This is a genomic window from Sphingobium aquiterrae, assembly GCF_037154135.1.
GTDB classification, from domain to species: Bacteria; Pseudomonadota; Alphaproteobacteria; order Sphingomonadales; family Sphingomonadaceae; genus Sphingobium; species Sphingobium aquiterrae.
In genome coordinates this window covers 54681-110255 of sequence record NZ_JBANFL010000013.1, presented here as the reverse complement: position 1 = coordinate 110255, position 55575 = coordinate 54681, and the positions used below count along the sequence as shown (strand labels likewise).

Sequence of the window (55575 nt, the reverse complement as noted above, 5' to 3'; positions counted from 1 at the left end):
GTCGCGCTCCTTCACCGCCGCCTCGCGCGCCTTGGCAAGGCGGGCCTTCTCGGCATCGAGGTCGATGACGCCGGCCAGCGGCAGGAAGAAGGTGGCCTCCTCGATCACGATCTGCGCCGCGCTGCCTTCCACGCCCTCGCCAAAGCTCAGCGTGTCGACGCGAGCGAGCCGGGAAAGGGCCGCGCCCTGCCGGTCGAGGCGGCGGCGGGTTTCCTCGGTCGCGTCGCGCACCACGGCCTGCATCTTCGCGCCGGGGGGGACATTCAGCTCCGTGCGGGCCGTGCGGATGGCCGAGACCAGCCGGATCAGCCAGTCGATCTCCGCCTGCGCCGCCTGATCCACCTCGTACAGCGCCTGCGGCCATGGCGCGACGATCAGCTCATGCGCGCGCGGATGGGCGGGATCGGCCATCGCATGCCACAATTCTTCGGTGATGAAGGGCATGAAGGGATGCAGCATGACAAGGATCTGGTCGAACACCCAACCCGCGACGGCGCGGGTTTCATCGTCCATCTGGGCCTTGCTGAGTTCGATAAACCAGTCGCAATACTGATCCCAGATGAAGTGATAGATGGCGTTCGCGGCGGCATCGAAGCGCAGGTCGGCCATCGCCTGGTCGATCGCCTGGACGGTCACGACCGTCTCGGCAATGATCCAGCGGTTGACGGGCGCCTGCGCATGGGGCGCTTCATGCGTGGTCGATGCCGTGACGCCATTGGCCTGCAGGAAGCGCGCGGCGTTCCACAGCTTGGTCGCGAAGTTGCGATAGCCCTCGACCCGCTTCTCATCCATCTTGATGTCGCGGCCCTGGCTTTCCATCGCCGCCATGAAGAAGCGCAGCGCGTCGGCGCCATAGCGGTCGATCAGGCCCAGCGGATCGACGGTATTGCCCTTCGATTTCGACATCTTGCTGCCATCGGCGGCGCGGACGAGGCCGTGGAGGTACAGCTTCTTCCACGGCACCTCCTTCATGAACTCGATGCCTTGCATCGCCATCCGCGCATCCCAGAAGAACAGGATGTCGAAGCCGGAGATCAGCAGGTCATTGGGATAATGGCGCTTGAGCAGCTCGGTTTCCTCTGGCCAGCCCAGCGTGCCGAACGGCCACAGCGCGGAGGAGAACCAGGTGTCGAGCACGTCGGGATCGCGCACCAGCGCCTTGTTGCCGGCCAGCGCCTGCGCCTCCGCTTCGGTCGCGGCGACATAGGGATTGCCGTCCTCGTCATACCATGCCGGAATCTGATGCCCCCACCAGAGCTGGCGGGAGACGCACCAGGGCTGGATATTCTCCATCCAGTTGAACCAGGTCTTTTCCCACGTCCTGGGCACGATCTCGATCGCGCCGGTCTTCACCGCCTCGATCGCGGGACCGGCGAGTTTCTCCGCGTCGACATACCATTGGTCGGTCAGCCACGGCTCGATGACGACATTGGAGCGGTCGCCATAGGGCGTCTGGATGGTGCGCGGCTCGGCATCGGCCACCACGGGCTCGCCGTCCTTGTTCTTGCTGACATGCGGCACCAGCAGGCCCAGCGCCTTCATCTCGGCCACGACCAGTTCGCGCGCGCCATCCACGCCATCGCGGCGGAAGCGGTGCAGCCCCAGGAAGCGCTCCGGCACCAGGCCATCGGCGGTCTGCACCACATTGGCGTCGACATCGAACATGTTGAGCATGTCGCCGGCCTTGAAGCCCGCGCGCTTGCCCACCTCGAAATCGTTGAAGTCATGCCCCGGCGTGATCTTCACCGCGCCCGATCCCAGTTCCGGGTCGGCATGTTCGTCCGCGACGATCCTGAACCGGCGGCCGGTGATCGGCTGGAGAATCTCCTTGCCGATGACGGACTGGTAGCGCGGGTCTTCCGCGTTCACCGCGACAGCCATGTCGGCCAGCATCGTTTCCGGGCGCGTCGTGGCGACGACGATATGATCCGCGCCGTTCGCCAGCGTCACGCCATCCGCCAGCGGATAGCGGAAATGCCAGAAGCCGCCCTTTATTTCGCGCGTCTCGACCTCCAGGTCCGAGATCGCGGTGCGCAGGCCCGGGTCCCAGTTCACCAGCCGCTTGTCGCGATAGATGAGGCCGCGCTTGTGCAGTTCGACAAAGACGGTGACGACCGCCTCCGAAAAACCCTCGTCCATGGTGAAGCGTTCGTTCGCCCAGTCCATGGAGCAGCCTAGGCGGCGCAGCTGGCCGGTGATCGCCCCGCCGCTCTCCGCCTTCCATGCCCACACCTTTTCGATGAACTGCTCGCGGGTGAAGTCCGTGCGCTTGCTGCCGGCGGCGTTCAGTTGGCGCTCGACCACCATCTGGGTCGCAATGCCGGCATGGTCGGTGCCGACCACCCACAGCGCATCCTTGCCGCGCAGCCGCTCATAGCGGATGACGATATCCTGCAGCGTATTGTCCAGCGCATGGCCGATGTGGAGCGAACCCGTCACATTGGGCGGCGGGTTGACGATGGTAAAGGGCTGCGCGTCCGGACGCGCCGGGCGGAACAGGCCCTTGTCTTCCCAATGGGCATACCAGCGCGCTTCGATGGCGGCGGGATCGAATGTCTTCGGCAGGTCGGTCATGACAGGCGCTTTAACGCCTGCGTGCGTGTCGTCAAACAGGCTTTGGCGGTGACAATGGCCATAAAATGCCCGACCGAGGGGGATGGCGGGCCGGCAGGTGCGCCGGGCCGGTCAGCGGCCGGTGATCCGGGCGATTTCCTTCGCCACCATATCCTCGACCATCGCCGGCAGACGGGCGTCCAGCCAATCCTTCAGCATCGGGCGCAGCATCGTCCGCACCAGCCCTTCCAGCGTATTGTCCTCGCCGGGCTGGGGCTTCACCAGCATGGTAGAAAGGGCCGCGAGGGAAAGGCGCGCGGAAACCTCGCTCGCGACGGACAGGATGCCGTCGTCGGGCGCGGAGACGGGGTCGGCCGCCGCTGCGGGTGCCGGAGCCCCGGGATCGGCGGCGATGGCGGCATGATGGGCTTCGGCCACGGGATCGGTCAGTTCCAGGATTTCGTCGCTTTCATCGGCTGCCTCGGGCTGGGCCTCGCCACGTGCGCGCCGGGCCGGCTTCGCCGTCGCGGCCTTGGCCGCTTCCTCGCCCTCTTCGGCGATGATCCGCTTGATGGAGGACAGGATCTCTTCCATCGACGGTTCCCTGCTGAGATCACCCATGCTTTTTCCCCACCGCATTAGGTTACTGCGCGGCTGTCGGGCTTACATTGGCGGTTTGCGCATGTGTGTCAACGGTGCGCGTGGCAACCGGCATGGGCGCCTTGTCATAGTCCCAGTCGAACCATTTGCCCTTCACGCGGTCATAATTGGTGGTCGGATCGTAAAGCGCCCCGCCATCCAGGCTGAGGTCGTCGGCCTGCGCATGGCCCATGGCGGCGAGCAGCGAAAAGCCCGCGACATAGGCGTTCCGCCGCGCGGAAACGAGCTGCACGCGGGCGCTCAGCGCCTCCTGCTCGGCGTTCAGGATATCGAGGATGGTGCGGCTGCCGACGGTATTTTCCGCCCGCACGCCCTCCAGGCTGAGCGAGGCGGCGTCCACCGCCTTCTGGCTCGACTGGATGGTCTGCAGGGATGCCTGCCAGCTAGCATAGGCCGCCCGCGTCTGCGCAATCACATTGCGCTCCACCTGGACGGAGGTTTCGATGGCCTGCGATTCGCGGGCCTGGCTCTGGCGCACCTGGGCCGCCGGGCGACCGCCCTGATACAGCGGCAGGGCGACGGTCGCGCCCGCCACGACCTGCTTCGTCCAGGGCGCGCTGCCCACGCCTTCGGAGCCCAGATAATGGGTGTAGCTGGCCTGGGTGAAGGCGGACAGCGTGGGCAGCGTGCCGGCCTTCGCGACCTTCACGTCCACGCCCGCCGCCTGGCGCGCCTTCTGGGCGGAGAAAATATCGGGATTGTCGGCCAGCGCCACCTGAACGGCGGCGTCCGGCGTCGCGGGCAGGCCCGGCAATTCCGGCGGCGTTTCCAGATCGTCGGGCGCCTCCCCCACCAGCGCGATATAATTTTCGCGGCTGGTGATCAGGTTGGCCTCGGCCGATTGCAGGTCGCTGCGCGCCAAGGCGAGGCGCGATTCGGACTGGGCGATGTCGGTGCGGGTCAGGTCGCCGACTTCGAAACGATCGTTCGTCGCCTGCAGGTTGACTTCCAGCACATTCACATTCGCGCGATTGAGCGCCACGATCGCGCTGTCGCGGATCACATCCATATAGGCGGCGACAACCTGCGAAAACACGCTCGATTCGGTCGCGCGCAGGTCTGCCTGACCGGCTTCCACCCGGATTTTCGCGGCCTTGACGCTGTTGCGCACGGCGCCACCGGAATAGATCGGCACGTCGAGGCTGGCCGACCCCTCCACCGAGCGGTCCGGCGCGAAGAAACTGTTCGCCGGCTTGACCAGCAAATTCTGGAACTGGGCCTGGGATGTCACCCCGGGGCGCCCGGACGCCTTCTGGATCGGCACATTTTCATCATTGGCCCGCTGGCCGGCGCGGGCGCCCGTCAGCGTCGGATTGGAACGATAGGCCTTGGCAAGCGCGTCGCGCAGCGTTTCCGCCGAGGCGGGGGCAGCAGCGACAACGAGCGCCGCCACCGACGCGAGCAGAACTGTACGCGATATCGTCATGATGTCCAATCTGGGCGATGCGAGGTCAAAAGGCGAAGCTCCGTGGCTTGGCGAAGCCGGGAAGGGTTACCATTTCCATATCCACCAAACGGTTAAGGCCGAAACTCCCGCCAGTTTTGCGACCGGCGCACAGGCGGGTGACGCCGCGTTCGGCCAGGCCGGTGACGATCCGGCCGTCTTCGGCCAGCTGGCCCAGCAGCGCATCGGGAATATTCTCGACCGCGCCGTCGATCAGCACCACGTCATAGGGCGCGCCGCCGGCAGCGCCCGCGACCAGTGCGCCCTGAGTCACCTCGACACCGTTGGCGCGCGCGCTCTCGACGAGTGCGGCATCTTCCTCGACCGCGGTCACATCGGCGCCCAGCACCTTCAGCAAGGCAGCGCAATAGCCGGTGGCGGCGCCGATCAGCAGCACCTTCTCACCCGGCTTCACCGCCGCTTCGGTCAGCAGCCTGCCGGTCGCCAACGGCGGGTTGATCGCCCGGTCCCCCGACAGCGGCACCGGCCGGTCGATATAGGCCATCGCACGGCGCGCGGCCGGCAGGAAATCCTCCCGCGGGACATGCGCCATGGCGGCGATCACGCGCGGTTCATTGACGTCGCTGGTGCGAAGCTGGCTCTCCACCATGGCGGCGCGCATCGAAGGGTAATTATGTTCGGTCACGGCGAATCCCCGTCTGGCACAGCTGTATTGCCAATGCAATACAGCAAATCATTCGTCGAAGCTCTAAATCACCCGAGGGCTCAGGCCAAGCCGCTTTGCGCGGTGCAACAGAGATATTTGGCACACGCGGCTTGACTTTGCGCCGCCACCCGCACATTTGCGGCACCCACCACAGCATCTGGCCCGATGGCGGAGTGGTTACGCAGAGGACTGCAAATCCTTGCACGCCGGTTCGATTCCGGCTCGGGCCTCCAAATATCTCATGTAAGTTGTTGATTTAACGGATAAAATTAAGAGATCAGAAAGATCGACCCCTCATTTATTCCCTCATATTATTGCGGTTGTGCGCGCTTTTTGACGGCCGTTGGCGATCCTCGGCGGAATGTGGGCGACCCACTCTTTCCGCACAGATGTCGATCATCGAACCTGCCCGGGTGCCCAGCGTCGCGTGGAGAGCAGTCATCCACTCGAAACATTGTCGGCAATCAGCTGCTCAAGGCTCGCGATCGGAACAAGCGTAACGCGACCCAGCTTTATCGTCTGGAGTTGGCCGTTCGCTATCAACTCATAAAGCTTGGTAGACCCGATTCCCAACATCTTCGCAGCCATCGGGACACGAACACACAAAGGCCTCGGATGGGCCTCATTTTGGCGCCCTCCCATTTCGAGGGGCGTTGCAGCCGGCGAGTCACTTCCCGTGTCTGAGGGGCGGACATTCCCTGCCCCATTCTTACGCCTATGTCTCATGGCGCGTTCCTTTGAGCCTCTCGGCAGGCTGAATGACGCCGGCCGGCCATCGGAAACTCCCGACCTGGCGTCGCGCCAAACCCGGTCTCGATGGGAAGGATGGCGCTGGCGATCGCGTGGGGAAGCCAAGAGCGCTTGCAGGCACGGTTGGCAACGCCAATCGATGTGGAGTGCACGGGCAATTCAGATGAGAATAGCCAAGAGAATCGGTCATATTCGCCTCGCGCTGTCGTGAATCTTCCAGGATGGTCGTGACGCCCCCCTCATTTCTACGGCCAATGCGGCATAGCGATCTACAAGCTATTCTGCGCTTCAGGCAGTGATCTGCCGGAATCGGGAAAGGCCGCAATCGCTCGCCGCAACCTGGAACAAGCGGGACTTCTCGATTTCGTCGATCTGCGGCTCGGCGACGCGGTGCAGACGCTCGCTGCAGGCAGAAAGCGATCCGATCGATTTCGTGCTGAACGACATTCATCCGCCCGTCGCGCTGCCGGTCTCAAGCAGTTGGCACCGCATCTCCGACCTGGCACGCTTACGCTGTGCGGCAATGCGCCGTTGTTTCCCGCGTACTATGCAGACTATCTGAAGTGGATACGTGACCCGGCGAACGGTTTCTGCTCGCTGCGGCTCCCGATGCGGTTCCCAGGCGAAATGTCAGTGAAAAACTGCGTCTGCAGAGACTTGAGAGTCCTCTGACCGAGGAGAAGCCCTTTCGACTTCAGTCGCATACCGGCTTCAGTCACAGAGTCGCCTTTTTGCCTGTACTCTCGGAAGAAAGGATGCTTCAGACCTTCGACTGCTTCCTTCTTCCTCGAGCTACTTCGCACCACTGGAAGGCCACCACTTTGGTGACAGGTCGTGCTTGAGCGCGTCGACCGCCGAGTCCACGATGAATCCGATGCACTTGCGCTCAATGGCGCCTAGATCGCCGGGAAGCAGTTGCGGCGGGAAACGGATGCCATGTCCCATGCAGAGCAGCGGCAGCCCGATATGCGCCAGCGACTGCCCCAGGTGGAGTGTCGCGCTGATATGATCGTCGAGCCGCGCGCTCCTAGCGCCCGTCTCCATCTCGCGCAGCCAGCGCGGGCTGATCCCCATAATCTCGGCAAGCTCGATCTGCGTGACAAGGCGAAGCTTGCGTTCCTGCCTGATGCGCTCCCCCGCGATCTTCTTGATCAGATTGAGCGGGGACAGGTCGACATCGGCGAATTTCTCGGGCGGCGGCATCTCAGGGCTCTCCTTGCGCATAATTTCGTGTCAGGGCGGAAGGCGAGCAGAATTAATCTATTGCAGTAGTTACATGCCAGAACAGATGGCGTTGAATCTAGAGGAACATCACTGCCGATCAGGCCGGATATCGTCTATGAGATCTTAAGACTGTGCAATGGCCGCCTATGAGCGGCAGAGTTACCTGAATTTATCTTTCAGGAACGACAATGCCGAAGCCCACTCCCCGGCTGCCAAGCGCGCAGAATCCGACCCTCGCTCAACAAAATTCACCTGTTTCCAATTCATTTTGAAGATCCGGCACGTCACTGCCGGGAGCCGTTGCAATGCCAGGCATTTCCGATCAGTCAGTCTTCGTTCCCGAAAGCGCAGGTCGAATCGGACCTGATACTTCGGAACCATAAGTAATCCTCAAGATGGCGCAAGGCGCCGAGAAGGAGTCGTGCATGCCGATTGCCGGAGCGATGACGGCTGCCCTTGGTGCAGCGATCGTCCTGTCACCCGCCAGCGCCGCGCCCGGCGACGGCCGAAGGCGTACGGCAGCCACGTCGCACGCCGTGCTCGCGCAGACCGTCACTGCGACCGCGGACGGTTTCGTCATCCGGGACGCCGCGCCGGACCGGGCGGCCGATACACCGGCTCCACCCCCGCTGTGGCCCCTCATTCCGGTCGGCTCCGGCCTGCACCTCGATGCGCGCCTTCTCTCCGGTCCGGCGGGCACCCTTCGGGAGACATCGCATGCGGATCGTTAAGCTCGGGGCAGCCGTTGCCCTGCCTCTCCTCCTCGCCCTCCAGAGCGCGGCTTTTGCACAGCAGACCGATCAGCACACCGCCGATCCGCTCACAGTGGCGGCGCGCGACGCCGAACGCGAACTGCGCCAGACCTTCACCAATCTCCAGTTCGAGGATTTCGGGCCGGCGCCGGTCAAGGGGCCGATCTTCCAGGCGACCGCCGGGGGCCGCATCATCTACTATGCGCCCGAGAGCGAGCATTTGCTGTTCGCGGAGATCTACGACCGTGACGGCCAGAACCTGACCGCACTCGCGCAGAATTCCGCCGCCGCAAGGAAGCTCGCCGGGATCGACACCAGCAAGGCGTTGGCGATCGGACCGGCCGACGCCCCGGTGGTCATCGAGTTCACCGATCCCGATTGCCCCTATTGCCGGGCGCTCGACCGGTTCTGGGCGGCGAAGGCGGTTGAAGGCAAGCCGGTGCGGCGCCTGATCTTCTTCGTCTCGGGCATCCACCCCGAGGCCGCTGCCAAAGCCGAGCACATCCATTGCTCCACGAACAAGGAAGCCGCGTTCAAGGCGATCTACGCCGGAGCCGCGCCAGCCCCTTTGCGCAAATGCGCGGAGGGCAAGGCCAGGGTCGAAGCCGACGCCGGACTCGTTCGCGCCGTTGGCATCACCGGCACGCCGACGTTGATCGCGGAAGGCAAGATCATCTCCGGCTTCCGGCAGGCCGAGATCGAGGAATTCCTCGCCGGGGCCAGGGCGTTCGCCAATGCCGAGCGCTGACCATGCCCCGCCCCCTGGCATGGCGATCGCCGCGCCAGCCCCATGCCGGCGGCAAGGCCCGAACCGGGCCGTCCAGCCTCGCCGCCGGCCGACAGCGCCGTGCCGCGCCGCGTGTCGCGGCACGGCCATCGATGCCGGCAAGCAGATCCCGGAGCGGCCCATCTTCAAAGGAGCAAGTGCATGTTGAGGACTTTTCGCAGACAGACCGTCTCGCTCGCCAATGTCGGCATCCCTTTGACCGCGCTCGCGCTGCTTGGGGCTGGAGGAGCTCACGCTTTCTCCGCGCCGGCCGCGGGCGACCTTGGCTACGACATCTACGATATCGTCGTGAACCAGGGCGTCAAAGGACCGCTCGGCTTCGTCGGCGGCGTCGCGGCCTTCCTGTTCGGCGTGAGCAGGCTGTTCTCGAACATCATGATCGGCATCCCGACCATCGTCGCGGCGGTCTGCCTGATCAAGGCGGACTCGATCCTCCAGACCTTCGGGATGGTGATCTAACGGTTCGGTCCGTGGTCCGCCCACGTGGACCGCGGGCCTCAATGGGCCAGCGCGCGCAGGCGCGATGGCGACCCAGCCCACGAAGTTCAACCGGCTTTGTCGGGCAGGTCACGACGCAAGGAGGAGAAGGCTCGTGGAGGAGCGGCTACCCCAATATCTGCACAAGCCGGTCCAGATCCTGTGGTTTGGCTCGGACGAATTCGTGCTGGTGATCACCGTCATCTTCGTCGCCGTAATCCTCGGCGGGATGCTCGGTTGGGCGCTCGTTTCGGGCCTTCTCCTTTTCGTACCCTGGCTTCGCACCAAGCCGCGCGGCTTCATCCCGCACATGGCCTGGCGCTGGGGCGTCGTCAGCTTTCGCAACTATCCGGGTCCGACCCAGACCCAATTTTTTGAGTGAGCCCGGCAATGTTCGGACGCAAATCTCCTGATACGGGCCCACGCGATCCCTTGCTCGGCAAGCCCGCCAGCTTCGGCATTCATCGCTATCTTCAGGGCTCGAGCAACCTGTTCGAGGAGAACCGGCTGCTGAAGCTCGCCGTGGTCGGCCTGTTCGGCATCACGGCAGTGCTCGGCACGCTCATCTATACCTCGAACCAGAACACGCGCACGGTGGTCGTGCCTTTCGGCGCGGGCGGCGATCTCTATGTGACCGGAGCCGCGCCTTCGGAAGCCTATCTGCGCACGATCACGCGCAATGTGGTGTCATTGTCGGGCACCTATTCCGCCTATTCGGCGGACCGGCAGTTCCAAGAACTGCTGAGCATCGTCCATCCCTCGACCTACAACAGCGTGAGGGACAGCCTCAACCGGCTACTCGACGAGTTGGCCGACAATCCGACGCTTTCGATCGCGACTTACATCCGCCCCGACCAGCCCGTGACATGGACGAAGACCGAGATCCTAGTGCCGGTGGAAAAGGTCCGGGTGATCGGCGGCGTGATCCGCAAGTTCCGGGGAAACTTACGGATTCGCTACGTGATCGACAATGGCCGCTTCTGGCTGACCGCCCTCAATGAGGAAAAATTCGATGCCCAGTCTCGCTAAAGCCTTGGGGCCGAGCCTGCTGCTGCTCGCCCTGCCGCTCGCTGCTCCGGCGGCCGCGCAGACCATCGTCGCGCTGCCCGACCAGACCAGCACGATCCGCCTGTCCAACCGCGACGTCAATCACGTCATCTGCGCGGGCGGCGAGATCGAGGACGTCAAATTCTCGGCCGAAAAGGCGATCGCCGTCGAGCGGGCCGGATCTGACGCCTGGATCAAGTTCCTCGTACGCGAAATCGACGATGCGGGTGCCGTGACGCGCACTTATGTCAGCGTCCCGTCCGAGTTTTTCATCACCTGCAACGGCGCGGTTTATGCGCTCTACGCCGAGCCGTCCGATATCCCGGCACAGACCGTGATGCTCCAGCCCGGCAGCGACCAGCGCGCGAAGGCGAATGAGGAACTGCTCGGGCCGCTGGTCGAGGAAGAGCGCGCGGTCTCGATCACGCTCTCGTTGCTCCAGGACCGGATACCGGCAAGCTTCACCAGCGTCGCGCCGCGCTCGGCTCCGCTTCGCCTGGGTCTCTTGCCTGATGCCAGCGTCGAGGAGCGCCGCCGGATCGAGATCGACGGGTCCGGCCTCTCCGCATCGGAATATCTGGTGTCAGTCGCAAGCGACACGCTGCTCGATGAGCGCAGCTTCCTCGACAGCGCGCTCGGCGCCAATATCTTCGCCATCACACTCGATCGCGGCACCCTGTCGGCAGGCGAGACCGCGCGGCTGATCGTCGTGCGCCGGGGAGCCGGGCAATGAGCCCCGCCGGTCCCACCGATCGCGGCCGCGGCGATCGCGGCGATCGCACGCCCCAAGGGCGGGACAGGAAACTCGACCTCGACGGCTTTCAGGAAGACCGCGCCCGCCCCGGCCTCGCCTCGCGCGGTGCCGCGCTGCTCGATCTCAAGGCGCGATGGCAGACGCTGAGCGCGCGTCAGCAGCTGCGCCTCAAGCAGATCGGCGTTGCCGGCGTGATCGGCGCGCTGGGGCTCGGCCTTTACTCGGCGAGCGGCGACAAGGCGGAGGAAGCGGCGGCGGCGCCGCCGAGTTCGCATCTCGACATGGGGGCGGGACTTCGCGGCGACAGCCTCGAGATCAAGCTGCGCGGAGACCTGAAGAAGATCCTGGACGGGCAGCAACTGCTCGGCGACCGGGTCACCGCGATCGAGGAAGGCAAGATCGTGCCCGGGGCCGGCACCACGGACGCGGTCGACGGCGACCTGCCGCCCGCGATCCCTGGCACGGTTCCCGAGTTTCCCGAACCGCCAGCGACCGGCGGTATCGATCCGTTGGCGTCCGCCCCTCCGGCGCCTCCGGCCGCACCGCCTGCTCCCCCGGCCCCGCCCGTAGAGAAGACGGTGGGCGCGATCGGAGCCGCGACCAGTCCGATCGCGTCCACCGACGCGGCAGGAGGCGCCAAAAAAAAGACCCGGACGATCTATTTGCCGCCTGGTTTCATGAAGGCGCGGCTGCTGACCGGGATCGACGCGTTGGCGAGTCGGGACGCGACCAACAATCCCGAGCCGCTGATCGCTCGTGTCCAGGCGCCTGCCGTGCTGCCCAATGACGTGAAGGCCAATCTCTCCGGCTGCTTCGTCATCGGCAACGCCACGGGATCGCTTGCCAAGGAACGGGTCGAAGTCCAGCTGGTCAGCCTGTCCTGCGTCGATTTTGACGAACGCTCGGTGGTCGATCAGCCGATCAAGGGCTTCTTTGTTGACGCAGACGGCAAGAAGGGCCTGTCCGGCAAGGTGGTCACGCGCGCCGGCGCGGCGCTGGCCCGCTCATTCATTGCCGGAACCATCACGGGCGTTGCGCAGACAGTCGAGAATACGGTCGGCGACGTCTCGACGTCAGCCCTGGGTTCGGTCCGCACGCTCGATGCGGGCCATGCCGCCAAGGCAGGGATCGCCGGCGGCCTCTCGCGCTCGTCGGACAAACTCACTGATTTCTATCTCGATCTCGCGCGCCAGGCTGGTCCTATCGTCGAGGTCGGCGCGGCCAAGGATGTCGTCGTCGTCATCCAGGAGGGCGTGAGCCTCGAAATCAAGCCGACCGCGGGGAGCAAATTCTGATGCGCCCGCCTCACACCCATTGGCCTCTCATCCAACAGGAAGTTCACCCCATGCGGCTATCCCCGCCCTCGCGCCTATCGCGCACCGCTTCCCTCATCCTCGCCTCTTCCGCGCTATTCAGCTTAAACGGCTGCGCCACGCTGGGGTCGGTCATGTCGCCTTACAGCGAGAAATTCTCGTGCAAGAATGACGATCATGGCCAGTGCATCCATCCGGACAAGGCCTATGCCGACGCGGTGGCGGGCGTCGCGTCGAAATCGGATCCGACGGTCACAAGGGACAAGAAGCTGCTGCGGGACCGCAAGTCCGCGGAAGGTTCGGGAAAGCCGGGCACCGGCAAGGGTGCGTCTGGCGCGTTCGAAGGCTATCGCGACAGCGTCTATCGCGAATTGCAGGGCCTGATCGAACAGCCGGTCACGCCGATGCTCAAGCCCCCGCGCACGGTGCGCACGCTGATCCTGCCCTATGCCGACCGGCAAAGGCCCGACCGGCTCTACATGCCGCGCTACGTCTATTCGCTGGTCGAACGCCCGCAATGGGTGGTGGGCGACTATCTGGTCACGCCCGTGTCGCCGGCGGCCCGCGCGAACGTGCTCGAGCAGGTCAAGGACCGTCCCGGCGACACCCAGAACGATGCCCAGAACGATGGGGGTCCGCGGCCATGAGCAGTTACCAATCGGGCATGACGCTGGCGCGGCTGCGTCGCAGCGTCGAGCGCGACAGCTACTCGGATTACCTGCCGCTCGCCGCCTGGGTCGAGGAAGAGCAGGCGTTCCTCACCATCGACGATGGCTGGGGCTATGCCTGGGAACTGGTCCCCGCGGCCTATTTGTTCGCCCATGTCCATGAAGCGCTGCTTGGCCTGCTCAACGTCAATTTTCCCGAAGGGACGATCCTCCAGCTTCAAAGCTTCGCGGACCCGCTGGTCGAGGGTGCGCTCGATGCGTTCCTTGACCTCAAGACCCGGCCCGATCCGCTGATCCAGGCGTCGGCAAGGCGGACGTTCGACTATCTGCAAGGCGGCACCATGGGGCTGAAGGCGCTCCACGGCATCCCGATCCGCAATTTCCGTACTTTCCTTTCGGTCAAGACCAGAGCGCCCATGGACAGCGATCTGCGGCGGCAGATCGAGGAGCAATTGTCGAAACTTGGCATCCGCCCGATGGCCGCGGGCGAGATCATCACCTTCTATCGGCGGATATTCAACGGTGTGCATGCGTCCGCGCCGGGCGTGTTCACCCAGACCGCCGATGTCCCCTTGCGCCGTCAGATCATCGACGCGGGACCGGCGCTGCGTTTCGAGGGTCCGGAAGTGTTCCTCGGCAACCAGGTGGCGCGTTGCCTGACGCCCAAGTCGCCGCCTCGCCGGATCACCGCCGAGCGCGCCAATCGCCTGACCGGCGGCATGCGCGGGTCGGCCGAGGACAGCGACCAGATCGGCGGGCCGTTCCTGTTCACCTTGAATGTGCTGTTCGACCATTCGCAGTTCGAGATCCACAAGCGCGCGCAAATCCTCTCCGCGCAGAAGGCGGCAGGCAGCTTCGCGGTCGAGGTCGGCAAGCAGATCGAAGAGATTTCGTGGATATTGGATGAAGTCGGCAACAGCCGCTTCGTCTCGGTGATCCCGACGCTGTGGGTGTTCGGCCGCGACAGCCATCAGGCGCGCGAAATGGCGGCGCGCGCCAAGCGGCTATGGGAATCGGAGCCGCTGCCCTGGATGGTCCAGGAGGAAAGCTACCTCAATCCTATCCTGCTCGCGGCAAGCCTGCCCTTCGGTCTTTACCCTGAGCGCCGGACGATCCGCATGCTCCAGCGCGACTTCCGGGTGCCGGTGCGAGCAGGCGTTCTGATGTCGCCGATCCAGACCGATTTCCGCGGCGGCGGGCGCCCTGCGCTCCTCTACACGGGCCGCAAGGGGCAGCTCATCACGCTCGACCTCTTCGATCCAAGGATCAACAATTATAATTTCATCGTCTCGGCGGAGTCGGGCGCGGGCAAGAGCTTCCTGCTGAACAATCTTTGCCAGCAATATTTCGCGCAAGGATCGCTCATCCGGATCATCGACATCGGCGGAAGCTATCGCAAGCTCTGCACCCTTTGTTCGGGCCGCTACATCGATCTGGGCGAAGAGCATCTCGTCCTCAATCCGTTCGATCTCGGCCTTGCGCTCGATGGGGATGACCGAGAATCCGCGATCAGCATGGCGGTGTCGATCGTTGCCGAGATGGCCAACGCCGCGACCCGCAAAGGCGTCACCACCTCGGAATGGAACCTGCTCAAGTCCGCTGTGCAGTGGGCGATCGAGTCCGGCCGCGCCGAAGCGGGGATCGATGCGGTGCGCGAATGGCTGGGGTCCTATCCCGCCAACACCGCCTCCGATCTCGACCGGGTCGACCATCTGGTCCCGACTGCGCGCGAACTGGCCTTCAACCTGCGCGATTTCGGGTCGGACGGCGCTTACGGCCATTATTTCAACGGACCCAGCACCTTCGACATCTCGAACGACGAATTCGTCGTCCTCGAGCTCGAGCGCCTAAAGGCCATGCCCGACCTGTTCAACGTGGTCGTGATGGTCGTCATCAATGCGGTGACCCAGGAACTCTACCTGTCCGCGCGTGACCGTCCCCGCTTCGTGCTCTGCGACGAAGCCGCACAGTTCATGACGCGCGAAGAAGGCCAGGACCTGTCGCGCCTCGCCGAAGCGATCAGCCAGGGCTACCGCCGCGCCCGCAAATATCGGGGCAGCTTTGGCATCATTCTCCAGAGCATGAACGACCTGCTGCTGTTCGGCGGCACCGGCCAGGTGATCCTCGAAAATGCCGCAACCCGGTTCCTGCTGCAGGGTTCGACCTACGACAAAGCGGTCGAGAACAAGATTCTCGATTATTCGGGCTTCGTTCTCGACCTGCTGAAGTCCGTCCGCAACAACAAGCCCAACTACAGCGAAGTGTTCATCGACAGCCCGCTCGGGCTCGGTATCGCCCGGCTCGTCGTCGATCCCTTCTCCTATTGGATCAACACGTCGGCACCCGAAGATGTCGCGGCCTTCGAGGCCTTGGTGCGCAGCGGCCGTTCACCACTTGAAGCGGTCTGCGATCTCGCCGGCGTCGATCCCGCCGAGATACGCGGGAACGCGGGCAAGACGGACGGCGCCGTCGCGTCCAGGCGGAGTGCGCTGTCATGAGCCGGCGTCCCGCATCGCCCGACCAGCTGCCCCTTCGGCTCGTGGAGACCGCCAACGATGATCTGGAACGGATCGTCGAGGCACGCGTGGCGGCGCGGGCCGAGGCCGACGCGCTGCGCTGGCGATTCCGGCTCGTCATTATCGAATCGGTGATGATCGCCACGCTCGTGCTCGCCGCCGGCGTGGTTCTCGAGCAGCCGACCGGCCTCGTCCTGCGCGGCGCGGCGATGGTCGGCGGCGGCTGCTTCCTGACCGGGCTCCTGTTGATCGGACTCACCGGCGCGACAAGCCGCCTGCTCGCTCGCCTCCGGAGGACAAGATGATCGAAACGAAGATTCGCGACTTCCTGCATCCCGGCACCGGCGAAAGCCTGGCCAACATCGAGCGCAAGCCCGACGAGACGCTCCACGCCTATCTGGTGCGCTGCCAGTCGGAATTGAGCGATCGGGTCGTCCTGCTCGCGGCCGCCCGCGATGGGTACATTACGACACTGGGTCTCCAGCGCAAGCGCTGGCGGCGGCGCAAGCTCCTTCTCGGGCTCACCGGGCCTATGATCGCCGCGCTGGCTTACGCGGGTCTCACCTCTTGCGGGATCGAGAAGAGCCTGCCGGCACCCCTCGTGGCCGGATTGATCGCATGCGCTGGATTTGGCGGCGCCCCGCTGGCGCTCGGCATCGCGCACATCGTCGATCGATTTCCCGACTGGATGGCCGCGCGGAAGGAACGGAGTTGGCGATGAACAGCTTCTTCTCAGGTGCGGCATTGAGGTCGCCCCTCCGGTCGGTAGTCGGCGGCACGTTTCGTCTTGCTGCCAGGCTGGTCGATGGCGGGATCAGCAAAACCCCTCCAGTCCCCATGGAGCGACCGGAGGACGCTTTCGGCCGACCGCAGATGGCGCCGCGCCTGCCGGGCGAAACGCAGGATGAATATTTGGCGCGCGTGCATCGCGCAAACGAAGCGGCGATCATGACGCTGGGCCGCGCCATCATCTCATTGGATCATCAAATCACGCGGGGCGGCATGGTCGTGGCTCTCCGCTTTCGGCAACTCCTGGTCCTCGAAGCAGCGGCGGCCTCGCTCATCGTGGGGCTGTTCGTGCTGTTTCCCGACATGCCCACTCTCATGCGGCTCATCATCCTTGTCCTGACGCCGATCACTTTGGCTGGCGGAGGGTTCTGGTTTGCAAACCACGCGTTGGCAATCGGAGAGGCCCTCGACAGACATGCGCAGCGGTGGAACCGATGAACGGCATCCTCTCCGCCTCGCCCTGTCCGTCGTCGATCCGCCTGCTGGTGGGCACGCATCTGCTGCTGATCGTGCAGTCAGGGCTGGTGCTGTGGTCGGCACCCGACCTCGGCGGCAACCAGGCGCTCATCTGGCTGACTCTCGTACTCGGTCTTTCGGCTTTCATCTGTGCGGTCTGCGGCGAAAGCCGCACGCCTCCCGTGCCCTGGAGGGAGCGCCGCCGTGGCCGATGATCAGAGCCGTAAGGACTGGCCGATCGTGGTCTTTCAGTCCGCGACTATCGCAGGTCTCGTCGCCGGATCGCTCCTGCTCGCGTCCACCGCCCGCGCCGAAACCTCCACTATCGGGCGCACCTGGCCAATCGCCGAGCCCGACGCCATGGCTGAGATCGAGGCGCGCGCGGCGCGGCAGCCTGCGGACATAAAGGAGAAGTTCGGGCCGCGATCGGGCTGGAGCGCGCTCAAGGGCGCCATGCTCGCGACCGCGCGCGAAACCCGGGTGCGACACGTCGTGCCGTTCTACACGCTCGATACCGAGATCCGCCTGCCGGACGGCAAGCTCCTCTACCCCAAGGGCTTCACCTTCAACCCACTGACCTATGTGTCGCTGCCGCAGCGCCTCGTCATCGTGCATCCGCGCGATCTTGGCTGGGCACTGAAGACGGCAACGCTGACTGACTGGATCATCCTGACCGGTGATGGCGATCCCAAAGACGACGCCCTCTCGCTGGGCGAACGTCATGGCCGCGCGCTGTTCATGCTCGAGGAGCAGGTGAAGGACCGGCTCGGCCTCACCGTCGCCCCCGTGATCGTCCGCCAGGTCGGACAGAAGCTGGAGCTGACCGAAGTGCGGCTCGCTCGCGCCAACCCGCGAAAGGCAATCCCATGAGCCATGTCGTCTCCCTGCTGCGCACCGGCGCGGCGGCCATCGCCCTGTCTCTGCTGGCGCCGGCCACGCCCGCGCATGCCTCCAAATGCCCTTCGGACACGGTGTTCAATCCCGTCACCAAGGTGCGCTGGAACTGCATCTTCCCGATCACGATCGGCGGGGTTCGGGTCGGAAGCTACGACAAACTCGACAAGGAACTCGACGCGCAGTCGGCCTCGAAACCGCTCTGTGCCTGCCGCAAGGGCGCGACATTCTGGTTCGGGGTCAAGGTCAGCTTCTGGACGCCCAACCGCATGATCGACGTGGTGACCGAGCCAGGTTGCATGATGGCCTTGGGCGTCGATCTCATGTCGACCGGCGGCAAGCTACAAGGCAGCCAGTCCTCGATCTCGGACGGCACCAACACGACAAAGCTGTTCGCGCAGATGCACTATTACATCGCGCCGGTCTGGAAGATGCTCGACATGTTCACGGACCTGCCGTGCATCGAGGACGGTGGCTTCGATGTCGCGATGATCACCGAAGTCTTGCCGACGTGGCAGTCGGGGACGCTGGGCGCGATCATCCAACCCGAAGGTATCCTGTTTGGCAACCCGGCGGCAGGGCTCGCCTGCATGGCGGATAGCGCCGCGGCGGCTGCGGGCAAAACCATCGACCCGCTGTTCTGGTGCATGGGAAGCTGGGGAAGCACCTATCCCGTTGCCGGCGACATTCACATGGGTGACCGCGTTGAAGGCTGGGCCGGCCTCGCCGCGCGCGGCACCTTCATGATGGGCCGCCTGGGCGCACTCACCGTTCATTCCGAGGACGGCTGCTCGTTCAAGCCACAGCCGATCTGGACCAAGTCGCGCTACAAGCTCCAGATCATGGAACCCGTCAAGGGCGGGAAATGCGTCAATATCGGCCGGCCCGGCGCGCTCTGGACATCGGGCAAGCACGCGCCCGGCAAAGACAACGCCCAATTCATGCTCTTCGAAAAAGCGATCTGCTGCGCGGGAATTTCCACGCCATGAGCCAGTCGCTTCCCCCAACCCGCGCACTCGGCACGGGCGGTTGTCCCGCTCGTCATGGAAGGCTCCCCACCGTGGACGGGCGCGCGGAAGGAGCGGCGGCGGTTCCCCCTGCCGCCGTCGCTCCACCTATGGTCAGCGCGGCCGAATGCCCCCCATCGGGGAAGGCGAGCCCCCCTCTTGCCGCGCCTCCGGTGGCGGCCGCGCTGACCACCTTCGCCATACTTGCAACCTTCGAGGGCCAGGCCGTCTTTAAGATACTCTCGCCCGGATCAGCCACGTTTCGGGCGGGAGACGTGCTCCGCTTCGCCTATGGGTCGCGCAGCACGCGCGCGAGGCAGCCATGAGGGCGCGTTGCCTGTTTCTTGTCGCAGCGGCTACCGTCGCCATGCCGGTTTCCGTGCCGGCACAAACGGTCGAGGAACGCGCCCGTGCCGCCGCCGAAGCCTCACGCGCGAAGACGTCCGACAGCGAGGCGATCCAGCAGAACTATCTGACGCCGGGTCTTGCCGGACAGCCGATTTCGACCGTCGACAACAGCCGGACGTTCAATCCCGATATCGCCTGCCAGAAGACGGCGACCCTGCTGGAACTGATCGCGCAGCCCGCATCGACGGGCGATATCGGCACGCTGCGCATCAGCCGCGACAAGAACCTCGACGGCGCGGTCGACCAGACGCTGACCCTTCCGGTTCCGGTGTCGGGCATCTGCGCCAATGGTGTGGTCTCCTGCCAGCCCGGCACCTGGAACCAGTGCAAAAGCTTCAAATGGGACGTCGCTTCGGGCGGCGATCTCAAACTCACCGAAGTCGGCCTCACCGACCTCGCCGGCTGCTATTGCGTCAATAACAGCTGCGGCTCGAACCTCGTTTGGGGCAATATGGCCTCGGTGCTGAAGGATCTGGGCGGTGGCGTGATCGGCGCGCTAACCACGGCGGACCCTCGCGTCGGCGTCGCGCAGGCGGTGATCGATGGACCGGCGATCCGCTATACCGGCGCGCAGAGTACCGCCTGCTCGCCAGACTCATCGCTTCCGCAGACCGCCTATCGCGCCAGTCCCGCGACGATCCAGGGCGACGCGGCGAGCGCGGCCGCCACGAGCAGCGTGTTCCAGGCCTTGAAGGGATCACCCGCCGGGATGGGCAAGGCGGAGCAGATCCGATCCTGCACCATCACGCGCGAAGTGTCGCTGGGCGCCGCCAAGGCGGAGGACATTATCGCGCATCTGGGCGGCGCCTATGCAACTTACGCCCCATCTCCCGAGCAGCTCACTTTCCAGATGGGCTCGCCGCGCGACGACAGTTTGCGGGGCGGAAGCTGCCGCATCTTCGAATTCCAGATGCGGCTCAGGGTCGATGATCCCGACCGGCTCTCTCAATTTCAGCTCTCGCACTATTTCTTCGACGACTGGGTCCAGCTTCGCATCGATGGGCAACTCGTCCTCTCCGATCCCGCCAACTGGACGGGGAGCGGCCTGCCGCCGGGCAAATGCGAGCGCAAGCGGACCTGGCACGCCTACCCCAATCTCGATCTCAAGCCGTGGCTGCCCAAGGGCGAGCATGTCATCTCGATGCGCGTCGCGGTCGGCGGCGAGGGAGAAGCCTTCGCGCAGTTCGACGCGCTGCTCGACATGAGCTGCAATCCGACCGAGCGCATCGTCGACCTGTGTGCGGGCTATGCTGGAGACGCGAACTGCACGCTCCATGACGAAACGGTCGATGGCGTTGGTACCTTCCGCAATGGCGTCGCCACCGGCCTCACGCCGCTCCCCCAGACCCGGCTGTTCGAAAGCGGCGCCTGCTCGCTGAGCCTGACCCGTCCATGGTTCGGGCGCGAGCGGCGCTATCGCTGCGCCATCGATACCGGATCGATGCCCGGGCCGGACCTGAGCCGCGGCGCCTATATCATCGACCACTCGACCGAGACGCTGCTGGCTGATCGCGTGAAGAATAAAGACGGCGGCTATTCGACGTCGACTCGCGACTTTGCCCTTCCTGATCGCGGCGCGGTCCCGGCTTGCGAGCCAGTCTGCAAGACCCGCGCGCCCAAGGCGAATGACGGCGTGGCGCTCGATGGCGTGGTCGGGGAAAAGCAGAATGTGCCCACTGGCTGGGACACTTTCTATCACGCCTGCAAGACCGGCAGCGGCGGCGACATATGTCCCGCGGGCCCCGGCGAGCAAATCGTCTCCGCCTGCGGCTGCCTCGACGATTTTCCCGAAGCGGTGGTCATGATGCAGACCGTCCGTCTCGGCGGCGGCGATCTCGTCTGCACGGGAGAAGTTCGATGATCTGGCGCCCTAATCTTTGGCCGACGCGGGTTGCGCTGATCGCGCTCGCGATCTGCGGTTTTCTGCTCGCCGGGCAGTTCGCGCCCGCGCGGGCACAGCAGCCGGTTTGCGCGGTCGATCTCAACGGCAATGGCGATGCCGGCGATCCCGGTGAGGTCGCGAACTGCTCCGCGATGGCAAACGATGCCTGGCTCTGCCCGATCCAGCAGACGATGTGCGCCGCCGATGCGCAAGGCGCCTATAGCTGTCCGCTCGGATCGCAGCATCAATGCCTCACTCCGGTCGGCGGCGGAACGCCGATGTGCTCGCCCATTGCCTGCACCGGAAGTGACGGCGCGGGGATCGAGGATAATCCGGTCGTCGACGATCCGGGCGCCCCCGCCGATGGCGAAGTCGATGCCGAAGGTCATTGCCTCGGCAATATCGAGATTTTCGCCGGTCGCGCCGCACGCTGCCGCCCTGCGGGGCTCAAGACGACGTTTTCGAATTGCTGCAAGGACAAGGGCAAGATCGTCAAGGACGGCATGGGCGGTTCGATTTCGTCGATCGGCACCAAGATCGCCGTCGCCAAGGGCGTGTTTACGGGCATGAAGGCCGCCTACACCGCGTTCAAGGCCGGCGCCACCGCCAGCCAGGCGGCAAGCGCCGGTGCCAATGCCATCATCGTCGGCATCGATCCGACGTCGATCGCGATCAGCCTCGCGATCAACTTCATGATGGATTTCCTGCTTTCCGGCTGTGACCAGCAGGACATGGAAGTGGGCATGCTCCGCGGGTCGGGCATGTGCCATGAGGTCGGCACCTATTGCAGTTCGAAGATCCTCGGCATCTGCGTGCAGAAGTCGAAAGGTCATTGCTGCTTCAACACCAAGCTTGGCCGCATCATCCAGGAACAGGGCCGGCCGCAACTCAAGAGCTTCAACAGCGTCGGCTGGGGCACGGCCAAGCAGCCCTATTGCCGCGGCTTCACGCCCGAAGAGTTCCAGGCGCTCGACTTCAGCAGGATGGATCTCTCCGAATATTATTCTGAAATCGAAGCTCGGACGCAAGGCCAAATCCAGATCGACATGAAGGACAAGATCGATGCCTACATGCAAGTCATTGGGCAGTAGAGCGCGCGCCTCGCTTGCGCTGGCAGCGTTGCTCGCTTCCGCCTCCGCGATGGCGCAGGACACGCCCCGCCAGGACAACGCTCGCGATCGCGCGGCCGCGGAGGGCGATACCGCGCTCGATCGGCTCGAACGCGCCACGGCGGCACGGAAAAGGCAAGCGGAAGCGCGCGGCCCGACCGCGCTGCCCACACCGTCTGAGGAAACCCGCCGCCGCGCTTTCGAAGGCTTGCGCAAGCGCGCACCTTCGCCTGCCATGGATGCGCGGGGGCGCGCCGCGCTCGACAAGGGCAAGGACGCGATGGCCGCCGAGCGCAACGCCATGGCGCGGCGGCTGGGGCAAGCGCTTGGGCTCGAAGCACCCGACATGGAGTCCATCGCCGGCGTCGCGGCGCCGCCGAACGCCAAGGGCTGGGTGCCGGTCCTGTTCGTATCTTCATCCATGCCAGTGACGACATTACGGACCTATGCCGCGCAACTCGAGAAGACGCACGGTGTCCTCGCCTTCCGCGGGATGCCGGGCGGCCTGACCCGGGTTGCACCAATGGCGAAACTCTCGGCCGAGATACTGCGCCACGATCCGGGCTGCGAAGGCCCGGCTTGCGCAATGCGGAATGTGCAGCTGATCGTCGATCCGCTGATCTTCCGCCAACACGGTGTATCGCGGGTGCCGGCGCTTGCCATGGTGCCGGGCGATCCCGCGCTTCCCTATTGCGAGCGCGAGGACGACAGCCCACGCGCTGCCCACGTCATCTATGGCGATGCGGCGCTTTCCGGACTTCTCGAAGAATATGTCCGCCTCGGCGGCAAGGAGGATGTGCGCGATGCTCAGGCTCGCCTTCAGGGCCGCTAAAGCGGGCTGGTCAGAAATGAAGCTGCTGCCGCTCAAGACGGCGGTTGCACTCGGCAGTGCGGGGCTCGGACAGCCTCCGCGTCCAAAGCAGCTCTGGAAGGCGTTCGGAATCGTGCTGCCGATCGGCCTCCTGGCCTGGTGGGCGATCCCGCAGGCGACGATCGTCATGAGCCCGTCGATCGACGCCTGGCTTGTCCGCGAGGCGCCGGGGCCGATCGCCCGGAACGATCTCGTCTCGTTCACCTTGTCGCACCCGCTCGCCGGACCGAAGCCCGTTGCCGTCACCAAATATGCCCTCTGCTTCCCAGGAGAACGGATCTCGATGATCGAGAAGCCGTCCATGAGCTATGGCGAATGGGATGGCTGGTATTATTGCAACGGCAGGCTGCTCGGGATCAGCAAGCCTTTCGGCCATGACGGTCAGCGTCTCGAACATTGGCAACCCGACAATGGTCTCATCCTGCCCGGAACGATTTATGTCGGTTCGACCCATGCGAGCGGCTTCGACAGCCGCTATTACGGCCCGGTCGCGATCGAGCGCCTTCGCCGCATGGAGAAGCTGCTGTGATGGCCGCCCGGATCGCGCTGGCCGCGGCGTTGGCGCTGGCCGCCCCTTCCGCGCTGGCCCAGCCCCGCGACGACGCCCGGACCGGCTATTGGTGGTATCAGGCGCCGCCTGCCCCGGCCGCGGAAGAGGATGATCCCGACGCGCTGGCAAAGCCGGTCATTCCGCCGATGGCGGAGCTGTCGACCTGGACGCCGCCGAAGATCCGCAAGCTGATCGAGCAGCAGCGCGATTATGCCGCGACGATGCTGACGGTCGACGCGGTGGCGGATTTCTGGCGGTTGCAGGACTTTGCGCGGCGTAAGGCCCGCGCTTTCGCCGGCGTCACGCAGATTGCGATGCTCCAGCATCCCGAACTCAACGCCAAGTCCGCCAACCCGATGGTCGGAGAGGCCCGCGATCAGCTTTCGGCGCAGAAGGACCAGGTCCGCCGCCAGTACCTGCGCGGGCGCGCGGGCGAGTTCGCGCTGGTCATGTTCTCGCGGTCGACCTGCGGCTACTGCCGCGTCCAGTGGCCGATCGTCCAGCGGTTCCAGGAGGAAATGGGCTGGCAGGTAACGCTCATGGACATCGATCGCAGGCCGGAACTGGCGCAACGGTTTGGGGTCGAGATCACGCCGACCACCATGGTGATCCGGCGCAACAGCCAACAGCGCATGGTGATCGCGAGCGGAGTCGAGGCTTATCCGAACCTCACCCAGATGGCCTATCAGGCGGTGCGGCTGCTCTCCGGCGACATCCGGCCCGAGCAGTTCATGACCGGCGCGGGCGAGGAAGACGGCTTCTTCGATGCGCTCGCCAACGGCCCGGTCTCCGCAACCGATCCTCGCGCGCTCGGCGGCGATCTTGTCGGCGCCAGCCTGGAGCCGCAGCGGTGAGGCGGCTGGTGACCTTCATGCTGGTCGGCTTGCTTGGGGGCATCACCCCGGCGTCGGCGCAGCCCGTTACCCGCGAGCAGGCGATGCGCGCGGCGATCCATCCGGTCGCTACCGAGGCAGCGATGCGTGAATGGCTCGCCCGCGTGCCCGTCACGCGCGACTGGCCGCCCGATTTTGCCGAGACCATGAAGGGCCAGGCGTCGGCCTTCATCGTCGAAATGAGCACGGCGCCGGGCTGCATTCCCTGCGCGGACCTCTGGGCAAGGTTCGGCGGGCTCGGCCAGCGCTACGGCTGGAAGGTCCGCACGATCAGCAGCCAGGAGGCGATGGTGCGTTCCGGGCGGCTCGGCCTGCCCTGGGTCGGGCATCCGGTGGCGTGGGTCCGCCCGCTCTCCGATCCGAACCGCATCATTCCGGTTGCGATCGGCACCGACCACGCGCCCAACCTTGGGCGCAACCTCTATCTCGCGGCCAAGATGCTGACCGGCGTGAAACCCGCAGTCGGCATCCGCGGCATGGCGAAGTTCACCGGGATCGTGGGCGCACCGCCACGTCCCTACTCCAACCGGGCGAGGAACTGACATGGGGAGCCAAATCCTCGCCCTATCCCAGGAAAGCTGCCCACCATGGCTACCTCGCGCCGCCGCCTGACCCTGCTTGCCCTGCCGTTGCTCGCTACCTGCGGCTTTGCCTCTCCCGCGTCCGCGCAAAGCTGGGCCCAAAGCTGGTTCGACAACGTCACTTATACCAGTCCCGGCAGCTTCGAGGACCAGACCCGCGGCTACATCACCGCGGGCGGCATGTCGGGCCGGGTCGATGTCCACAACGACTATCTGATGAGCGTGACGCTGCCGAAAATCCGTGCGGGTTGCGGCGGGATCGACATGTTCCTTGGTGGCATGTCGTTCCTCGATCCGGACTATCTCGTGCAAAAGCTCGAAAGCATCCTGCAGGCCGCGCCGGCGGTCGCCTTCCAGTATCTGCTCGAAACGCTCGATGAGAAGATGGGTAACATCATCTCCAAAATGGAAGCGGCCACCAATTTCCTGAACTCCATCCAAGTCAACGACTGCCGCCTCGCCAACCGCATGGTCCAGATCGCGAAGGGCGATGACAATGTGTCGGGCATCGTCGAGGAAATGACCGGCTACAAGTCGGTCCGCGAAGGCTTTGCCAAGAGCTATCAGCAGAGCCGCGAGAAGATCCAGGCCAATCAGGGCAACCCGACCGAGGATCTCAAGGATGCGCTCGAAAACTGCCCGGCCGAAGTCACCGAGATCTTCAAGACGGGCTCGCTGCTTGCCCATGCCGCCGCGCGCGTCGGCGCGTCCGACTGGACGGGTGTCATGCGCGCGCGTGTCGGGGACGTCTATATGCGGTGGGATGCCACCGACAAGGTACCGATCTTCTCGGCCATACCTGCCTGCCCACGCCAGGACACTGAAAGCGTCGACGATTTCCTGACCGGCAAGGTCCAGTCTCGCACGCTGTCGGTTCCGCCGACATCGGCGGACTGCTCGGTCGATGGCAACGGCAAGGGTGCTCTGATCCTTGCACGCGCTCGGATGGAATCGATTGCCGTCAAGATCCGCACGCGCGCGGCATTGACGCCGGAGGAAAGGCAGTTCGTCGCCAATGTCCGCACGCTTCCGGTCTATCGTCTGCTTGAATGGGGCGTACGCCAGGGCCTGGCCGACAGTGTGATCGGCGACACGGACGAGCTGGTCGCGCTCACGCTCGCCTATCAGATGCTCAACGACCTCACACGCAGCATCGATTTCGCCGTGTCGAACGCCGAACGCGGCGTGAACGCAGCCGGGGCCAGCGACGCGGGCAATGCGAAGGTCTGCCAAACGCGCATTCTGACCAAGGGAATAGAGCAGCTGAGCGGCCTGCGTGATGAGGTGCTGCGGCAGCGAGCGCAGATGCGCCAGTCCTATATGGCCGCGCTCAACCAGGCGAACCTCTCGGCCAACTATGCCGGGGTGGTCCGCCAGCGCGACCGTGATGCGCGTGACGCCGCCGGCGCCGCCGCCAACCGCAACCGCTGAGCGAGGGCACGTCATGATCCGCATCCTTCGCGCCCTGTCAGTCCTGATCGCTCTGTTCGCGGCAACGCCCGCGCTGGCGATCGACACCAGCTTCCACACCTATGACGGCTTTGCCGAGACCGTGGACGCCTTCCGCCTGGTTTCGATGATCTTCGGCGACCCGCGCTACGAGACGCTTGTGCTGATCGTCGCGGTGGTCGGCATCGGCCTGGGCGTCCTGCTCGCCAGTATCCGTGGCTCGGGCATGGGGCTGGTCGGGTTCGGGTTCCAGATGCTGATCGGCGTCGGCCTGTTCGTCGGCATGGTGGCGACGACGGGCACGGTCCACGTCTATGACCGGGTGCGCAACGCCTATCAGCCGGTGGGCGACGTCCCCAACCTCATCGTGCTGGTCGCGGGCGTGACCAATATGATGGAGCGCGCGCTCGCCGAGGTGATCGACGACAACACCACCAATCCCCACGCCAAGCTCGAGTTCGGTGCCGGCGGCCATAGCTTCGATCTCTTCCTCAACGCCGCCAGCCCCCGCGGCCCGATGACCGACACCTTTCTCGATGCGACGATCAAGGATTATGTGCGGCAATGCTATCCGGTGGCGCGCGTCTCGCCTGCCTATGGTGTCGACGACGACACGCTGTTCCGCACCGCCACCGATCTCCCCGCCGCCTTTGCCGGGATGGCGGGGCCAGCGACCTTCAGCACGGTGTTTACCGCAACCGACAAGGGGGGGGCGACAGTCAGCTGTGCCGAGGCCTGGGAGCATATCTCGACACGCCTCTCCGAACCGGCGCTGTTCGACAATTATGTCGCGCAAGTCTGCACGCGCACCGGCTACGACATCACCAACGCGGCCCAGCTTCAGCGCTGCCGCTCGAACATCGGCGAGCTCGGCCAGATGATGATGGACAAGCCCCAGTCGCTGCAGCAGTTCCTGACCAACGTCATGCTCGGCAGTACGGTGGGCGACGTGCTGTTCGAGGACAGTCCGGCAACGGCAGCACGCATCATGGCCAATCGCGCCGTCGTCTCGTCCGGCCTCGCGACGATGTCCACGGCAAACGAATGGATGCCGACCATCCGGGCGACGGTCTTCGGCATCATGCTGTTCATGATGCCGATCGCACTCCTGTTCATCCTCACGCCGATCAACCTGCGCGTCGCCAGCTTCGCGCTCGGCCTGTTCGTGTTCGTCGCTTTGTGGGGTGTGATCGATGCCGGGATCTATCAGTTGACGCTCGGCCGCGCGACCGATGTGCTTGCCGAAATGCGCTCGAACAATGTCGCCGCGAACGCATGGATGCTGGCGCCCTCCTCGGCGATGAAGGCGCTGGCGATCTTCGGTAGCTTCCGCACGGCAGCGGCGGGCCTGGCCGGCGCCTTCGTATTCACTGTGTTCCGCTTCTCGGGCAACGTCTTCACCTCGTTCACCAGCGGCGCACTCGGCGTCCAGGGCCAGGGTACGGCAGCGGCCGCACCGCTCGCAACCAGCGAAGGTTATGCAGGCGCGCTCGAAGCGCAGGCGACAGCCGCCGGGACCATGGCACGGCGCGGCTTAGCGTCGAACTTCGGCGACTTCGGGGAACGCTCGACCTTCGGCGCGAACCGGGCGTTCGGCGCCGCGAGCCGGATGCTCGGCGAGCATGGCGGCGGCGCGAACGGAACGCCCGCATTCGGCATGGGAGGGCTCGATGCCGCGCGCGAGCTGGGCGGGATTTCACCGGCGCTGACGGGGCGCAGCCTCACCGATCCCGCGACCGTGCGCGCGGTGCGCGACAATGCCACGACCAGCGCGATCCACAATTTTGCGGAGAAGGACGCACTGCGTGCATTGGGCACGGGGTATTTTGGCGAGGGGCAATCCGGGGAGCGCGCCTTCGCGGCTTTCGCGCAGAAGATGGTTCAGTGGCGCGCGTTCGGCGAACAGCGCTCCTATGACATGATGCTGTCGGGCGCGCAGCGGCATTTTGAGCGTAGCGGCTATGATGCGAAGGATGCGGCGCTGAAGGCCTCGACGGTGATCGGTCAGGCTTCGGCCGATCCGACCTTCGCCAAGCTCATCGCCAATACCTTCGACCAGGAGCAGATGCTGCGCAATGATCTCACCGCCGCGCAGGTTCAGATTGGTGCGATGGAAGGCCGTAGGGATTTTGCGGGCGACAATGTGGCTCCGGTCGAGCGGCGCAATGTAGCGACCGAGCAGGCGCACAGGACAGGGAGCAACGAGGGTCAGCGCAATGCCGCATCGATGCTCGGCCTCTCCGTTCAGGAAACCTCTCGCCGCATCGCCTTCATCAACGCCCTCTCGAGCGAAGCCCGCTCCTTCGCCATCACCCAACTCTCCCGCGCAACCGACCGTAATGAAGCGCAGGTGATGCGCGCGCTCGAAACCTATAATGCCGCCGTACAGGTCGGGACCGCCGACGGTGCGACGGCCGAAGCGGCGCGCGAGGGCACAAGCGTCTATGGGCGCACGCGCGAGGCGGCAGGCTACGACTTCGCCGAGCGCTCGGGCAAGCTCGACGCGCAGCGCGAGGTCGGGCATGATGGCACCCGCTCGGCGGCGCGGATCGGCGAGCAGCGGCGGCAGGCCGACAATGCCGGGTTTGCTGAGGGCGCGGCGGCCGCGGGGATGTCGGTTCGGCAGGCGGCCCGGCTCGACAGCTTCATCCGCACACTATCCCAGGGCGTCGGCAATCAGGTCGATATGGCCGAGGGCGGTGCGGAAGGTATCGCCGATCGCGCCCGCAACGAGCGGCTGACCCGCATCGTCGACAACGAACGGCTCACGCGCATGCAGCAATTGCTGGGCGAGCATGGCGTGCAAATGTCGAAGCGGCAGATCGCCATGGCGCAGAATGGCGATCTCAGCCTCAACCTAACGCCCGAGACGGCGGCACAAATGTGGCGCGGCGGTCTGATCAACGAAAGTCAGCTCGGAGCAATCGCAAATGGCGGGCGTGCGCGCTTCTCGTTCGCCGACAACGATGTGCTGGTCTCCAGCTCGGTCGGGTTCCAGCAATCGGCACGCAACGACACCAGCACGCGCTTCGAAGCTGGCAAACAGGCCGGTCCCGATACGGTCGAGCATTTCCTGAGCGGCGGCGAACAGGGCCAGGCAATGATGCAGAACTGGCTGCGCGGCGGGTTCGAGATGGACCGGCACGGCAACTGGCGTTTGAATCCGCAGGTCGCCGATACACTCACAAGGGATGTGCAGGCGATCATCGCGCAGACCGGGTGGCAGCGCGGGCTGTCGCGATCGGCTCAGGACCAGGTGTCGATGGGCACGACTATCAACGCCAACATTGGGGGGTCAGTGGATACTCAGGAATCGGAAACGACAGGAGGTCACGCGCAACCTGCGGGTAGAGGGCAACAATCGAACCAAAGCCCGACTAACCAAAAGGGCCGGTCCGCATCTGGACGCGTTGGTGGCAGTCTTGGGTTCGAGAGCCGCGATGTCGGAACCACAAACGAAACGGCGCACTCTGCAATCGATATCGTCAACTACGACGTGCGCGAATCGATCGCGGCTGCCGAGCGAGCCGCTGCCCGGTCCAGCGACCCCGCTGCAACCTTCTCGCAGGAGTTGTCAGATCGCATCCTGGGACCGGACGGGATGCGCAACCGCTACCTTCAGGATGCGGACTCCGGGCGGGCGACGTTCGACATCACCGGTCCGCTTACATCGATCGAGCAGAACTCTGTGCTGAAAAGCGGGCGGTTTTCCAACGATCTGAACAATAGTTTCGGCGATGGTGATAACAGTTTCAAAAAGCGTTAGCGCTCAAAGAAACGGCCGGGATACTGAAAGCTTAAGGGGTTTCCGATCCATAGAGCCCCGGACCGTGGATCGAAAATGTCGGTGCCCGCACGGATGTTTTCCATGTCTCGCTCATGCTCCTGCCAAAGGCGAGCAATTCTGGCGGCTTCCTCATCGGACACCGGAACGCCATCGCGACGGGGCGAAACTGCCGCCAGCCAGCTTTGCGCATAGCCGACACCGAGGATCATGAGCGCGGTCATCGGGAAGAACAGGACATTGAGAAAACCAGCAGGCGCGCTGTCGTAGAATGCTTCGAGTGGCGCGACCTTTGTGGACGCCGCCATGCCGATCCACCAGACCGGGATCGCTGCCCACCAAGCCTTCGCATACCAAGGACGCCACAGCCAATCGGCTGCTTTCAGCCTTGGTGCTGCAGGTTCGGTTGCCGACAGGTCGGTTGCGGTAGTCATCGCTAAATCCTTGGATGAGAACTATAGCAGAAATCTCCGCTCATGCCACTGTCCGCAGCATCGCAGGTTGCGACACCCTTCAGCGCAAGGCGCTGAAAAAGCTGACGCCGACGATCACCAAGGCTGTTGAGGCGGCAAGCAACCACAGGCTGGCCGATATCGTCGGAGCCGAAGGTCTCCGCCATGCGCTGGCCATCGCGCCACGCGACATTACCCCACAATCGCCTGCGGAACTCGAAGCCAACAGGAAGGCGCGCGAACGTACGGCCGAGTTCCGTGAGGATATGGGGCAGCGCGCAGGCGGAATGTACGACCGCGCTCACGTCGCGACGATGCGGAGCGTGCCCCCGGCAACCATCGAAAAGCGGCGCTAGCGGCAGCAGATACTCGGTGTGCCCTATGGATCGGAGATTCGGTATCCGGATGGGCAATTCGCAAATGGCGAAGCGGTGAGGCACCTGAAGCGCGTTCTCGAAGCTCTCGGCGATACCAATCCTTGGAAGAAACTCATGGTCCCGACGACGCCGGGCGAAGGGTTTGGTGACGGCAACCAGACCTTGCTGGAACGGCTGCACAGCAAGCCGAAGCAGGATGAATTCCGCCAGGTCGTTGCGCTCGCGTCGGCATGGGCGGCGTGAATGAAGATAATTGTAAGCGGTTTTTAGGCGAATCAAGCAGGAACGCTGCCCGCATTGGCTTCATCGCAACGCCACCTCACTCCCCAACCTTTCCGATTCTCCTCCCTCATCGCCAACCTCCACGCTTCCGCGCTTTTCACCGAAATTGGGTGGAGGCCGTATTTGGCGCATTGTCCGCTCCTGGCGCGCGAGAGGGTTGCGTCGTAGTGGTTATTCCCGCTCCGGCTTGTCGTCGGCGTTTCTCGGCACTGTGCCACCCTTGTTCCGGCCATCACCGATGACCTGAGAATCGACGATCGCGCGCGCGACGAGCTCCGAGCGCCTGAAGACGCCATAGCGTTGCTTGGCTCTCGTAATGTAGTACCGCACCGTTGTTTGCGCGATGCCGAGGATCTGACCGATCTCCCAATCGGTCTTGCCGAGCGCGATCAGCGCCGCGCATTCGGCCTCGCGGCGCGTAAGCCGGGGAACATTGCGGTCGTTCATGGCGTGATGGAGATAGAGGCCCGCCCTGAATGCGAAGCCCGCGATGATCTGGAGCGTAGTCATCAGTGATGGCGTGATCTCGATCGGCTCCGATCGGGCAAAAGTGCATGACGCATAGGACTCTCTGGGCATGTGCAGAGGGACGGTGATGCCGTGAACGATGCCGTATCGCCGTGCTTTCCCGATCAGTGCGTGCTGGTTTTCAGCCAACTCGACGAAGTCCGCGATTTCGTCCCAGGTAAAAGGCCGGTCGAGACCCGCGCTCACCTCATACACCGGATCAATTACATAGGCCTGAGTCGCCATGTAAAACCGGACGAAGTCAGCAGGGTAATTCGTAATCACCATCGCGCCCTCCATGAATCGGGGAAGACCGCCGTGCTGAACCAGCGCAACATGGGGAAAGCCCAATTGTCGAGCGATACCGACGAGTGCGTCGCGTAGCATTTCGGTCGACGATGCCGAGTTGAGACGAGCGAGCGCCTCCCGAAGGCGATCTCCAATGTGCATGGGCTTCATCCTCGTTTCGAACATGCTGATCTTGCGATCTGCTCACCGCTTCATGAGATCAGGCGGTGTGGCGGGCTTTGCTGCGTGCGGGGATGGTTTGAGCATCACGGGATGCGGCTTGGAATGGGCGGAAACGACTCCCCCCGAAAATCGACCAGTATTGCATGGACAGCGCGTGGTGCACCGTATGCCCCGCGTCGGTGCAAGATGAGGGCCAAGCTGCTCCTTGATGTGTCGTTACGGGCGGGTTAATGGCTTGCGCGGCGGGTGCCGTGAGATAGGGACACGCATGCGGCCGGGGGTAATCGGTGACCGGCGCATCCCGAAATAGCGGGCCTTTGTCTTAAAGGTTCCAACACCCGCCCCCCTCCCCGACTCGCAGTAAGTGTGGATCGGAGCTTGCGGTGGAATACGCGCGAACTTGCGCGTCGCCCGTTGCAGTGCCGCGAACAGCCGCGACCCGCTTGCGCCGGCTCTGACGCGGGTCCGATTCTGCCGATGTTAACGCCCGTCTCGCATCGAAGTTCAACGCCTTGTGTGCATCAATCGGCAAGTTGAACGAAAGATGGATATAGAAGATGGCACGAAATGCACTGCTGGCGGACCCATTGACGCTGGTCCCGCGCTCCTTGCCTGATCCGGAGGTGATCACCGATGCGAGGGCCTTTGCCTGGGAGGTTCTGCGGCGTCGAGCCGACTATCGCGGCGTGGCCGCCGCGACAGAACAGATCGGCACTGCAAACGCGCCGATCGAGTTGATCCTGTCGTGCGGCGACGCATCCGAGTGGGGCTTGCGCTTTCGCGGAAATGCCAGAACGGGGCGCAGCCGACGCCCGCCTGATGTGGCACGCCGAACTGGACCCTATGACGATCCGGGTGACGGCCCAACGATGGCCTGCCGATGATGGCGAAACCTTCGACCTCCGCAAGCTGATTGTCCCGGTTACGATCTTCAAAGATGCCGCCGGAGAGGAGGCGCTGATCGGACGCGGTCGCACGGCTGTCAGGCTGAGTATCAGCGAGGGCAGCTTGCTCGACGGGCCGGTCCGGCTCAGCTATGATCTGGCGGGTCGCCGCCGTCTGAGACGCCGGCTTCTGGCACTTCGTCAACTCGATGCGCTGATGCGGCTCGGACGCGTTCCGCGTCCGCTCGCCGTTCCGGCTCTAAACACGGATCGCCCCTGGATGCTGCTTCGCACGCTCGAGGCGTTGGCGGCGAACACGAAGGCACGGTCGATTGCAATCGCATTGTTCGGCAGAAGCGTGGTCGAACAGGAATGGGAGCACGAGTCCGATCATTTGAGATCGCGAACACGGCGCCTCATCGACAAGGCGCGGCGTCTCACTACCGGAGGCCATTTCGCACTCGTCTGCGGAGACTGCTAGGCCTTTCGTCTGCGCAGCCCGCGCACGCTGAGCGTTCCGAGGCTGATGGACGATCCCTGCCGCCCGTTGAACCAGCGCCGCAGGAAGGCTTCGGTATCGTCGAGCTTGCCACCCAATTCCTTGAAGACCCGCTCGAAGCCGCCGATTATGTTCGGCGGATCGAGATAGGTGATGTCGCCGCCACGCTCTTCGTAAAAGTCCTGTAAATGCATCATCATGATGAGGGCCAGCTTGGTATCGGCGCACGCGACCGCGAAGTCCGATGATCCGAACGGCACCGAAAGCATGATCGCGAAAGGATCGCTATCGGTCGCTTCGGCGAATGCGAACAGCCGTTCCAGGTCGAGCCGCCCTCCGCCCGCTTCAAACAGCTCATAACTGCGCTGTGGTAGCCCCATACGCTCGGCGACATCGCTGGCACGCAGATTCCGCAGTCGTCGGATGTCGCGGATGACGCGCGACAGTGTCTCGCGACCGTTTGGAAACTGGATGGACGACAAATCCATGCGTGTGAGCCTCCGCTATTGTTCCTCTCCTGCTCCCGTAGAGCGGCGCCACCATCTTCGGCTACCGCTTGTTCAGGACCAGCCTACGCCAATCAGCCATCGCCATAAACGAAAATCCATGCGGTAATCCGGTGTGGTCACCGGAGCGGGAATCAGGCGCCGGTCTCTGTTGCGTGACGCTGCAGAAATCCTGCGGGGTTTCCGCACTCTTGTTGCGTGACGTCGCTTGATCGCTTCGGCGCCATACGTTCTCGGCGCAGCGCATACGCCAAATGCAAGATGAGGCTCGACTCGACGGCGCGCTCCCGATTTGACTGTCCGCCTCAATACGCTTTCGGGGATATCTGAATCGCATGCGGACCTTCGCTGACCACATAAACGCAGCGGCAATTGTTCGCCGACACAATCCCGGCACACGCGGCAATGGTCAGATTTGATGAACGTCGGCCAGACAACCGCGCGTGTTCACGAGGCGCTGAGGCGACGGATAGTCATGCACGAAATTCGCCCCGGTGCGCGGATCGATCCATCCGAAATCGCAAGCGAATTCGGTATGAGCGTGACCCCACCGCGCGATGCACTTCACATGCTGGTGGGCGAAGGGCTAGCAGAGATAAGGCATGGAGAGGGCTTCTTCGTGCCTGAAATCGACGAACAGGGACTGAAGGACCTGTATGACTGGAACCTCGATTTAATTTTGGCAGCATGGCGTCGGGGCAAACCAACGCCAGGCACTTTCCCCAGTTTGGTCGGCGATCCCATAACCCAAACCGAGGCGTTCTTCGGCGCGATCGCTCGCAGTTCGGGCAGCAGACTTCACGTGTTGGCGATGCGATGGGCAAATGCCCGGCTCGGTGCCGCACGGCGAGTCGAGGCCAATGGCCTGTTTGACGCTACCGAAGAATTGGCCGCCATCGCTGCCGCCCTTTCGTCGGGCGATTCGGCGGCAGCACGAAGGCTGGTCGCTGACTATCACAACCGGCGCAAAAGCATGGCCATGAGGATCGTCGACGGGTTGTATGGGAGTGCCGGCACAAATTCCCGTCTATAGATATTGCCTTGCACGCCCGCGTCTAGAAACATCGGAACTGTGGCGCCAGAATATACTTCAATATATTGGAGTATATTCTTCGGCTAGTATGCGCTTTGACGTATGGTTCCCCTGCTACATTCCGTAGCATGGAGGAATGGTCATGAACCGTGAACTGAACGACGACGTGATCGAACTCGGCATCGCAACGGTCGAGACGAAGGGTCCTTCGGGTGAACGCCCCGACGAACAGGACGGATTGGACACCGGCGGACTCTCCGACGACTAATGATAAGCGTGCGGTCGATGGCCGCACGCTTATCAGCCATTTCGGGAACGGACAGATGGGCTTCCTCCTTGCCGAACACCTCTCGTTCTGCACGGTCGCAGACCGTGTCATTTTACTGGATGTGTTGCGCGATCGGTATTTTTGCCTTGGCGCGGACGCGGAGCGGGCATTCCTCAATCTTACTACCTATCGCGAACTCAGCCCGGCCGACGTCGCCGCTCTCGAACGGCTGACGTTGGATGGCATTTTGCGTCATCATGATGGACTGGTGGTGCCTGAGCCTTGCAAGCCGCCGGCCGTCGCGGTCAACAGTCTATTGGAGATTCGTGGCCGGCCACGGCCGTTGATCGTTGCAACAGCGCTTTTCGGACTTGCCCTGACAAGCGCTTTCATCAAGTATCGAGGTCTGGCGTCCGCGCTTCACGACCTTGCTCGTCGGCCAGCCGAGCACAAGGCAAAGGTACCAAAGGTGGATGCGGCCGAGACCGCGCTGGCTTTCCACCGGGCAGCCCTGTTTGCGGCTCCGCTCGATCAATGCCTGGTGCGCTCGATTGCTGTGGCGCGGGCCCTTATGTCAGGAGGTTTCCGGCCAAAACTGGTGATCGGTGTTCGTCTCCAACCCTTCGGCGCACATAGCTGGGTTCAGATCGAAGACGTGCTGGTGAACGATCGACACGACTTGGTGCGCGACTATACCCCGATCCTTGTCGCCCAGTGAGCCGCCGCTATCTTGTCGCAGTTCGTCGAGAGACCGGTGATATTTCTCCGGTTAAAGCCCGTTTGTGCGACCTGGACGCGGCGAACGGAAATTTCCGGGCTGTGATCGACACGGTAGTCTTGTATGCAATTGCCGACATTTCTTCGCGGTCGAGCATTGATTGCCTGGGCGGTGTCATATTCGGATCGCTGTTTGCGCGAGAGACCAGCCGCAGCGTCGATACGCTCGCCACGCAGATGCAGAACGGCATTTATCAGTCCCAAGGCAAGCACCTTATCGATCATTTTTGGGGCGGGTATGTTGCGGTTCTGCCTGCGAAGGACACTCCTTCAGTCAGCGTAGTGCGCTCCCCTTTTGGCGATCTTCCCTGCTACTATGTGGAAACATCCGACGTGGTCATTCTGGCATCTGATATCCCGCTGCTGATTGCTGCGACGGATTTGCGTCCGGTCGTTGAGTGGGACGCGCTCACCAGACATCTCATAGCCAGCAATGTTCCTCGCTCCGAAACGTGCTTGTCTGGAATTAAGGAACTGCGCGGAGGTCAGCGTCTCACGATTGACGCCGACCAGATCGCCGTCGCGGAGATGTGGTCGCCGTGGATACGCGCCAAGAGCCAGTTCTCTACTCGCGCCGAAGCCGCAGACCATCTCCGACGGAGCGTCCTTGATAGCACCGCAGCTGTGGCGGGACAATTCGACCGAATTGTTCTCAAGCTTTCAGGTGGTGTCGATTCCTCGATCGTGGCGGCGGCATTGGCCCGCGCGCCGGCGACATTTTCCTGCGTAACGCTCGTGACAAGAAACCCAAGCGGCGATGAGCGCCGCTATGCGCACCTCGTCGCCGAAGCGCTCTCGGCCCCCCTGTATGAAGTCTATCGCGATCCTGCCCATGTCGACCTGACCCGATCTGCGTCAGCACATGAGCCTCGGCCGACAGTTCGGTCATTTTTACAGGAATCGGACAGGATCTGCCGCACTGCGGCCGCCGAAATGGGCGCAAGCGCGATCTTCGACGGCGGTGGCGGCGACAACGTGTTCTGTTCGTTGCGATCGGCGGCTCCCGTCGCCGACTGCCTCCTGTCCAGTCATCCCGAGGCGGGCATTCTTGAGGTAGCGAAGAACGTCGCGCGGCTCGCGCAGGCAAGTGTGTGGACGGTCGGAAAGTCGGCGTTGGCAAAAGCGTGGTTCAAGCCACCCGCATTCCGGTGGAAAGGGGATACACGCTTTCTTTCGCGGCGATCACAGTCCCTGGTTCAAAGCGCCGTGCAGCATCCTTGGCTGGAGGCCCCGTCCGATGCGCTGCCCGGAAAGGCGGCGCAGATTGCCTTGTTTGTTCGGGCGCAGTGCTATGTCGAGGGACTTGACCCCCTCGCGCCTTATCAACTGGTAGCGCCTTTGGTTACGCAGCCGGTCGTCGAGACGTGCTGCCGCACGCCGAGTTGGATGTGGTTTGACGACGGAAGAGATCGGGCAATCGCGCGGGCGGCATTCTGTGAGGAACTGCCCGCCGAGGTGATTTGGAGGCGGAGCAAAGGAACGCCCGAAAGCTTCATGGCAGAGCTATACGAAGCAAACCTTCCGGTCATTCGGGAACTGCTGGCAGAGGGCTTATTGGCCGAGAACGATGTGATCGATCGGGATGCTTTGGCCGCCGAACTGAGACACGCGGGTCCGGTTCGCGGATCGAACTATGTTCGGGTGATGCAACTTCTTGATGCCGAAGTTTGGGCCAGATCGTGGTCAATGCGACCGACGTAGGCGTCTTGGATCGCGCTCGGAAGCGGTTCGCCGACGGGAAACGGGCTTAACGGGCACCGGCTTGCTGTTCGGGGGATCTTCCCGGATCACGGAGCGCGCTCCAACGCTGATATTGGGCGCTTTTTTCGGAATCGGGATCAAGTTCAGATTGAAGCCAGAATCTGAACCAATCGATATTCCGATTGTAGATGGCCAACCGGTGAGCGGGCTGGGCCTTGTAATGATAATCGTTCGGGAAAACGAACATCTCAACCGGCTTGCCTTGCTCGCGAAGCGCCTGGAATGCTTCCAACGCAAGCAGATACTCGGTGTCGGCGAGTTGCATGAGAAGCGGCGTGTCCATTTCGCGGGCATTGACGACCATGGACGCCGGCCGCCAGAATGCCCGATTGTCCTCAATGGTGCGCGGGAAGCCCATCTTCCGGTTATACGTCGCCCAAGCCATACCGCCATATGTCATCACCGTTTTCGGCTCCAGGCAGCATGTGCTTATCGCCGCTGCAGCAAACATACGTGTGTTGATTAGGGCGAACCTTGCCGATGTCGCGCCATCGCTGAGTCCGGTGATCCCAATTCGAGCGCGATCGACATTGCCCGTGGTAATCGCCGTTTCGACTCCGGCGACCAGGGACGAGAGCACGCTCTTTTTCTCTCCCCAATCGCGATACTCAGCGGCGACAATCTCACCCCATGTTTGAAAGTCAGTTCTGCCAGCGGTTATGAATGGCGGCCGTTCGACGCTTAAAACGGCGAACCCGTGCCTCGCGAAGAGATGTATCGGATACTCATCGCCGGTGCCGCCCCGAAGAAATCCATAACTGTGATACTGGACGACGATCATCGGGATCGGCGTTCCGGGCTCGTGATCGGGGGGCAGCACAAAATCGCCCCATGCCTCCAGACCGCGATCATTCTTCCATTTCAGGCGCTGAACGCTGCCGAGGCGAATTGACCGAAACTCGGGATTTGGATCATAGACAAGGTCCCACTCTCCGGTCCGTGAGTCTATCAGAATGATATGTCGGGGTGCGGTCGCAGTCTCCCTCAGGCATACTAGACCAGACCGAACTAACGAACATCCGAAAATGAGGTCTTCTGTCTTGAGAACAGGACTCGGCTCTTGACCCGGTGTCCAGCGATAAAGCACCGTTTCACCATTCGCCCAACCTTCGCGGCGGATGTACAGGATATCGCGCTGCTCATCGTCCCACCATATGCCGATAATGCCGCCGGCGCAGGCGGAGATGCGGCAGTAGATTGTTCTGCCCCTGACGTCAGTCGCCGCCAAGGCTGTCGGGCTCGTCGGGGACGTACCGACCCGCTGCGTCCAAGCCAGTCGTCCATCGCGTGTGTGTGCGTTGAGGACGATCGTGCCAAAACCGTTGCCCCCGAGGTTGTCGCGTTCCTCTGGGGTCGCTGTCCTGACGTCGGTGCCGTCCGGCTTGATTGAAAACGCGATCAACGGGGCTTCAGCCGTCCGGGTTTGAGGATAGCCGCCGAAGTTCGGAATGATGCGATCATCGTAGAGAATGCCTGTTCGCGCTTCCATCGCAGCGCGCCCGCTCGCGACGAGTTTGCCCGGTCGCGTCGTATAGAGCAGCCGTGTTCCATCACGGGACCAGCCAACCCACTCGATATCCACCTCCGCGCGGGTAATGGGAAAAGACCTGCTGCCGTCCGAACGAACCAGCCACACTTGCGTAGTGCTGTCCTCGCGTCTCAAATAGGCGATCCATTGACCATCGGGAGACCATGCCGGGGTCACGACCTTCGGATATCCTCCCGGCATGAAGAGTCCGCGCAGCGCGCTCGAGGTCGTTATCGGCTCGCCACCGACGTCGATTGCCCGTGCTGTCGAGCCCGGCAAGGCGTCGACGACTACCAGCGCTCGACAGTAGTCGTTGCGCAGCGGGTTCGCTCGGTTGATGATAAAGGCGATGCGGCTTCCATCGGGGGACGCTGCCATCGGGCTTGGAGGCCCGACCATGGATGAATCCGGGCCGCCAATGTCGCGCAGGCGTACAAGATCTTCCGGCTCAATCGACCGTTGGGCTGAGTCGGCGCTGGCCGCCACCGCAACGACATCCTGGCACTCGGCGCGAGCGACGGAGACCGAAACGACGGAACATGCCACGGCAAGGACCACGCGCCAATAGTGCCGGGCAATCTTGCGGCGATGCTGGTTCACCATGTCTTGGTGACGCCTATGCTAATATAGCGCCCGATCGGCGAATAGTTCGTCGAGTCATAGGGGGTGTGGGTAAATCCCGTTATGCGTATGTTGTCAGGTTTGGCGTTGAAAAGGTTCTGCGCGGACAAGGTAATGTCGAGATTGCTCAGCGGACCGATCTTGTCGCCCGTGTTGTACCGGGCAGCGAAGTCAACCGTGGTCATCCCTTTTATGCGCACATTCGGTGTCGATCGTATGTCGCGGACGCTGCCAATGTGCGAGACGTGACTGGAAAGCACGAAAGGGCCTTGAGTCCACGTCAGACCACCTCTTGCTCTCAAGTGAGGTGGATTGAAAAGCGTTCCTGCCAAATCCCGGACCGGCTGGATCGCGGCCAAGCGTTGTTCGCTCTCCAGATATGCGAGGTTCAATGTTGCCTTTACGTTTTCGCCCCCGGCACCAAGCGAATGCAGATAGGTCAGAAGTACATCTACCCCTTGTATTTTCTGATTCGCAGAATTTACGTTTCCATTATTTATGATGGCAACGACACTTGCAGGGTCATAGGGCCGGCCAGCGCCGTTTATGAAGGTTCCTGCATTTGCGATTTCGGCAGCGAACATCGCTTCGGATGGGTTGAGAATGATCTGATCGCGATACATGGGATCGCTCATCGCGATCGACAGAATGCCGATGGGTTGGACAATCCTGTCATGATAGCTGGTCGAGAAATATGTGATCTCGGCGCCAAACCCTGGGAGGCGTGGAGGATGAATATCCAGTGTAAACGAAAGGGTATCGGCCCGTTCCGGCTTCAGCCTGGGATTGCCGCCCAATACCTCAAGAACCGTGGCGCCCGCTGCAAAACCTGTGCCGCCATAAGAAGATGGAGAAGCATAGTAGATGCTGCTGGGTTGATACTGCTGTAAGAGCGTCGGCGCCCGGAAGGATTTTCCCCAGCTTCCCTTGATGTCGATTGATCGCGATGGCGCATAGATCAAGCCGATCTTGGGCGTCAGGACCTCGTCAATCCCTGGATACTTCTCATAACGCACGGCTAAGCTTGCATTTATCCGATGTGCTAGCGTGAGTGCTTGGCTCGGCGATATGATGGGCACATTCAATTCGGCGTACGCGAAGTAACTGTCTTGGGTCGGCGAGGTATTTTGCCAGTTGCCATCGCCTCTGAAACTGACAAACTCGTTCTCACGGTATCCCAGCCCCACAGCCAGCTTGGCGTCTCCGCCAGGGAGCGATAAGACAGTCCCGTCACCACCTAGTTCGACAGCTTTGGACGTGTTCTGGTAATAGTTGCCGCCGGGCTGAGTCCATACGCCGTTGCGATAGCTGGTGGTCGCGTACTGCACTTTATCCCGACCAAAAGAGGCCGCGACAAATATCTGCCAATTGCGGACCTCAAGGATCATGGTTGGAGCGATCACGTAGCTTTCGGCGACAGACGACGATCTACCGGCACTCACGCTCAGGTCAGCTCGCGCGTCGAGCGGATAAAGGGAGGATCGCCATCGCTTGTTGTAGAGCCCGTCGACTTCGATTGTGAGATTGTCCGATATGCCCTGCTGGATGCTCAATGAAGCAGCGTGGCGCTTGAGCTTGGGAAACAAGGTAACGCCCGGCGATTGCGTGGCTGCGTAGGAGCGATCTTTCGATTCTATCGCGGTATTGCGGCTGAACTCGTAGGCAGCAATCGCGCTGCCGGACGCCCATGTCCTGCCCGCTAGCGCACCATATTGCTGGGTGAAGTTACCCCCGTCGGTCGAGGCGCCGAGCGAGGCGCTTGTCTCCAGGCCATCATACCGACGACGCAAGATTATGTTGGCCACGCCTGCGACGGCATCCGAGCCATAGATGGCGGAGGCACCATCCGGAACGATTTCAATGCGCTCGATAGCCGCAAAGGGGATCGCGGACACGTCGACGCTCTGCCGCGATGAACTGTAAGGCATTCGACGCCCATTAAGCAGCGTCAGCGTCGCGTCGCTCCCAAGACCACGCAGATTGATCGAGGAACCGCCACCGACATCGACGCCGCTCGCAGACGGAACGTTGAAGCCGACGCCGGGATTTTGACCACCTCCGAAGCTTTGCGGGATGCTGCGAACGACATCGCCGACGTTCGATTGGCCAGCGTTGCGCATGGCTTCGCGGTCAACGGAGATGATTGTAGATGCGATTGGAGCGCCCCGGATACGGCTGCCGGTTACGACGATCTCCGCACCGTCTTGCGCGGCATCGGAGACCGTCGCACGCCGCGCTCGGTGCGACCCGACGGGGACAGGTTCGTTAGTGACAGAAGGTTCAGCAGATGCGGAGGGCGCCGGGATAATGCCAAGGTTCGATCCCGTGCTGGGCAAGGTGCTTTCCAGCACGATCACTTTGGCATCGACCTGTCGAATCCGCAGGCCGCTATCCGCAATCAGGCGTTGCAATGCCGCGCGCGGTGAAAGAGACGCGCGCAGTGCCGCGACCCGTCGCCCCACGACGGCCTCCGGTGCATAGATGAGTTGCAGCCCTGACTGGTCAGCGAACGCGGTCAGGGCTGATTGCAACGACCCGGCCGGAATGTTGAAGGAGACCGTCTCGGCTTGAGCCGTTTTGGCGGAAACCGATGCACCTGAGAGGAGCGCCGTGGCGAGCGCAGCACAGGCGACCGCATTGCGAAGAACCGAGATAACCCCCTTTAACGCCATTATCATTTCCCCATATTGGCGCGCGAATGGCCGAGGGGCAAAGTCCGCCCCGTCGACGATAGCGGCTGTCGGGAAAAGGACGCGTTACTGGGGGTGCGACCCTAATGGGCACTTGCTTATTTTGCTGATTGGTCTCGAGGCGTAAGGTGGATGCGCCCCTGACCGTCAGTCGTTCGCTGCAAAGACAGGAACGCAGTGACGGCCGTGGCGAAGCTGTTGGGATCACCGGCCTCGAAAGAGCCGCTTATCCGCCGTGACCCAAATTGCGGTGCGGAAAGGACCACGGGTTTACCACCATATCGGTTGATCTCTGCAACTGCGTCCGCAAGCGTAGTATCGTCGAACACGATCCGGCCCTGTGTCCAGGCTGTGACGGTTTGGGTCTTAATCGTGCGGACGGGCAGTCCATCGGCGGGCCATCGCCACTGATCGCCGGGTAGCAGGGCCTGGGTCGATCCGTCCGGCGCGCGAACGCGGACCTGTCCGTCGACCAGCGTGACGAATACCCGGTTGTCACGCATAGCCACGTCGAATCGGGTTCCTGTCGCCGTGACGGTTACGTCGCCGGCCTTCACGGTGAATGGACGCGCCGTGTCCTTCGCGACACTGAACAGCGCTTCCCCGCTCTCCAGCACGAGTTGCCGCGCCGTGCGGGTGTAGCGGACGTTGACGGCGGTTTGCGTATGAAGATTGACCCGTGAGCCGTCGTCGAGCGCCACCGCCCGCTGCTCCCCTGCCATTGTGCGGAATGAGTCCCCTTGGTGGGCAAAGAGGCGCATGCCAACAATGGATATGAGAATGACCGCGAGGCACACCGCGAGTACTGTAAGCGGGCGGGCGACCGTCCCGAAGCGGCGACGCTTACTCCCCCGGCCAGCCGCTTCCTGCACGGCGCGCAGGATGGACGGCCGCTCGCCGACCTTCACGGCCTCCGACCAGAATCGTTCCGCTTCCTCAAACGCCTCGGCATTACCGCCACGGCGACGCCAAGCGAAGAAGTCCTTGAGCGTGCCGTGTGAAACCGGCAGCGTCTTGAGCCTGGCAAACCACTGCGCCGCTTCCGCGCGCCGTCGTTCCGCCGCGATATCGTCCTCATCCATTTTTGCCGCCTAGCCCCGCAGTCTGCCAGAGCATAGCTCAATTGCCTTGCCGATTCGCCACTCGACGGTCTTGACGGAAATTCCAAGGTGGGTCGCAATGTCCGCGTTCGTCATGGGGCAAAACCGACTTAGCACAAATACATCACGGATGTTCTCCGGCAAATCGAGAATTGCGCGCTCCAATTCCAGTTCGCCTTCCTGTTCGGCCATCGCGCTCGGCTCGAAGCTGTTGCAATCGCTGGCATAGACGAGGCGAAGATGGGCTTGGCGGACCTTTTCGCGACGATGCCGGTCGCGAAACAGATTGATCGCGACGCGCGAGAGAAAGGCGCGCGGATGGTCGACGTCCGCAAGGGAGGTGCGGATGATCCGCAACCATGTGTCCTGCACGATGTCATCTGCATCGGACGGCTGGAGGCGGAGTGTGCGGCAGAGGAAGGCACGTAGCCATGCCGAATGGGACGCATGCCAGGCCTTGAGTGAGCGAGCCTCGTCAGCGGCGTCCGGCGCTTCCCGAACATTGACATGGGGATCGGCCACTGCGCTACGACTCCACCTCAGAAGGAAGAGGCGTCAGCCGAATCGACTATGCGGAACACCCATGCGCGGGCGCGACCGTGGCGTCAGCCACGGCTTTGATGAAATCCGGCCGTCGCCAGCCGGAAACCCTCCGCCCGTGTGCCGGGCGAATGGGGCGGTCGTGCATAGGGGGTTCCACGCCCCTGCCGCTGCCTTTCAGCGGCGTCGCCAACGTGTCGCATTTGCTGGAATCTGACAAGGGCGAAGTGATTCGCGCGGTCAGACGCCACGCGGCGGCTTGTTCAGGCCAGCACCTGCAAACCGTGCTTGTCGACGATTGCCAGCAGCTTCAGGGCCATACCGCTCGGCTTCTTAGCGCCCGTCTCCCACTTCTCGACCGTGCTTTCGCTGGTGTTGAGATAGCGAGCAAACACCGGCTGGCTCACCTTGTTGCGCTCGCGCAACCGCTTGATGTCGGCCGGAGCGATAGCGGGCGGCGTGGTCAGGCAGGTTTCATCAAAATGGCGCATTGTCGCCTTGTCGATTACCCCGACACTATGGAACGCCGTGGCCGTCGAGTGGATAGCCTCGAAGGCATCGCTTTTATACTTACGCTTCGTTGCCATTGCATATCTCCGTCAGCCTGCCATCCGCCAGCAGGGGAGCAATGTCCTTGTCCGTGGCTTTCTGGAGGTTCTTCGCCAGAAGGCGAAACTCTCTAAGTTCGTCGTCGTCGATATTTCCCCGGTCTTTCTTGGCGAACAGATATTGATACAGCCAGTAGCGACCGAGCTTCGCGAGGATGATGCTCCTGTGCATATTCCTGTTCAGGCGCTTCTTGAACACTCCACCGCCAAGATCGTCTGCCTGGCCCTTCATCACTTCCTGGATCGCCTCGCATAGATCCTCATCGGAGATGCGCGCCTTTCGCGCCGCTTTGGCGAACCAGGCGGTCTTGAAGGTCCGCAAGGTTTCCTCAACGTCGCCCATATGCGACATATAGCACTTGGTGCTACCTCCAGCAAGGTCCGGGGCGAAGGGAGAGGAATGTGGGAGGGGTCGGTGTTGGAACTTTACTCGCCAATCGGCCGAACGCGCTCGCACGCTGCCACACCCCTCCCGGCATAAAGCCCGGTCCGTTCGACGACACCGTGTTCGACTTAGCAGATGGTCGCGCGCTGGACAACGGACGGGGCGCTCATGGCGAGCATGGGCAGATGAAAGGCGCACACAGCGACTATCCGGGCCGGCGCTTCACCCCTCACCCGCACCTGTAGCAGTATGACCGCCGCGCCCGGTGCATCGAGGAGACTATTGCGCCAGGCGTTCCTCACAAATGAGCTTGGTCAGCGCCTGCAACACGGCGATGCGTTCGGTCAGCCAGTCCAGTTCGTCGTCATCGATCTTGTAGTGCGGCGAGTAGCGCGCCTTCACATAGGCGGCGCGCAACAACTCGTAGCATCGCTTCCCGAACTTGGTGTCGGTCTTCCACAAGCCGATAAGGCGTTCGTCGAGCTGCTCGGCGCGCTTCGACAGGAAGTTGAGGTTGTGGGATTTGGGCTGATACAGCATCAATACAAGCATGATGCAGTAGTAAGCGCGCTCCATCGCTTGATGGAGATCGAACGCCGCTTCATTCCGCCATCTCTTCTGCTCTTCCGGATCTGTTTCTCGCTGTGCCTCACTTCGATCAAATTGCGCCTTCGCAAGCGCTCTGGCGATGCCTGAAAATTCACGCTTGTAATAGATTTGCGCTTCTTCGCGTGCTTCCTCTTCTGTCAGAATACCCGGTTTCTCCAGGAGGAAACCCGGTTCCTCGAACAGGGCGATGCCATCCCTGGCCATGTCCACCCAAAAATAACGGCCGCGCCGAAGCTGGTGGTTCACGTCGTCGAGCGTGTGGATGATGAGGGTGAGCGGCTGGGGCCAGCCGCGTTCCGACAACATGTCCACAAGGCGGTCCTCGGCCTTGTCCCAATATTTGGAGGCGTCAAGCAGGTCCTCGTGGTCGACGATCACGAGCAAATCATAGTCGGAGAAATAGCGGCCGACCGGATCGACCACCTGTTTGCCCTTGGCGTAGGAGCCGAACAGGATGATCTTGAGGATGCGGCCGTTGCGGCGATGATCGCGCTTGCTGTCGGCGGTCGCCTTGGCGAACTCTTCGCGAAGGATCTGAACGGCGGCCTCGATATCGCGCTGCGCACGGCGAGGAAGTCTGGCTATACGGGCTTGTAGATCACTCACAGGTTTGACAATCGCCTCCACCGCACGGGCCGACGGGGATTTTCGCTTCCTTGGTCCCCGCCGCACGCCGTCATCTTCTGCTGTCGGCCAACGGCGCGAAGGATGCAACAGGCGCAGGATGACCACTGCTTCATCCTCGATACGATAGACGAGGATGAACGGCGTATCCGGCACCGCAAATTCGCGCGCGCCCGCGATGCGGCCCACACGCGAGCTGTCCGGGTCGGTGGACAGGCGCCGCGCGGCCGCAATGATCGCGTCACCGATCCGAACTGCGGCTTCACTGTCGGTTTTGGCAAGAGCATCAATCTGGCTGGTGCGATCAGCCCTTGCTTCTGGAAGCCAGACGACCGGCATGGAATTATCGGCTGTCACGGTGTTTGATCTCGTCTTTCTGGCGCTCCCATTCGTCCTCGACACTTTCGCCCGGCATTCGGGACGCCTTGGGGTCTTCCGCGTCGTGCATCGCCTTCTTGATCTGCCGGAGCATCCATCGGTCATGGGCCTTCGCCTGACGATGTTCCTCCACGGCGTCGCGTATCATCGCGCGAAGCACCTGGGCGGCCGACACATGCCGTTCCTCGGCCATAGCGATGAAAGCAGCCTTCAACACTCCATCTACGCGAAAGGTGAATGTCACATCGGCCATTGCAGCCACCTCCCAGTCCCGCGAAACCGTATTCAAATGTAACACATTCGCGGAGCCATAGCCATGTTGAAGTCAGGGCTTGCGGTGTTGTATGGTTGGACGCACGAGCGACCCAGCCAGTCATGAGTGAGTTGGTCCGTCGGGCACTCAAGGTCTCACGCGACACGGGCATCGCGCTTCGCACGCTGCCAGGTATTTGATCCCACGGCGTGATGGTCCGCTCGTTCCGCCAGACATAGGCACAGGGCGTCGAGTGATGCCGCAGTCAGGTGCCGCGAAAGAATCTCGTGCAGCAGGGGGCCGACATACATGGGTTTTCTTCCCTGCAACTGTGGGCTTGCACCCGTTCAAGTCTCGAACCGCCTCTGAATGATTCCCTCAATCTTGTTGTTGCTGCCTATTCCGGTCAGATCGCTGTGATGATGGCGTCGGCAACGGCAGGTTGATGCCGAGAGCGCCAAGGACCTTGGCACATTCGACGATTGCGACCTCCAACGCTGCATCATCATGCAATGTATGTGCGTCACAGCGGCCCCGCTGCACTTGCGCCAGCCAGGCGAGGATAAACAGTTCGTCTCTTCCAAGGTAAGGCGCGCCTGGAACCCTTATCAGGAAGCCATTCTTCGAGGCCACGCCCTGAAGCCGTTCAAACAGGCTGACATGCGCGTCTGAACCGCCGCCATGTCGCGTCCGCTCCCCCCGGATCATCCGAATCACCTTCTGTTCGGCAAGCGGGCGACGCCGTACCGCCAATCGGGACAGTGGCATCGTGAGCGATATGGACGGATCAGGGCGCATCATGCAGGTCCCGGTTAAAGGGGGCGTATCGGTTGACGACCGCACCGTCCACGGTCATGCGATCACTTCCTGAAGAACGGTAAAACCTTCAAATTCTGGTGCCGTGAGCGTGAGCTGCTTGCCTGATCCCGCACCGGCATGCGCCGCGCGAAACTGCTCGGATCGCGTCCACGCCTCAAAATCGTCCCGAGACCCCCAGACGGTGTGCGAAGCGTAGAGGACATGATCCTCACGTTCGGGACCGCGCAACAGGTGGAAGGCGACGAAGCCCGGCACGGTCTTCAGCAATACGTCGCGCTCCAGCCAACGCCTCGTAAAGGCTTCCTGTTCTTCCGGTTTCACCTTGAAGCGGTTCATCGCGATATACATAGGAACTCCTTCCGGTCAGGGCTTGGCGAGCGGCGTCGCCATTTGGGGCAACACGAACGGTTGATCGACGGGCGTGCTGCCGGGATTGAGATCGACATCGAACAGATCGGCAAGCGTCGAGCGGGTCAACACGGTCTGCGCTGAGCCATCCGCGATGACATGACCATCCTTGAGCGCGATGATCCGGTCGGCAACGCGCGCCGCCCAGTTGAGATCATGAAGCACGAGGAGGACTGCCCCGCCCATCGCTGCATGGGCCTGCGCCACCTCGAGTACCCGAAGCTGCTGGGCGGGATCCTGCGAAGCTATCGGTTCGTCGAGAAGCAGCGCGCCAGGCCGACTGGCAACAGCCCCGGCGCGGAGCTGGACGAGCACGCGTGCCAAATGGGCGCGTTGCCGCTCGCCGCCCGAAAGCGTGCCGACAAGCCGGCCGCCCCATCCTGCCAGACCCACACTTGCAAGCGCTCCGTCGATCCAAGCCTGCCGGGTTGCCGGAGATACGCGTCGCATCGTCAGTCTGAGACCAAGTCGCGCCAACTCTTCGATGGTGAACCCCTCGCCCCCTTCCTGGATCTGGGTAAGCACCGCGCGTCGCAGTGCGAGCTTTGCCGCCTTGAAACGGTCGATGGGGATGGCGTCGATCAGGACCCGACCGAGGATAGGTCGCGCGGTTCCACTGATCAGGCGAACGAGCGAGGATTTGCCCGCGCCGTTCGGCCCGATCAGCACCGTGGTTTCTCCGTCGCGAATGGTGAGATCGATGTCTTGGAGCACAACGCTGCCACCGGCTTCAAGCGTGGCCTGTTCGATCCGGATCATAGCCGCGCCATCCGTCCGCCGTCGCGCAGCAGCAGCCAGAGAAAGACCGGCGCGCCGAGCAGAGCGGTGATGATGCCGACCGGCACCTCAGCAGGCGCCGCGATCGTGCGCGCGAGGGTATCGGACAGCACGAGCAGCATACCGCCCAGCATGGCGCTGCCGGGCAGCACGAGGCGATGATCCGGCCCGACGAGCAGGCGTACGAGATTGGGCACCAGCACCCCGACAAAGCCGATGATGCCCACGGACGCCACGGCCGCGCCGGTCATCGCGGCGACGCCGAGCAGCGCCAGATGCTTGGCGCGTTGCACGTCGGCGCCGAGATGGAACGCGTCCGCCTCGCCCAACAGCAGCGCATTCAGAGTCGAGGCGAGAAAGCAGACACAGAGCGCCCCGACGCCCAGAAACGGCAAGGCAGCGCCGATCCCCAGCCAGGATGCACCCGACAGGCTGCCGAGCGTCCAAAAGCTCAGATCGCGCAGCGCCCTGTCGTCAGCCATATAGACGAGCAGGCCCGTAAACGCCGCGCAGAAGGCGGCGAGCGCGATTCCGCCGAGCAGCACGGTCGCGATCGACGTCACGCCCTCGCGCGTAGCGAGTGCATAGAGGATGGCAGTGCCGATCAGCGCGCCCAGCAGGCCGGCGAGCGGCTGCGCCCAACGGCCGAGCGGTTCGAGCAGCGGCGCCAGCGCGCCACCGCCCAGGACGATGACGATTGCCGTCGCCAGCGCAGCGCCGGCGGAAACGCCGACGAGGCCGGGATCGGCGAGCTGGTTGCGGAAGAGCCCCTGCATCACCGCGCCCGATGTGCCGAGGGCCGCGCCGGTGGCAAGGCCCAGCACCAGTCTTGGCAGGCGAATGCCGCTCAGGACGAGCAAGCCGATTTCTTCCTCTGGCGAGGGTGCGCGTCCCGACCAGACCAGATCGATCAGTCTGGGCAAGCTCGAAAGCCCCGTATCGGTCGCGCCCAGATCGAGCGCGACCAGGCTGGTAATGAACACGCCGATTGCCAGCAGAAGGAACAGGGTCGCCGCACGGAGGCGACGATGCCCGGTCGGTTTGTCTCCCGCCCACATCAGATGGACTGCAAACGCCGCGCGAGATCCAGCGCAGCGGCGGGCGTGCGCGGGCCGAGGCCAAGCAGATAGCTTCCATCCATCTTGATGAGGGCGCGCCGCCGACCCGCCGGCGTCAAGCGGAAGCCCGGCGCTTCGAGCGCGCTAGCATCGATGCCGGGACCGGCATGGTCCATCGCCAGCACGGCGTCGGGCGCCAACGCGGCCAGAGCCTCGTCGCTGACCGGCTTGTAGCCGTCGAGCGCCCCCGCCGCATTGATGCCGCCGGCAAGCGTGATGATGGCGTCGGCCTCCGTGCCCTTGCCGGCGATCATGGGTCGTCCATTCTGTAGCGACAGCACGAACAGCACCCGCTTGCGTGACGGATGGGCACGCCGCCAGGCCGCGAGTTCCTGAAATCCCTTATCGATGCTCGCGGTAAGCCGCGCCCCGTGCGCTTGCGCCTTGAAGAGTGCCGCAAGCTGGCGGACGCGGCCGGTCACGGCTGCCGGCGACAGTGTGTTGTCGATCCTGACCTGGGGAATCCCCGATGCGCGCAGTTGTTCGAGCGCCTGCGGCGGTCCTGCATCCTCCATTGCCAGGATAAGCGTCGGCCGCATCGACAGGACGCCTTCGGCCGAGACAGCCCGCATATAGCCGATACTTCGCTTTTCTCTGAGTGCGACGGGCGGATATTGGCTTGTCGTATCAACCGCCACGATCTTCGCCTGCTGACCCAGCGCGTAGAGGATTTCGGTGATCGCGCCCCCGATGCAGACTACGCGCGAGAGATCCTGCTGGCGTGCCGGGGCGGCCGACGCCGAGGTCAGCGGTCCGATGACGAACAGCGAAGCGCTGCCGACGAGCAGTTCGCGGCGGCCGATATGCGAGATGGAGAAGTCGGTCATGGGCGGCTTTCTGTTTTCATCGTTTCGAGGTGGCGTGTTCCAGACACGGTTAGTGTAGATAAAATTCGACGGGGATCGTCAGTTCGACCGTATCGGGCCGATCGGCCGGAATTTCCGGCAGCGGTTGGGCGCGCTTCAAGGTATCGAGCGCGGCGGTATCGAGCGCCGAGACGCCCGAACTGCGCACGACAGCGGACGAAAGCACCATGCCTGCCCGGTTCATCGTAAAGCGGATGGTGGCGACGCCTTGCTGGCGCGCGGCGCGCGCCCGCGCGGGATAGCGGCGGAACCGTTCCAGATGCGCGAGCAACTGGCCTTCCCAGTTCGGCTTTGCGTCGTTCGCAAGCCTGTTGGCTGACGGGGCCGCGATGCTTTTGGGCGCGGTCGTTTGCGGAACCGGCGGGCCGGGATCGACCAGTTCGACGGGCTCGCTCGTCTCGCGCACGCTTGGCGAAGGAATGGGAAGCTGGATCAACGGTTGCGGAACGACTTCGGAGACCGGCTTGGGCTTTGCTTCCTGCCTTTCGACCTGCTCCGGGCCGGGGGCGACATCCTTCACCGGCTCGGGCGGCGCTTCGAGCGGTGCCAGTTCCATGACCGTCAACGGCCGCGATGTGGACGCAACGGGTGTATGGACCGCGTGCCAGGTGAAGAGCGCCGCAGCGAGGACCAAGCCGAATATCGCGCAGGTGCCGGCAAGACCGACGACGCGCGTGCTCCAGTCCATCGGCCGATCACAATAGCGGCCTCCATCCGATCTTGCCGGATGAAATAGGGCGACTGGTGAAGTGCACCGCGCGACCGGTTCCGGCTGCCGGCTTGCGTCGGGAAGATAGGACTTCATCACGACATAGCCGGGCAGGATGCCGTCATGGTCGTTCGCAGCCGCGAGTCGAGGCATGGAGGTATCGCGCTTCATTGCGCGTCCTCCCGCCCACAACACCGCTCACAGGGGCTATGCCGCCATGAGCGAGGGACGGCTCCCGCGCCCATGGCGGACGATGCCGGCTCAGCTAAGGCGGGCATCGACATGGGCCTGTACCCGCGCGAAGGCTTCGAGGGCGCCTTCCTTGGCCCGCTTCTCCTCGTCCTCGCTGAGCTCCACCGCATCGAGCGCGGCAACAAAGGCGCGCCAGTGCGGGGCCGGACCTTCAGGCGCGGGCGCAAGATGGCGCGCACCGACATCATCGCTCAAGCCGAGCTTCTGCGCTTCCTTGCGCAGCAGCGCTGCGCCCATGTTCGAGCCCTCGGCGACATAGAGCCAGCCCAGCGCGGTCCCGATGTCCACCGGCTCGCCGGCGACGAAAATGGGCACTTCCGCTTCCGGAGCATCGACACGCAGGTCCGCCATGTCGGCGGTGACGAGGGGCAGGCGGCAGCGCTGCGCGAGATCGGGAATAGCGGCTTGCAGGCGGTCATCGGCATAGAGTGCCGCCACGTCGCGGTGGAAGAGATACTGGATCGCCAGAAACGCCTTGTACCGCTCGATGCTGGCGAACGAAGCCGCCGACATGATCGAGCGATCCACCCCTTCATGGACGGCGCTGGTAACGGCCTTCAGGCGCTTGGCACGAGAATTGTCGATCGTCATGGTGGTCATTGGATGGTCCCCTTTTGTGGTGAAGCTGACGAAGATGATGGCGCTGCGAAACAGGTCCCGATCCGTTCGATGTCAGCATCGTCCAACGTGCCGGCCTGCCAACGCAACGACAACCATGCGAGCAGACAGTCGTAGCGCGCACGAGCGAGGTCGCGCAGCGCCTCGAGCCGCTGGCGCTCAGCGTCGAGGGCGTCGAGGTTCGTGCGTTCGCCGCCAACGATGCTGCGCTGCGTCGCGCGTCCCCGCTCTGCTGCGGCCGATGCAGCCCTGGCATAGGCGTCGATGCGCCGCGGGCTCATGTCGACGAGGCTATATTGCCGCTCGAGATCGTCGACCAGTTGGAAGGTCGCCGCGTCCAGTTCATGCCGGGCCTGATCGAGCAGGCTGCGCGCCTGCGTCGTCGAAGCCGCAACGCCCCCGCCCGAATAGAGCGGCATCCTGAGCTGGATGCCCACCGTCGCCGTCCTGAAATGCTGGCCAATGACATTCTCGCCATCAGAGTCCGATGTGCGGTAGCGGGCGAAGGCGGCCACCGTTGGCAACCCGGCGGCGCGCTGCTGCTGCACCTGACGCTCGGCGACCTCAACCATGCTGCGCTGCGCCGTCAGTTCCGGGTTATGCGTGAGCAGACGCTCCTTCCACAGATCGAGGGGCTCGGGCGGGCTTGCGATGGGCAGGCAGCGATCGGCCAGCATGGCCGGCTCGCCAATCGCCACGGGGCCGATCAGCAGTTGCAACCCGTTGCGCGCGGTCCGCAGCCGGTCCTGCGCCTCGACGGCACGCGCCGAGGCCAGATGCTGCTGCGCCTCGACTTCGGCGCGATCGGTGCGGGTGCCTTCGCCCAGGGTGACGAACCGTTCGACCCGGCGCATATCCTCGTCGAGTGCCTGTACCTGCGCCTGCGCGAGCTTCAGATCGTCGACTGCGAAAAGCAGATCGCTATAGGCCTGCAGGACACGCACGGCGAGCGCCTGACGGGCGCGCTGCTCGGTGAAGGCACCAGCTTCGGCCCGTGCCACCCCAGCCTTGTAGCGGGCGCCGGCAGCCGCGTTGAACAGCGACTGCGAGAGCATGAAGCTGGAGGAATAGCTGTTGTAGATGGTATCATTCGAGACATTGCCGGCCGGCGTGTCCTGCGTGATATCCGACCAGTTGCGCGCGCGGTCATAGCTGTAGCTGAGCGAGGGCCGCAGGCTGGCGCGGGCGATCGCCCGTTCCTGCGCGTCCGCGCGACCCCGCGCCTGCGCTGCGAGCCAGGTCGGATCGGCTTCCAGCGCAAGCGCATAGGCGCGCAGATAGTCGATGCGCTCGCTGCGACCGCGATCGTCAATCGTTGGCGCCTCCTGAGCCAGCAACGACATTTGCGGAACGCATAGACTGACAGCTGCAAGCAATAGAACGCCTTTCCTCACTTTTCCCCCCAGGCGGTGCGCATCCGATCGAGGAGCGGCTTGAAGAGATAGTTGAGCATGCTGCGCTCGCCGGTGCGTACGAAGACCTCGACCGGCATGCCCGGGCGCAGCGGCTGATCGCCGAGCCGCAAGCGCGCCAGTTCGCTGGCGGCAACGCGGATGCGGACCCGGTAATAGGGCGCACGGTCTTGTTCATCCTCGAGCCGATCGGCGGAGACCTGTTCGACCTCGCCCAGCAGGCGAGGCGTCGAGCTGGTGTCGAAGGCGGTGAACAGCAGATCGACCGGAAGACCGGGATGGACCTTGTCCACCCCGTCCACCGACAGGCGTCCCTCGACGATCAGCGGCGCGGCGTCCGGCACGATCTCCATGAGACGTGCGCCGGGCTGGACGACACCGCCTACCGTGTGCGTCGTGAGCCCCACGACCCGTCCGGACGCCGGCGCGCGGATTTCGCTATGCTCCAGATCGAAGCGCGCCGCATCGCGTCGTGCGGCAAGCGATTGGGCCTCAAGCCGCGTATCGGCCAGTTCACCGCGCACTTCCTGTTGCCAGGTGTCGCGGCGCTGGATGATCCGCGACTGAATTTCTGCCGCTTGCCCCCGCGCCTGACCGATGCTGCCGAGGTCGCGCGAAATATCGCTCTGAATGCCGGCATGCAGCCGTTCGGTTTCGAGAAGGCGGTTGCGCGGGATATAGCCCTCTGCCGCAAGCTGACGCAGATTGCCGGTCTGTTCGTTCATGCTGCGCAGTTGCGCCCGCTTGTCGCCAAGCGAAGCGGCCAGTCCTCCGATCAGCGCCGATTGACCCGCCAGGGATTGCTGGAGGCCGGTCAGTTCCGCCTGCAGGGCAGCGCGGCGGCTCAGGAACAATTGCCGCTGCAACGTCAGCGCGCCGGTGACATCGGCGCTGGTGCTGCGTTCGAGGTCGGTCGGAAATGTCGGCATGGCGAGTCCGTCGCGTTCGGCCAGGAGGCGCGCCTCCTTGGCGCGCGCCGTAACGAGCTGGATCTCGACGTTTTGTGCTTCGGCGCCGACCCGGGTGGGATCGAGCCGGACCAGCATTTCGCCCGCCCTCACGCGCTGTCCCTCACGCACATGGAGGGCCTGCACGATCCCGCCAGGCCCATGCTCGACGGCTTGCCGGTTGCCAGTAACCATGACGACGCCGGGCATA

General features: G+C 63.5%; 58 protein-coding genes and 1 tRNA gene (2 of these 59 running past the window's edge). 32 read left to right on the top strand and 27 right to left on the bottom strand.

Annotation, left to right across the window (positions count from 1 at the left end; all coding sequences use genetic code 11):
- From WFP78_RS15035 to WFP78_RS15020, 4 genes are all read right to left on the bottom strand, one after another.
- Positions 1-2574, bottom strand: partial view of a valine--tRNA ligase gene (locus tag WFP78_RS15035; RefSeq protein WP_336963925.1) — the 5' portion only. The gene continues 138 nt to the left of window position 1, outside the view; 2574 of the gene's 2712 nt are visible here — the first part of the coding sequence; the start codon lies at positions 2572-2574; the stop codon falls past the left edge of the window.
- Positions 2575-2685: 111 nt separating this feature from the next.
- Positions 2686-3174: a DUF2497 domain-containing protein gene (locus WFP78_RS15030; RefSeq protein ID WP_336963922.1), complete on the bottom strand. Its 489-nt coding sequence runs from the start codon at positions 3172-3174 to the stop codon at positions 2686-2688.
- A gap of 22 nt (positions 3175-3196) precedes the next feature.
- The gene (locus tag WFP78_RS15025) at positions 3197-4639 is read right to left on the bottom strand and encodes a TolC family outer membrane protein (protein WP_336963919.1); all 1443 of its coding nucleotides are present in this window, start codon (positions 4637-4639) and stop codon (positions 3197-3199) included.
- A 25-nt stretch (positions 4640-4664) separates the two neighbouring features.
- Positions 4665-5303, bottom strand: coding sequence for a protein-L-isoaspartate O-methyltransferase family protein (locus WFP78_RS15020; RefSeq protein ID WP_336963916.1), 639 nt, complete (start codon positions 5301-5303; stop codon positions 4665-4667).
- A gap of 180 nt (positions 5304-5483) precedes the next feature.
- Between WFP78_RS15020 and WFP78_RS15015 the strand changes: the two genes are divergently transcribed.
- Positions 5484-5557, top strand: a tRNA-Cys gene (locus WFP78_RS15015).
- A 205-nt stretch (positions 5558-5762) separates the two neighbouring features.
- Here WFP78_RS15015 and WFP78_RS15010 read toward each other — a convergent pair.
- The 3 genes from WFP78_RS15010 to WFP78_RS15000 form a co-directional block, all read right to left on the bottom strand.
- Positions 5763-5900 carry a helix-turn-helix domain-containing protein gene (locus WFP78_RS15010; RefSeq protein ID WP_336963914.1) on the bottom strand — a complete coding sequence of 46 codons (138 nt, stop codon included), beginning with the start codon at positions 5898-5900 and terminating at the stop codon, positions 5763-5765.
- A 462-nt stretch (positions 5901-6362) separates the two neighbouring features.
- Complete coding sequence (locus WFP78_RS15005; protein WP_336963913.1) at positions 6363-6521, bottom strand: hypothetical protein; 159 nt, start codon at positions 6519-6521, stop codon at positions 6363-6365.
- A gap of 345 nt (positions 6522-6866) precedes the next feature.
- Complete coding sequence (locus WFP78_RS15000; RefSeq protein WP_336963911.1) at positions 6867-7277, bottom strand: helix-turn-helix domain-containing protein; 411 nt, start codon at positions 7275-7277, stop codon at positions 6867-6869.
- A gap of 446 nt (positions 7278-7723) precedes the next feature.
- On the opposite strand from WFP78_RS15000, the gene WFP78_RS14995 reads away from it, so the two are divergent.
- The 23 genes from WFP78_RS14995 to WFP78_RS14885 all read left to right on the top strand — a co-directional run bounded on the left by WFP78_RS14995 (position 7724) and on the right by WFP78_RS14885 (position 30267).
- Entirely contained in the window at positions 7724-8029 is a 306-nt protein-coding gene (locus tag WFP78_RS14995) for a hypothetical protein (RefSeq protein ID WP_336963908.1), read from the top strand.
- Entirely contained in the window at positions 8016-8798 is a 783-nt protein-coding gene (locus tag WFP78_RS14990; RefSeq protein WP_336963906.1) for a DsbC family protein, read from the top strand. Before WFP78_RS14995 ends, WFP78_RS14990 begins: the two co-directional genes overlap by 14 nt.
- Positions 8799-8978: 180 nt before the next feature.
- Complete coding sequence (locus WFP78_RS14985) at positions 8979-9296, top strand: hypothetical protein (RefSeq protein ID WP_336963903.1); 318 nt, start codon at positions 8979-8981, stop codon at positions 9294-9296.
- Between the two features lie 133 nt (positions 9297-9429).
- On the top strand, positions 9430-9696 hold the full coding sequence (locus WFP78_RS14980) for a type IV conjugative transfer system protein TraL (protein WP_336963901.1): 267 nt from the start codon (positions 9430-9432) through the stop codon (positions 9694-9696).
- Between the two features lie 8 nt (positions 9697-9704).
- On the top strand, positions 9705-10343 hold the full coding sequence (locus WFP78_RS14975) for a TraE/TraK family type IV conjugative transfer system protein (protein WP_336963898.1): 639 nt from the start codon (positions 9705-9707) through the stop codon (positions 10341-10343).
- Complete coding sequence (locus tag WFP78_RS14970) at positions 10327-11094, top strand: type-F conjugative transfer system secretin TraK (RefSeq protein ID WP_336963896.1); 768 nt, start codon at positions 10327-10329, stop codon at positions 11092-11094. Before WFP78_RS14975 ends, WFP78_RS14970 begins: the two co-directional genes overlap by 17 nt.
- A complete protein-coding gene (locus tag WFP78_RS14965) occupies positions 11091-12410 on the top strand; it encodes a TraB/VirB10 family protein (protein WP_336963892.1) in 1320 nt (439 codons plus the stop codon). Before WFP78_RS14970 ends, WFP78_RS14965 begins: the two co-directional genes overlap by 4 nt.
- 50 nt (positions 12411-12460) lie before the next feature.
- Complete coding sequence (locus WFP78_RS14960; RefSeq protein WP_336963889.1) at positions 12461-13075, top strand: TraV family lipoprotein; 615 nt, start codon at positions 12461-12463, stop codon at positions 13073-13075.
- The gene (locus WFP78_RS14955; RefSeq protein WP_336963888.1) at positions 13072-15594 is read left to right on the top strand and encodes a TraC family protein; all 2523 of its coding nucleotides are present in this window, start codon (positions 13072-13074) and stop codon (positions 15592-15594) included. The genes WFP78_RS14960 and WFP78_RS14955 overlap by 4 nt, the downstream gene beginning before the upstream one ends.
- Positions 15591-15917: a hypothetical protein gene (locus WFP78_RS14950; protein WP_336963886.1), complete on the top strand. Its 327-nt coding sequence runs from the start codon at positions 15591-15593 to the stop codon at positions 15915-15917. The genes WFP78_RS14955 and WFP78_RS14950 overlap by 4 nt, the downstream gene beginning before the upstream one ends.
- Positions 15914-16333: a hypothetical protein gene (locus tag WFP78_RS14945; RefSeq protein WP_336963884.1), complete on the top strand. Its 420-nt coding sequence runs from the start codon at positions 15914-15916 to the stop codon at positions 16331-16333. The genes WFP78_RS14950 and WFP78_RS14945 overlap by 4 nt, the downstream gene beginning before the upstream one ends.
- Entirely contained in the window at positions 16330-16839 is a 510-nt protein-coding gene (locus WFP78_RS14940; protein WP_336963882.1) for a hypothetical protein, read from the top strand. Before WFP78_RS14945 ends, WFP78_RS14940 begins: the two co-directional genes overlap by 4 nt.
- The gene (locus WFP78_RS14935; protein ID WP_336964043.1) at positions 16836-17072 is read left to right on the top strand and encodes a hypothetical protein; all 237 of its coding nucleotides are present in this window, start codon (positions 16836-16838) and stop codon (positions 17070-17072) included. The genes WFP78_RS14940 and WFP78_RS14935 overlap by 4 nt, the downstream gene beginning before the upstream one ends.
- A gap of 25 nt (positions 17073-17097) precedes the next feature.
- Positions 17098-17727 (top strand): conjugal transfer protein TraW, encoded by a 630-nt coding sequence (locus WFP78_RS14930; protein WP_419722975.1) that lies wholly within the window; start codon positions 17098-17100, stop codon positions 17725-17727.
- Positions 17724-18740, top strand: coding sequence for a TraU family protein (locus WFP78_RS14925; protein ID WP_336963876.1), 1017 nt, complete (start codon positions 17724-17726; stop codon positions 18738-18740). Before WFP78_RS14930 ends, WFP78_RS14925 begins: the two co-directional genes overlap by 4 nt.
- Positions 18741-19080: 340 nt before the next feature.
- Complete coding sequence (locus tag WFP78_RS14920; protein WP_336963873.1) at positions 19081-21027, top strand: hypothetical protein; 1947 nt, start codon at positions 19081-19083, stop codon at positions 21025-21027.
- Positions 21024-22139, top strand: a complete 1116-nt coding sequence (gene traN, locus WFP78_RS14915) for a conjugal transfer protein TraN (RefSeq protein WP_336963870.1) — start codon at positions 21024-21026, stop codon at positions 22137-22139. Before WFP78_RS14920 ends, traN begins: the two co-directional genes overlap by 4 nt.
- Positions 22111-22989 (top strand): type-F conjugative transfer system pilin assembly protein TrbC, encoded by an 879-nt coding sequence (locus tag WFP78_RS14910; protein WP_336963867.1) that lies wholly within the window; start codon positions 22111-22113, stop codon positions 22987-22989. The genes traN and WFP78_RS14910 overlap by 29 nt, the downstream gene beginning before the upstream one ends.
- Positions 22961-23557: a S26 family signal peptidase gene (locus WFP78_RS14905; protein WP_336963864.1), complete on the top strand. Its 597-nt coding sequence runs from the start codon at positions 22961-22963 to the stop codon at positions 23555-23557. The genes WFP78_RS14910 and WFP78_RS14905 overlap by 29 nt, the downstream gene beginning before the upstream one ends.
- A complete protein-coding gene (locus WFP78_RS14900) occupies positions 23557-24432 on the top strand; it encodes a conjugal transfer protein TraF (protein WP_336963861.1) in 876 nt (291 codons plus the stop codon). The genes WFP78_RS14905 and WFP78_RS14900 overlap by 1 nt, the downstream gene beginning before the upstream one ends.
- Positions 24433-24449: 17 nt before the next feature.
- Positions 24450-25013, top strand: a complete 564-nt coding sequence (locus WFP78_RS14895; protein ID WP_336964039.1) for a hypothetical protein — start codon at positions 24450-24452, stop codon at positions 25011-25013.
- A 45-nt stretch (positions 25014-25058) separates the two neighbouring features.
- Positions 25059-26483, top strand: coding sequence for a conjugal transfer protein TraH (locus WFP78_RS14890; RefSeq protein WP_336963858.1), 1425 nt, complete (start codon positions 25059-25061; stop codon positions 26481-26483).
- A gap of 13 nt (positions 26484-26496) precedes the next feature.
- Complete coding sequence (locus WFP78_RS14885) at positions 26497-30267, top strand: conjugal transfer protein TraG N-terminal domain-containing protein (protein ID WP_336963855.1); 3771 nt, start codon at positions 26497-26499, stop codon at positions 30265-30267.
- On the opposite strand, the gene WFP78_RS14880 is transcribed toward WFP78_RS14885, so the two are convergent.
- Positions 30264-30719, bottom strand: a complete 456-nt coding sequence (locus WFP78_RS14880; protein ID WP_336963852.1) for a hypothetical protein — start codon at positions 30717-30719, stop codon at positions 30264-30266. The two genes, WFP78_RS14885 and WFP78_RS14880, sit on opposite strands and share 4 nt — an antisense overlap.
- 14 nt (positions 30720-30733) lie before the next feature.
- On the opposite strand from WFP78_RS14880, the gene WFP78_RS14875 reads away from it, so the two are divergent.
- Together WFP78_RS14875 and WFP78_RS14870 are read left to right on the top strand one after the other, a co-directional pair.
- Entirely contained in the window at positions 30734-31093 is a 360-nt protein-coding gene (locus WFP78_RS14875; RefSeq protein ID WP_336963849.1) for a hypothetical protein, read from the top strand.
- 75 nt (positions 31094-31168) lie between these two features.
- The gene (locus WFP78_RS14870; protein ID WP_336963847.1) at positions 31169-31357 is read left to right on the top strand and encodes a hypothetical protein; all 189 of its coding nucleotides are present in this window, start codon (positions 31169-31171) and stop codon (positions 31355-31357) included.
- A 210-nt stretch (positions 31358-31567) separates the two neighbouring features.
- On the opposite strand, the gene WFP78_RS14865 is transcribed toward WFP78_RS14870, so the two are convergent.
- On the bottom strand, positions 31568-32353 hold the full coding sequence (locus WFP78_RS14865) for a LuxR family transcriptional regulator (RefSeq protein WP_336963845.1): 786 nt from the start codon (positions 32351-32353) through the stop codon (positions 31568-31570).
- 578 nt (positions 32354-32931) lie between these two features.
- Between WFP78_RS14865 and WFP78_RS14860 the strand changes: the two genes are divergently transcribed.
- Both WFP78_RS14860 and WFP78_RS14855 read left to right on the top strand, forming a co-directional pair.
- Positions 32932-33258, top strand: coding sequence for a transcriptional regulator domain-containing protein (locus WFP78_RS14860; RefSeq protein ID WP_336963842.1), 327 nt, complete (start codon positions 32932-32934; stop codon positions 33256-33258).
- Positions 33218-33739: a DNA -binding domain-containing protein gene (locus WFP78_RS14855; protein WP_336963839.1), complete on the top strand. Its 522-nt coding sequence runs from the start codon at positions 33218-33220 to the stop codon at positions 33737-33739. Before WFP78_RS14860 ends, WFP78_RS14855 begins: the two co-directional genes overlap by 41 nt.
- Here the strand turns inward: WFP78_RS14855 and WFP78_RS14850 are convergent.
- Positions 33736-34245, bottom strand: coding sequence for a helix-turn-helix domain-containing protein (locus tag WFP78_RS14850; protein WP_336963836.1), 510 nt, complete (start codon positions 34243-34245; stop codon positions 33736-33738). The genes WFP78_RS14855 and WFP78_RS14850 overlap by 4 nt on opposite strands.
- A 436-nt stretch (positions 34246-34681) precedes the next feature.
- Here WFP78_RS14850 and WFP78_RS14845 point away from each other — a divergent pair, with 436 nt between their 5' ends.
- The 4 genes from WFP78_RS14845 (at position 34682) to WFP78_RS14830 (ending at position 38042) form a co-directional block, all read left to right on the top strand.
- A complete protein-coding gene (locus tag WFP78_RS14845) occupies positions 34682-35296 on the top strand; it encodes a GntR family transcriptional regulator (protein ID WP_336963834.1) in 615 nt (204 codons plus the stop codon).
- Between the two features lie 142 nt (positions 35297-35438).
- The gene (locus tag WFP78_RS14840; RefSeq protein ID WP_336963832.1) at positions 35439-35564 is read left to right on the top strand and encodes a benenodin family lasso peptide; all 126 of its coding nucleotides are present in this window, start codon (positions 35439-35441) and stop codon (positions 35562-35564) included.
- Positions 35565-35619: 55 nt separating this feature from the next.
- Entirely contained in the window at positions 35620-36282 is a 663-nt protein-coding gene (locus tag WFP78_RS14835) for a lasso peptide biosynthesis B2 protein (protein ID WP_336963829.1), read from the top strand.
- A 101-nt stretch (positions 36283-36383) separates the two neighbouring features.
- On the top strand, positions 36384-38042 hold the full coding sequence (locus WFP78_RS14830; RefSeq protein WP_336963826.1) for an asparagine synthase-related protein: 1659 nt from the start codon (positions 36384-36386) through the stop codon (positions 38040-38042).
- Positions 38043-38088: 46 nt separating this feature from the next.
- Here WFP78_RS14830 and WFP78_RS14825 read toward each other — a convergent pair whose 3' ends face one another.
- From WFP78_RS14825 to WFP78_RS14745, 17 genes are all read right to left on the bottom strand, one after another.
- Positions 38089-40233, bottom strand: coding sequence for an Atxe2 family lasso peptide isopeptidase (locus WFP78_RS14825; protein ID WP_336963823.1), 2145 nt, complete (start codon positions 40231-40233; stop codon positions 38089-38091).
- Positions 40227-42923, bottom strand: coding sequence for a TonB-dependent receptor (locus WFP78_RS14820; protein WP_336963820.1), 2697 nt, complete (start codon positions 42921-42923; stop codon positions 40227-40229). The genes WFP78_RS14825 and WFP78_RS14820 overlap by 7 nt, the downstream gene beginning before the upstream one ends.
- Positions 42924-43039: 116 nt before the next feature.
- Complete coding sequence (locus tag WFP78_RS14815) at positions 43040-44023, bottom strand: FecR family protein (RefSeq protein WP_336963818.1); 984 nt, start codon at positions 44021-44023, stop codon at positions 43040-43042.
- 9 nt (positions 44024-44032) lie between these two features.
- Positions 44033-44563, bottom strand: a complete 531-nt coding sequence (locus WFP78_RS14810; RefSeq protein WP_336963816.1) for an RNA polymerase sigma factor — start codon at positions 44561-44563, stop codon at positions 44033-44035.
- Between the two features lie 281 nt (positions 44564-44844).
- Positions 44845-45168 (bottom strand): helix-turn-helix domain-containing protein, encoded by a 324-nt coding sequence (locus WFP78_RS14805; protein WP_336963813.1) that lies wholly within the window; start codon positions 45166-45168, stop codon positions 44845-44847.
- The gene (locus WFP78_RS14800; protein ID WP_336963810.1) at positions 45152-45541 is read right to left on the bottom strand and encodes a type II toxin-antitoxin system RelE/ParE family toxin; all 390 of its coding nucleotides are present in this window, start codon (positions 45539-45541) and stop codon (positions 45152-45154) included. Before WFP78_RS14800 ends, WFP78_RS14805 begins: the two co-directional genes overlap by 17 nt.
- A 312-nt stretch (positions 45542-45853) precedes the next feature.
- Positions 45854-47164 (bottom strand): type II toxin-antitoxin system RelE/ParE family toxin, encoded by a 1311-nt coding sequence (locus WFP78_RS14795; RefSeq protein ID WP_336963807.1) that lies wholly within the window; start codon positions 47162-47164, stop codon positions 45854-45856.
- Positions 47151-47438, bottom strand: coding sequence for a hypothetical protein (locus tag WFP78_RS14790; protein ID WP_336963805.1), 288 nt, complete (start codon positions 47436-47438; stop codon positions 47151-47153). Before WFP78_RS14790 ends, WFP78_RS14795 begins: the two co-directional genes overlap by 14 nt.
- A 378-nt stretch (positions 47439-47816) precedes the next feature.
- Entirely contained in the window at positions 47817-48239 is a 423-nt protein-coding gene (locus WFP78_RS14785) for a hypothetical protein (RefSeq protein ID WP_336963803.1), read from the bottom strand.
- Between the two features lie 51 nt (positions 48240-48290).
- Entirely contained in the window at positions 48291-48605 is a 315-nt protein-coding gene (hmuQ, locus tag WFP78_RS14780; protein ID WP_336963800.1) for a heme-degrading protein HmuQ, read from the bottom strand.
- Between the two features lie 15 nt (positions 48606-48620).
- Positions 48621-49424, bottom strand: coding sequence for an ATP-binding cassette domain-containing protein (locus WFP78_RS14775; RefSeq protein WP_336963797.1), 804 nt, complete (start codon positions 49422-49424; stop codon positions 48621-48623).
- Positions 49421-50500 (bottom strand): FecCD family ABC transporter permease, encoded by a 1080-nt coding sequence (locus tag WFP78_RS14770; RefSeq protein WP_336963794.1) that lies wholly within the window; start codon positions 50498-50500, stop codon positions 49421-49423. Before WFP78_RS14770 ends, WFP78_RS14775 begins: the two co-directional genes overlap by 4 nt.
- Positions 50500-51387, bottom strand: a complete 888-nt coding sequence (locus WFP78_RS14765; protein WP_336963792.1) for a heme/hemin ABC transporter substrate-binding protein — start codon at positions 51385-51387, stop codon at positions 50500-50502. Before WFP78_RS14765 ends, WFP78_RS14770 begins: the two co-directional genes overlap by 1 nt.
- A gap of 49 nt (positions 51388-51436) precedes the next feature.
- Complete coding sequence (locus tag WFP78_RS14760; RefSeq protein WP_336963790.1) at positions 51437-52306, bottom strand: energy transducer TonB family protein; 870 nt, start codon at positions 52304-52306, stop codon at positions 51437-51439.
- A gap of 90 nt (positions 52307-52396) precedes the next feature.
- Complete coding sequence (locus tag WFP78_RS14755; RefSeq protein ID WP_336963788.1) at positions 52397-52987, bottom strand: biliverdin-producing heme oxygenase; 591 nt, start codon at positions 52985-52987, stop codon at positions 52397-52399.
- Entirely contained in the window at positions 52984-54348 is a 1365-nt protein-coding gene (locus tag WFP78_RS14750) for a TolC family outer membrane protein (RefSeq protein WP_336963786.1), read from the bottom strand. The genes WFP78_RS14755 and WFP78_RS14750 overlap by 4 nt, the downstream gene beginning before the upstream one ends.
- Positions 54349-54395: 47 nt before the next feature.
- Positions 54396-55575, bottom strand: the 3' portion of a protein-coding gene (locus WFP78_RS14745) for an HlyD family type I secretion periplasmic adaptor subunit (RefSeq protein ID WP_336963783.1). Its footprint extends 251 nt past the window's final position; 1180 of the gene's 1431 nt are visible here — the last part of the coding sequence; its start codon lies off the right edge, out of view; its stop codon occupies positions 54396-54398.

What these genes read in the sequence shown, in the direction of transcription:
- WFP78_RS14815 (WP_336963818.1), bottom strand. Translation starts at nt 44,023, where the DNA reads ATGGATGAGGACGATATCGCGGCGGAACGACGGCGCGCGGAAGCGGCG.
- WFP78_RS14865 (WP_336963845.1), bottom strand. Translation starts at nt 32,353, where the DNA reads ATGCACATTGGAGATCGCCTTCGGGAGGCGCTCGCTCGTCTCAACTCG.
- WFP78_RS15000 (WP_336963911.1), bottom strand. Translation starts at nt 7,277, where the DNA reads ATGCCGCCGCCCGAGAAATTCGCCGATGTCGACCTGTCCCCGCTCAAT.
- WFP78_RS14885 (WP_336963855.1), top strand. Translation starts at nt 26,497, where the DNA reads ATGATCCGCATCCTTCGCGCCCTGTCAGTCCTGATCGCTCTGTTCGCG.
- WFP78_RS14880 (WP_336963852.1), bottom strand. Translation starts at nt 30,719, where the DNA reads ATGACTACCGCAACCGACCTGTCGGCAACCGAACCTGCAGCACCAAGG.
- WFP78_RS14975 (WP_336963898.1), top strand. Translation starts at nt 9,705, where the DNA reads ATGTTCGGACGCAAATCTCCTGATACGGGCCCACGCGATCCCTTGCTC.
- WFP78_RS14860 (WP_336963842.1), top strand. Translation starts at nt 32,932, where the DNA reads ATGGCACGAAATGCACTGCTGGCGGACCCATTGACGCTGGTCCCGCGC.
- WFP78_RS14910 (WP_336963867.1), top strand. Translation starts at nt 22,111, where the DNA reads ATGCCTACATGCAAGTCATTGGGCAGTAGAGCGCGCGCCTCGCTTGCG.
- WFP78_RS14835 (WP_336963829.1), top strand. Translation starts at nt 35,620, where the DNA reads ATGGGCTTCCTCCTTGCCGAACACCTCTCGTTCTGCACGGTCGCAGAC.
- WFP78_RS14805 (WP_336963813.1), bottom strand. Translation starts at nt 45,168, where the DNA reads ATGGCAACGAAGCGTAAGTATAAAAGCGATGCCTTCGAGGCTATCCAC.
- WFP78_RS14925 (WP_336963876.1), top strand. Translation starts at nt 17,724, where the DNA reads ATGAGCCATGTCGTCTCCCTGCTGCGCACCGGCGCGGCGGCCATCGCC.
- WFP78_RS14825 (WP_336963823.1), bottom strand. Translation starts at nt 40,233, where the DNA reads ATGGTGAACCAGCATCGCCGCAAGATTGCCCGGCACTATTGGCGCGTG.
- WFP78_RS15010 (WP_336963914.1), bottom strand. Translation starts at nt 5,900, where the DNA reads ATGTTGGGAATCGGGTCTACCAAGCTTTATGAGTTGATAGCGAACGGC.
- WFP78_RS14790 (WP_336963805.1), bottom strand. Translation starts at nt 47,438, where the DNA reads ATGGCCGATGTGACATTCACCTTTCGCGTAGATGGAGTGTTGAAGGCT.
- WFP78_RS14905 (WP_336963864.1), top strand. Translation starts at nt 22,961, where the DNA reads ATGCTCAGGCTCGCCTTCAGGGCCGCTAAAGCGGGCTGGTCAGAAATG.
- hmuQ (WP_336963800.1), bottom strand. Translation starts at nt 48,605, where the DNA reads ATGTATATCGCGATGAACCGCTTCAAGGTGAAACCGGAAGAACAGGAA.
- WFP78_RS14770 (WP_336963794.1), bottom strand. Translation starts at nt 50,500, where the DNA reads ATGTGGGCGGGAGACAAACCGACCGGGCATCGTCGCCTCCGTGCGGCG.
- WFP78_RS14960 (WP_336963889.1), top strand. Translation starts at nt 12,461, where the DNA reads ATGCGGCTATCCCCGCCCTCGCGCCTATCGCGCACCGCTTCCCTCATC.
- WFP78_RS14900 (WP_336963861.1), top strand. Translation starts at nt 23,557, where the DNA reads ATGGCCGCCCGGATCGCGCTGGCCGCGGCGTTGGCGCTGGCCGCCCCT.
- WFP78_RS14820 (WP_336963820.1), bottom strand. Translation starts at nt 42,923, where the DNA reads ATGGCGTTAAAGGGGGTTATCTCGGTTCTTCGCAATGCGGTCGCCTGT.
- WFP78_RS14920 (WP_336963873.1), top strand. Translation starts at nt 19,081, where the DNA reads ATGAGGGCGCGTTGCCTGTTTCTTGTCGCAGCGGCTACCGTCGCCATG.
- WFP78_RS14800 (WP_336963810.1), bottom strand. Translation starts at nt 45,541, where the DNA reads ATGTCGCATATGGGCGACGTTGAGGAAACCTTGCGGACCTTCAAGACC.
- WFP78_RS14875 (WP_336963849.1), top strand. Translation starts at nt 30,734, where the DNA reads ATGAGAACTATAGCAGAAATCTCCGCTCATGCCACTGTCCGCAGCATC.
- traN (WP_336963870.1), top strand. Translation starts at nt 21,024, where the DNA reads ATGATCTGGCGCCCTAATCTTTGGCCGACGCGGGTTGCGCTGATCGCG.
- WFP78_RS14845 (WP_336963834.1), top strand. Translation starts at nt 34,682, where the DNA reads ATGAACGTCGGCCAGACAACCGCGCGTGTTCACGAGGCGCTGAGGCGA.
- WFP78_RS14950 (WP_336963886.1), top strand. Translation starts at nt 15,591, where the DNA reads ATGAGCCGGCGTCCCGCATCGCCCGACCAGCTGCCCCTTCGGCTCGTG.
- WFP78_RS14755 (WP_336963788.1), bottom strand. Translation starts at nt 52,987, where the DNA reads ATGACCACCATGACGATCGACAATTCTCGTGCCAAGCGCCTGAAGGCC.
- WFP78_RS14765 (WP_336963792.1), bottom strand. Translation starts at nt 51,387, where the DNA reads ATGACCGACTTCTCCATCTCGCATATCGGCCGCCGCGAACTGCTCGTC.
- WFP78_RS15025 (WP_336963919.1), bottom strand. Translation starts at nt 4,639, where the DNA reads ATGACGATATCGCGTACAGTTCTGCTCGCGTCGGTGGCGGCGCTCGTT.
- WFP78_RS14785 (WP_336963803.1), bottom strand. Translation starts at nt 48,239, where the DNA reads ATGATGCGCCCTGATCCGTCCATATCGCTCACGATGCCACTGTCCCGA.
- WFP78_RS14940 (WP_336963882.1), top strand. Translation starts at nt 16,330, where the DNA reads ATGAACAGCTTCTTCTCAGGTGCGGCATTGAGGTCGCCCCTCCGGTCG.
- WFP78_RS14965 (WP_336963892.1), top strand. Translation starts at nt 11,091, where the DNA reads ATGAGCCCCGCCGGTCCCACCGATCGCGGCCGCGGCGATCGCGGCGAT.
- WFP78_RS14985 (WP_336963903.1), top strand. Translation starts at nt 8,979, where the DNA reads ATGTTGAGGACTTTTCGCAGACAGACCGTCTCGCTCGCCAATGTCGGC.
- WFP78_RS14895 (WP_336964039.1), top strand. Translation starts at nt 24,450, where the DNA reads ATGCTGGTCGGCTTGCTTGGGGGCATCACCCCGGCGTCGGCGCAGCCC.
- WFP78_RS14840 (WP_336963832.1), top strand. Translation starts at nt 35,439, where the DNA reads ATGAACCGTGAACTGAACGACGACGTGATCGAACTCGGCATCGCAACG.
- WFP78_RS14855 (WP_336963839.1), top strand. Translation starts at nt 33,218, where the DNA reads ATGACGATCCGGGTGACGGCCCAACGATGGCCTGCCGATGATGGCGAA.
- WFP78_RS14775 (WP_336963797.1), bottom strand. Translation starts at nt 49,424, where the DNA reads ATGATCCGGATCGAACAGGCCACGCTTGAAGCCGGTGGCAGCGTTGTG.
- WFP78_RS14750 (WP_336963786.1), bottom strand. Translation starts at nt 54,348, where the DNA reads ATGTCGTTGCTGGCTCAGGAGGCGCCAACGATTGACGATCGCGGTCGC.
- WFP78_RS14955 (WP_336963888.1), top strand. Translation starts at nt 13,072, where the DNA reads ATGAGCAGTTACCAATCGGGCATGACGCTGGCGCGGCTGCGTCGCAGC.
- WFP78_RS14990 (WP_336963906.1), top strand. Translation starts at nt 8,016, where the DNA reads ATGCGGATCGTTAAGCTCGGGGCAGCCGTTGCCCTGCCTCTCCTCCTC.
- WFP78_RS14850 (WP_336963836.1), bottom strand. Translation starts at nt 34,245, where the DNA reads ATGGATTTGTCGTCCATCCAGTTTCCAAACGGTCGCGAGACACTGTCG.
- WFP78_RS14760 (WP_336963790.1), bottom strand. Translation starts at nt 52,306, where the DNA reads ATGAAGCGCGATACCTCCATGCCTCGACTCGCGGCTGCGAACGACCAT.
- WFP78_RS14890 (WP_336963858.1), top strand. Translation starts at nt 25,059, where the DNA reads ATGGCTACCTCGCGCCGCCGCCTGACCCTGCTTGCCCTGCCGTTGCTC.
- WFP78_RS15005 (WP_336963913.1), bottom strand. Translation starts at nt 6,521, where the DNA reads ATGTCGTTCAGCACGAAATCGATCGGATCGCTTTCTGCCTGCAGCGAG.
- WFP78_RS14970 (WP_336963896.1), top strand. Translation starts at nt 10,327, where the DNA reads ATGCCCAGTCTCGCTAAAGCCTTGGGGCCGAGCCTGCTGCTGCTCGCC.
- WFP78_RS15030 (WP_336963922.1), bottom strand. Translation starts at nt 3,174, where the DNA reads ATGGGTGATCTCAGCAGGGAACCGTCGATGGAAGAGATCCTGTCCTCC.
- WFP78_RS14945 (WP_336963884.1), top strand. Translation starts at nt 15,914, where the DNA reads ATGATCGAAACGAAGATTCGCGACTTCCTGCATCCCGGCACCGGCGAA.
- WFP78_RS14935 (WP_336964043.1), top strand. Translation starts at nt 16,836, where the DNA reads ATGAACGGCATCCTCTCCGCCTCGCCCTGTCCGTCGTCGATCCGCCTG.
- WFP78_RS14995 (WP_336963908.1), top strand. Translation starts at nt 7,724, where the DNA reads ATGCCGATTGCCGGAGCGATGACGGCTGCCCTTGGTGCAGCGATCGTC.